This is a genomic window from Magnetospirillum sulfuroxidans, assembly GCF_018224925.1.
GTDB classification, from domain to species: domain Bacteria; phylum Pseudomonadota; class Alphaproteobacteria; order Rhodospirillales; family Magnetospirillaceae; genus Magnetospirillum; species Magnetospirillum sulfuroxidans.
Map to the genome: position 1 here is coordinate 112,408 of NZ_JAGTUF010000002.1, position 57,474 is coordinate 169,881.

The following is a 57,474-nucleotide window of genomic DNA, read 5'->3' on the forward strand; positions in this document are numbered from 1 at the left end:
AGCGGCGCCGTCGCCATGAGCGCAGAACTGAAGGCCGCATGATCCCCCCCTTCACCCCGCGCTGGCGTTCGTTGCTGTTCGCCCCTGCCGACAACGCCAAGCTGTTGGCCAAGCTGCATGAAAGAGGGGCAGATGCCGTCATTTTAGATCTGGAAGACGCCATTCCCTGCGCAGGTAAAGCCGCCGCCCGCGCCGGCATCGCCGCCTGGATAGAGCGTCTTAACGGATACAACATCCCCGTGGTGGTGCGCATCAATGCCGGCTGGCTGGACCTTTACGCCGATTTGAACGCGGTCGTTCGCCCCGGTCTTACGGCCCTGATGCTGCCCCAGGTCAAGGATGATCTGCAAGTGCGCGCCGTCGATGCCATCCTTGACGCGATGGAGCAGCAGCGCGGGCTTGCCCGCCGGGGAATCGGCCTGATCGCCCTGATCGAATCGCCCGCCACCTTGCCCCATCTGCCGGTCATCGCCGCCCTGCCCCGGATCATCGGTCTAGCCTTGGGCAGCGAGGATTTTTCCCTGGCGTTGCGCGCCCCGCCCAGTCGCGCCTCCTTGACCTTGCCGTGTCAGATGATTGCCCTGGCTGCCGCCGGGCAGGGCCTGATGGCCCTAGGCCTGCCTGATACATTGGCCAATTTCCAGCACCTCGACATTTATGGCGCCAGCATCGCCCAGGCTCAAGCCATGGGCATGACCGGGGCGCTGTGCATTCATCCGGCTCAGGTCGCGCTGGTCAACCAAGCTTTCGCCGCCAGTCCCGAACAACGCCAATGGGCCGAGCGGGTTGTCACCGCCTGGACCGAGGCCGAGGCCGTCGGCAGCGCCGTCTGTTCGGTTGATGGCCAGATGGTTGATCGCCCCGTGGTCGAACGCGCCCGCGCCCTTTTGACCCAACCCCGCGGTTGACCCCCATGCTCACGCCCGAAACCTTCCCCGAAATTCGCGATTCCGTGCGCCGCTTGTGTGCAGGCTTCCCGGGCCGATATTGGCGTCAATTGGACGCCGAGCGCGCTTATCCGACCGCTTTCGTCAACGCCTTGACTCGCGCCGGCTTTTTGTCGGTGCTGATCCCCGAGGAATATGGCGGTTCTGGCTTGGGGTTGGCGGCGGCCGCCGCCATCTTGGAAGAAATGCACAAGATGGGCTGCAACGGCGCCGCCTGCCACGCCCAGATGTACACCATGGGCACAGTGCTGCGGCACGGCAGCCCCGGACAAAAGCAAAAACTTCTGCCCGGCATCGCCAATGGCTCCATCCGTCTTCAGGCATTTGGCGTCACCGAGCCGACCAGCGGTACCGACACCACCCGGATCAGCACCTTTGCCCGTCGGGTCGGCGACAAATACGTCGTCAATGGTCAGAAGGTCTTCATCTCGCGGGCGGAGCATTCCGATTGGATGGTGTTGCTGGTGCGCACCACCCCACGCGATCAGGTGGACAAGCCATCGCAGGGAATGAGTGTGTTGCTGGTTGATCTGCGTCAGGCGGTCGGCAAGGGGCTGACCATCACCCCGATCCGCACCATGCTGAACCACGCCACCACCGAAATCTTCCTTGATGACCTGGAAGTGCCGGTGGAAAACTTGGTGGGGGAAGAAGGCAAAGGCTTTTCCTATGTCCTTGACGGCATGAACGCCGAACGTCTGCTGATCGCCGCCGAATGCCTGGGCGACGCCCGCTTTTTCATCGACCGGGCCAGCGCCTACGCCAAAACCCGCGCAGTGTTCGGCCGCCCCATCGGTGCCAATCAAGGCGTCCAATTCCCCATCGCCCGCGCTTATGTGGAAAGCGAAGCGGCCGCCTTGATGGTGCAAAAGGCCATCGCCTTGTTCGATGCCGGCCAACCCTGCGGATCGCAAGCCAACATGGCCAAGCTGATGGCGTCGGAGGCATCGTGGCACGCCGCCGATACCTGCTTGCAGACCCATGGCGGTTTTGGCTTTGCCGAGGAATACGACATTGAACGCAAATTCCGTGAAACCCGGCTGTATCAGGTGGCCCCGATCTCCACCAACCTGATCCTGTCGCACGTCGCCACCCACGTTTTGGGGTTGCCGAAAAGCTTTTGAGCGTCGGGCCTTTGATCCCGCCTTAAATTGCAGCGGCCTTGGGCAAGGCGACATGGAAGGTCGCCCCCTGGCCCAATTCCGATTCGACCCAAACCCGGCCACGGTGGTGCTCGGCGATCTTGCGGACCGATGCCAAGCCGATGCCGGTCCCTTCGTATTGCTCCTGCGGCACCAGACGCTGGAAAATGGCAAACAGACGCGGATGATCTTTAGGGGCGATACCAATCCCGTTATCACGCACCGACAACACCCAAAAATCGCCGTCCTCGGCACAGCCGACACTGATTTCAGGGACGATTTCCGGGCGGCGGAACTTGATGGCATTGGCGATCAGATTGCTGAACAAACGTTCAAGTTCCGAACCGATCCCGGTCACCATCGGCAAGCCGGACGCCACCGTGACCACCGCCCCGGATTCGCCGATGGCGGCGGCCATATTGTCGATGGCCGTGCTCAGCACCGCCCCCAGGTCCACCGGCTCCATGTCGCGGCTGCGGCCGATGCGGGAATAATCCAGCAAATCGCAGATCATCCGATCCATGCGCCGGGCGCCATCGGTGGCAAAGTTGAAAAAGGTCTCTTCGTCCGTCCCCAGCTTATCGGCCAAACGCTTTTTGATCAGCGACATATAGCCGTTGATCATGCGCAGCGGCTGACGCAGATCATGCGACGCCACATAGGCGAAACGTTCCAATTCCGTATTCGATCGCTTCAATTCCGCCAGCAACGAACCGATTTCGGCTTCCGCCGAAAGCCGGGCGCGTATATCGCGGAAAATCACCACCGCGCCGCGCACCAGATCTTTTTCAATCAAGGGATTGACGCTGAATTCCACCGGCAAGGGCGAACCGTCCTTGCACCAAAATACGTCTTGGTCGCAATGACGGGCGATGCCGTCGGCCAGGGTCTGCCATATGGGGCATTCCGCCATGGGATGCGCCGTTCCATCGGTATGGGTGTGGTGCAGCACCTGATGCTGGGGCAATCCGATCAGTTCCTCCACATCCCAGCCGGTCATACGGCTGGCGGCGCGATTGAAAAAAATGGTCCGCCCCTCGGCATCGATACCGGTAATGCCCTCGCCCGCGCATTCCAAAATCAGCAGGTTCTGGTGGGCGAGACGCGCTGCCGCCGTCTCGGCCCGTCGGTGGTCGGTGACGTTGCGGCCAATGATGGCTTGGCCGCGCCGCGTTCCATCGGCATGAAACAACGGAATGCGCATGACCTGAAAGAATGCCGGCTCACCCTGTATCCCGGCGATCACCTCTTCGCGGGTGACGGGGGCGGCACTCTTCCACATCACCATGTCGCCGGCGACACCGGCCTGCAACCAGAGCCGTAAATGTGGGAAAGCCTGCATAATTTCGTCATCGGTCTTGCCGCGCACATCCAGCGCCGTCAATTGCAAAGAGCGAACGGCAGCGCCATTGGCGCCGCGCCAGCGCCCGCTTTCGTCCTTCAGGCAGATCAAATCCGGCAAAGCGTCCCACAGCGCCTGGCGATCCGACAATATATTGCGAAAGGCAACCACCGCCGCGCGCATGTCGTCCAGTTCGTCACCGTTTGCCCCCCCTTCATCAATTAACGGCACTTGCCCGGCGATCAGGCTGCGCAAATCGGCGCCAATGGTCCGTAACGGCCTCAGCAAACGGTGACGCAAAATGACCAGGGCAAGCCCCCCCAGCACCAAGGCCACCACCGTCAGTGCCAGACTGACGCCCATCAGCACAGTAGCTCGCCGCTGGATCCCCTTGACCTTCAGATCACAATGCGCCTGGGCGGCATCGAACAGCCGCATCACCCCATCAAGGACGGGAACGGCGACGCTGCTATAGGAACTGGCCGGCAGAACCATATGGTGTCCGGCTTGGGATCGGCCGATGATCTCGTCTTGCAAGGGATGTAAGCGTTCTTGCAAATCCACCTGGACCGCGTCCAAAGCGGCCCGCAAATGGGGCTGGTTGGCGGCGTCGATGTCACTGCGAATCGCTGCCAATATCGCATCGCTTTTCCCGCGTAACCGGGCCAGATCGTACAAGGCCGCCGCATTCAACACTGCCCCTTGGGCGGCGGCGGCGCCAATTCGGGTCGATTCTTCGCCCAGGGCGTCCCGCAGGCTAAGCGTCGCCAGCTTGACCCGAGTCAGCAGGCGAAAGGACGGATCGAAACGATTGCCCCGTAAAGCCTGCAAATGCAGTATCTGCTGCAATTTTCCCAGAAATTCCGTCGATTCGCGGTACCACAGCTCCCTGATGCGGCCGTCGCGCTGAGCCAGCGGTACGGCCAGCTGCGGATCGATGGTGGACCGTAACTCTTCGAGCGCACGCCAGCGTGCCGTCAGATCAGCCGCCATCTCGACCGCCAAACCCGGCATGGCCGCCGTCAGCTGTTCTTGCCCCGACCGCCGCAGACGGGCAATGAAATCAACGCTGACGTCATCTTGCGGCGACACGGCCGCCAAACGCAAATTGACCCGCCCACGTTCGAAAATAAGGTTCCGCCCCACCAACAGCAGATGGTCGACGGTTGCATTACTACCGATCAATTCCTGGGTAACCCGGTAGCGCTGGTACTGAGAGCCAAACTCCCGCAATGCCAACGCCCAGATGGCCAGAACCAAGCCTGCCACCAGCCAGAACACCACACGCATGGTCGATGACGCCAAAAACTGCGGCAAGCACGACCTCAAGAAATTCAGCACGACAGAACCCACCGCGAAACGACCGCACGATCAATACCAAAGAATTATAGCGGTGGCTTCACATCCTCTGTCCACCCACAAATGCATGCACCAGGAATGCGAGGGAGCGAATACAGCTCAGGGTAAATGCAGCCGGACCTCAAGGCCGCCCAGGGTGGAGCGGCCAAAATCAAGGCTGCCGCCATTGACGGCGACCAGATCCGCCACGATGGACAGCCCCAATCCCCAGCCTTCGGTCATTTCGTCCAGGCGCTTTCCCCGTCGCGAAGCGGCTTCGGCCTGCTCTGGGGTCAAGCCGGGGCCGTCATCGGCGACGGTCACAGTAATCCCGTCCGCCCCTGCCACGGCCCCCACGCGCACGTGACCTCGCGCCCATTTACAGGCGTTTTCCATCAGATTCCCCAGCATCTCGGCCAAATCCTCGGCATGACCGTGGAAACGGACATCATCGGCCACCTCGACCACCAATTGCAGATTGCGGTCGGCAAAGACCTTGTTCAAGGCATGGGCGATATCGGCGGCAATGGGGGCCACGGCAACCCGTTCGCCCACCACCCGGCCGGTCCCAGCCACCGCCGAAGCCCGCCCCAAATGATGTTCGATCAACCGACGCATGGAATCCACCTGGGCCGTCACCACCCGGCGGTTGGGTTGCGCCGACATTTCCGCCTGGATCACCGCCAACGGGGTTTTCAGCCCATGAGCCAAATTGCCCACATGGGTGCGCGCCCGTTCGATCAATTCGGCATCCTTGTCGAGAACGCCATTCATCACCGCCGCCAGCGGCGCCACCTCTTGCGGATAGCGTCCCGACAAGCGGGCGCGCTCTCCTTGGCGCACCGCTTCCAGATCCGTCATCATGCCGCGCAACGGCCGCAAGCCAAACCGGACCTGAATAAGCACCGCGACCGCCATGCCCAGACCCAACAATCCCAAGGCCGTGCCCAGCAACAGGTGGAACCGGCGCACGCCGGCCGAAACCTCGGCCAGATCGGCGGCGATCAGCACATGGACGATGCCGCCGTCATCGGCCATGTGGATATCGCGCTCGGCCACCAAAAGATGTTCGTCCTTGGGGCCGACGGCATGGCGCAACGCGACGTCGTCAGCCCCGCCATTGGTGGTCGGCAACACCTGATCCCACAAGGAACGTGAGCGCAAGACGTGACCGTCGGGGGACGACACCTGCCAGTACCACCCCGAATAGATCTGGTCAAAGCGGGGATCGCCCAACGGCCGGTCAGCCACCGTTACGCCCTCGGCGGTGATATCGGTGGCGGCGATGGTCGCCCGCACCATGGCGTCAAGCCGCTGACCGAATTCCCGCTCGACGCTGTCGCGAAAAGCCCAGGCCAGAACCCAGCCCCCCACCAACAGCAGAACCAGCAGCCAGATCAGCGCCGCCGCCACCAGACGGCCGGACAGACTGGGGGCCGGCCGGGTCATGGCGGCGGCGGCTCTGACAGCAGATAGCCTTGACCGCGCACGGTCTGGATCATTTCGGCGCCAATTTTCTTGCGCACCCGGCCGATCAAGACTTCCAACACATTCGAATCATTGTCGAAATTACGGTCATAGACGTGTTCCATCAATTCCGTGCGGCTGACCACCTTGCCCGGATGATGCATCAGATAAGACAGAATGCGAAATTCCTGCGCGGTCAATTGCACCGGCATGCCGTCAACACTGACCCGGCCGCCATTGGTATCCAGCCGCACCGGCCCACAGGCCAGTTCCGGCTGAGCATGGCCGGAAGCGCGGCGAATCAGCGCCCGCAAGCGATAGACCACCTCGTCCATCTCGAACGGCTTGGTCACATAATCATCGGCGCCGGCATTGAAGCCTTGCATCTTTTCCGCCCAGCGGCCGCGTGCGGTCAAGATCAGCACCGGCATGCCCCTTCCGGCGTCCCGCCACCGCTGCAACACGCTGATGCCGTCCAGCTTGGGCAAACCAAGATCCAACACCACCGCGTCATAGGTTTCATTATCCCCCAGATACCAGCCTTCTTCGCCGTCATAGGCGGTATCGACGGCGAATCCCGCCGCCTCCAACACCTGTTGCAAACGAAAGGTCAGCGCCGGTTCGTCTTCGATAACCAAAATTCTCATGGCCGGTCCCGCTGTCGAACCTTAAGAACCTCGCCGCTGGCGGCGTCATAGATCAGCTTCATCAGCCGCCCATCCTTGGTCAACAATTTGATCTCATAGATCAGCTTGCCGTGGTCGTCTTCCAGTTCAGCCTCGATCAATTGACCGGGATAGGCGGTCTCGGCCCGCGTCAGGATTTCACGCAGTGGCAGGATGCGTCCATCCTCGACGGCGCGGCGAGCCCGGTCATGGTCAGATTCCCCCGCCCAAGCGGTCGGGCAAGCCATGAAAAGGGCGATTATCGGTATGGCTTTCCAGTTCATGACCAAAAGCCTATCCCCCTTTGCCTGAACCGAGGATGAACAAGACCGCGCCCGTTGCGTCAGCTCGCGGGCGCGCCGTGATCAGGGCAAGCCAAAGATCGGATGGACCACACGATCGCCCGCCTTCAGCTTCAACCGCGAGGCGGTGCCGCCATTGAGTTCCAGCACCGCCTTGATCGGACCGGGGGACGCGATCGTGGCGGTGGAATGCGGCACCGTCCGTTCGGCGATTCCGGCAATCACGCCATCGGCCGTAATGAAAACCATGTCCAACGGAATGAGCGTGTTCTTCATCCACATGGAGATGGCGCGCGGCGCGCCGAAATCAAACAGCATGCCGGCATCGGCGGCCATCTTGGTCCGATACATCAAGCCTTGGGCCAGTTGATCGGCCGATGTCGCCACTTCGACGGTAAAGCCGTGCCGAGCCCCGTCAACGCTGATCACCTGCAAGGGAGTTTGTGGAAATTGCGCCTGCGCCCATGCCCCATCCATAGGTAGAGCAAGGACCAGCAACAACATCAGGCGGAGGATTGTGCGTGCCATGGGAAGCCTTCTTGTGAACCGCACCAATGGTGCCGCCGAACAGGTGCGAAGGCTAGGGGTATTTAGGTAAAATTTTACCGGGTTTTACAGGTAAAACACGTAGACTTGTATGTAAGTACTCGTAATACCTATGTCCAGATATTTTTCTGTTTTCTTCTGTTCACAGAATTGCTACATTGTATTCGTCAAACGGGGGCGAGAACTCGGCTCCATATGGCGATTTGTCGGGGGGGGCCTTCCCGCCCATCCCCACCCCCCCCGCAGGGAAACGCCGCTCGCAAGAGCGGCGTTTCCTTTTGGCCATTGCCCATCGGCAAAAGTAGTTTTTTTGCCCCACCTCTTTACAATACCAAGGTATTATATTCTATACTCTCGGAGGCTATGGCCGTGACGCCATCGCCCCTATGCTGATCGGCGGGATAGGGAGAGGGTATAAACGTGCCGTTGATTCGCCTAAAGCACCGCATCGCTTTGGGGTTTGTGGTCCTGCAATTATTATTGGCGGGACTGGGAGCTTTAAGCGTCGTTTTCATCGACCGTGCCGCCCAAGGCACCGCTGAACTGCATCGTCACGCCTACACCACCAGTCACGCCCTGGGCGAGGTGCGCAACCGCATCTTTGAAATCAAAAGCGTTTTGACCCACAGCATTGCTTTTCCCGGCCAAGCCCATCGCAATGACTGGGTTGCCGAGATCAAGCGTCAGCAAGAGATCATCGCGCAAAATCTGGCCGTCGCCAGCGCCAACGATGACAGCTCCGCTGCGGATATCTTGGCGGTGCAAACGGCATGGCCACCTTTGCGCGCCTTTATCGATCAGAATATCGACGCCGTCACCAGCGGGATGATCGACACCCGTCTCCAGGCTTTTCACCGTGGCAGCTGGTTGTTCGATCACGTCGTTGAAACCATCGCCGACGCGATGATCGCCGCCAACGCCCAAGCCAGTGAGCGGGTCGGAATTTCGCAAGATCTACGCCACCGATTGCGTGAAACGGTGATCATCGTCATTGCCGTCGCCTTGCTTTTGGGGGGAATCGTTTCCACCGCCCTGACCTTGGCCATCACCAAGCCGTTGGCCCGGCTGCGCACCGCCATGCTTGATGTTAACGAAGGCAATCCCGACACCATCATCCCCGACACCGATCGGAGCGACGAGATCGGCGATATCGCCCGCACCTTGGAACATCTGAAGCAGGAGGCCTGGGAAAAACGCCGAACCCAACTGAAATTCGCCACCATCTTCGAAGCCAGCCCCGATATCGTCACCATCAGCGAACGCGATACCGGCCGCTTTATCGATGTCAACGGCGGCTTTGAAAGCTATCTTGGCCACAAGCGCGAGGATGTCATCGGCCGCTCCTCTTTCAGCGTCGGCATCTGGGCCAGCCCCGATGACCGTGCCGCCCTGGTCCTGGCGCTGATGCAGCAAGGGCGGTTGACCAATTTCCACAGCCGGGCCAAACGCAAGAACGGCGAAATCTTCGACGCCCTGGTTTCGGCCGAACAATTCCGCCTTGATGACAAGGATTGCATGATCTTCGTCGCCCGCGACATCACCGTATTCAAACAACAAGAAGAATTGCTGCGTCGTTCACTGGCCGAGTTAGAGCGTTCCAACCGCGAGCTTGAACGTTTTGCCCATGTCGCCGCCCACGACTTGCAGGAACCTTGCCGCACCATTTGCAGTTTCTCGCAATTGCTGGCACGCAGCGACGGCGACGCCTTGTCGTCGGAAGGGCGCGAATACCTGGCCTTCCTTAGCCAGGGCGCCATTCGCATGCGCGAACAAATCCAGGGATTGCTGGACTATTCCAGCATTGCCACCACCCCCGCCCCATTTCAATCCATCGACCTTAATCACCTGCTTGATTGGGTTTTGGACGAATTGCGCGCCAGTCTGGCCCAACACAATGCCTCGATTCACCGCGCCCCCTTGCCGGTGGTTCGCGGTGATCCGGTCCAATTACGGCAATTGTTCAGCAACCTGATCAGCAATGGGCTGAAATTCCAGCCGCGCGGCAACCGGGCCGAACTATCCATCGCGGCAACCGCCGCCGAGAATTTCTGGAAAATCACCATCGCCGATAACGGCATCGGCATCGATGTCCCGTTTCAGGATGGCGTCTTCGACCTGTTCCGCCGTCTGCATGGCCCCGAGCAATATCCCGGCAGCGGCTTGGGCCTGACCATCGCCAAGCGCATCGTCGAACGCCACGGCGGCACCATCGGGCTGGAATCCCGATTGGGCCACGGCACCACCGTCAGCTTCACCTTGCCGGCCTGCCCCGACATCCCCGATCACAATGCCCATTGCGACAATAAGGTTGCACATTAATGATCTTATGATTATGCACAATTGCTGAGCACCTTCTTTTGTATGCTCACGTTTCAGTCATAAGTCGGAGATCGCCGATGCCCCGCCTGCGCATAGCCGTCCTGATGCATATCTTTGCCATCGTCACCGTGGCGGGCATCATTGCCGTCGCCGCCACCGGCATGCGCGCCATCAGCGAGCTAAAGGTGGGCGGACCGCTGTACGAGCGGATCGTCCTGGGAAAGGATCTGGTCGCCGACATCCTGCCGCCACCGGAATACATCATCGAATCCTATCTTGAAGCGACACTGGCGCTGAACGAGCCGGCCAGCGCCGCCGCCCGGGCCGAGCGGCTGCGGCAATTGCGCCAAGATTACGACCTGCGTCATGATTTCTGGGTTCAATCCAGCTTGGACCATGCCATCGCCGACAAGCTGACCATACGCTCGCACGGCTTCGCCCTTGCCTTCTTCACCGAGGCAGGCACGGTGTTCTTGCCGGCGCTACAAGCCGGCGAGATGGATGTGGCGCGGCAATCCTATGCCCGTCTGGCCCAGGCCTACACCGATCACCGCGCCGTCATCGACATCATCGTCAAGGAAGCCGAGGCCATGAATGCCGCCACCGAACACGAGGCGGCGGAACGCGAAGCCTGGCTGATGGCCTTGGCCTGGGGGGTCGCTGTCCTGGCCTTAGCGTTGATCGTTGCCGGCGTCGCCGCCATGTCCGTGGGGGTCATCCGCCCGATGACGGCGATGACCGCAACCATGCGCCACTTGGCCGTGGGCGACATGACCGTCGCCATCCCTTATACCGAACGTGCCGACGAAGTGGGCGAAATGGCCCAAGCGGTGGCGATTTTCAAGAACAACGCCATCGAGGCGGATTGCCTGCGCGACCGCCAGCGGCAAATGGAAGCCAAGGCTGAACAGGAAAAGCACCAATCCCTGGCCCAAATGGCCGACACGATCGAGGCCCAGGCCGACCAAGCGGTGACGACGGTATCGCAATATACCCAGCGCCTGACCGACAATGCCGTGCGCATGACCAACTTGGCCACCAGCGTCCATACCGATGCCCAAGGGGTTGCCGCCGCCGCCGCCCAGGCCTTGGCCAACGCTCAAACGGTCGCGGCGGCGTCCGAACAATTAAGTGCTTCCATCAGCGAAATCCGCCATTCCATCCACAACGCCCATGATGCGGCCATCGACGCCAGCGACACCGCCAATCGGGCGCAATCCACAATCGGCCGGCTGGCGGAAACCGTTGACAAGATTACCGAAGTGACCCAATTGATCAATGAAATCGCCAGCCAAACCAATCTGTTGGCGCTGAACGCCACCATCGAGGCCGCGCGCGCGGGCGATGCCGGCAAGGGCTTTGCCGTGGTCGCCGGCGAGGTCAAATCGCTGGCCAACCAAACCACCCGGGCCACCGACGAAATCGGCGCCCAGATCGGCCATATCCTGTCCATCACCCGCGAGGCGGTCGCCGCCGCTCAGGCCATCGTCGGCAGCATCGCCACGGTACAAGAGCTTTCCACCGCCGTGGCCTCCGCCGTTGACCAGCAAGGCGCGGCCACCGCCGAAATTGCCCGTAACGTGGCGCAAACATCGGATGCGGCGCAGGAAGTGGCCGAACGCATCGCCCAGGTTTCCGGCGAGGCATCAAATACCGGCGTTTTGGCCGGGGAAGTCAGCGATGTTTCAAGTCTGGTCGCCGACGGGGTGGCGCGGTTGCGCGAAGTTCTGCTTCATTCGGTCCGCACGTCCCTGGCCGAGGTCAGCGGCCGCTCGGCATGAACAATCCATCCAGGGACTGGCGTCGGGCATGGCGCACCACCAGCTTGGCCAGGGAATAACCAGTTCGAAGAAAAGCCAGGCGCAAGCCGGCCGGACCTGTCGCCAGCACCCGGCCTTCCACCTCGACCGCTTGCCCCAGCAACACCACTTCGCCCTGATGCGGGATGACCCGCACCCTGATCACGGCACCGCGTTCAACCGTGCCGGGATCGGTCAGCCGCACCCCTCCCAAAGACACGTCGGCGGCCGGCAACAGCTTACCGCCCAGCATCACCATCAGCCCATCACCGGCATAGCGGGTGAAACGGCGGCGTTCCATCGTCACCTCGTCCGCTTTAATTTTCCGCCACGATGCCATCACACCCTCACGTCATGCGTCAGGAGCATAATGACAAAGGTATGTGATAATCATTCGCGCCTTGCTTGAACGGGATATGAACACCTTGCCGCCAACAGCCAACGCCCCCTTGATTCGGGCGGCTTTTCCCACCCACAATACAAAACCACCCCGGACCCCAAGGCGCCCCCGTGACGAAACTGCCGATCATCTTGGTTATCGACGACGAGCGGCAGTCGCAAGAGGCGTTGCGCCGCGTCCTCGCCGATGAATTCCAGGTTCTGACCGCCTCCAATGCCGAAGAGGCCGCGGGGCTGTTGGATCAGGAACTGGTGCACGCCATCTTGTGCGACCAGCGCATGCCGGGAATGCAGGGCGTCGATTTTCTCAAGCAGGTGCGCGAGCGCTGGCCCGATCCGGTGCGCATGATCATTTCCGGCTATACCGCGTCAGAAGACATCATCGCCGGCATCAACGAAGCCGGCATCTATCGCTACATCACCAAGCCGTGGGAACCGGACGAACTGATCCGCACCATCCGCGAAGGGTTGCATCTGTGGCAATTGCAAACCGCTTCGGCCCAGGCCTCCTTGGACCTCAAGGTGGCGCCGGCCATGCTGGAAAGCCAGGTGGCGAAAAAGACCGGCCAGCTGAAGCGCGCCCACCACTTCGACCGCATCACCCATGCCCCCCATTCGCCGCTGACCGAGGCTATCGGCATGGCCAGCCGCGTCGCCGCCTTCGACATCTCGGTCTTGATCACCGGCGAATCGGGCACCGGCAAGGAATTGCTGGCCCGCGCCATCCATTACAATTCGCCCCGCGGAAGCAAGCCCTTCGTCGTCGAGAATTGCGGCGCCCTGCCCGACCAATTGCTGGAATCGGAATTGTTCGGCTGCAAGAAAGGCGCTTTCACCGGCGCCTATGAAGACCGCATCGGCCTGTTTGAGCAGGCCGATGGCGGCACCATCTTTCTGGACGAAATCGGCGAAACCTCGCCCGCCTTTCAGGTCAAGCTGCTGCGCGTATTGCAGGAAGGCGAAATCCGCCCGCTCGGCGCCCGGCTGACCCGCAAGGTTGACGTGCGCGTCATCGCCGCCACCAACCGCAACCTGGAACAAGAAGTCCACGACAAGCATTTCCGTCGCGACCTTTATTACCGTCTGGCCGCCTTCCCCATCCACATCCCGCCCTTGCGCGAACGCCCCGAAGACATCGCCGTGCTGACCACCCGATTGCTGGCCGATACCGCCCGCAATTTCGGCAAAAGCGTCACCCATCTGTCGCCGCCGGCCATGGCCCTGCTGTCGGCCTATGACTGGCCCGGCAATGTGCGGGAATTGATGAATGAGATGCAGCGCATGGTCGCCCTGGCCGAAAGCCCGGTGATCGGCCCCGAACTGGTCAGCCCCCGCATTCGCGGTCAGGGCCGCCAAAGCATCCCGGCCGGCGGCCGCGGCCTGCGCGAACAAATCGACGTCGTCGAGGCGCGCATCCTGGGCGAATCGCTGCAACGCCACCAATGGAACATCAGCCGGGTGGCGGAGGAATTGGGCCTGAGCCGCGTCGGCTTACGGGCCAAGCTCAACCGTCACGGCCTCGAGCGCCCGGATTGATGGGCAAGCCCCCCGCCATGGCCCCGGAACTTGCCAACAGCGAAATCGCCCAGGCCCAAGAGGCGGCGTGGATCGAAGTCATCCGCAAGATGGAGGAGGTCTATTCCGACCTGATCCAGTACGAGATTGAACTCGAGGAAAAAAACACCGCGCTCGAGGAAGCCCAGCGCTTCATCACCTCGGTGCTGTCATCGGTATCCGATATCTTGGTCGTTTGCGATTCCAAAGGTCGTATCCAGCAAGTCAATCTGGCGTTCCTGCGCCTGACCGACATCGCCGAAATCGATCTGGTCGGCCACCCCTTGGGCGATTTCCTGGCCGAGGATGTCGGGTCCTTGAACCATTGGCTGGAAGCCGGCCACGGCGGCGACCGCGAAGTGCGTTTCGTCCATCGCGGTCAGGGCGTCACCGACCCGGTCGCCTTGACCTGCGCCACACTTTTGGATCATCGCGGCCTGCCCGCCGGCACCGTGCTGACCGGCCGCCCGGTGGGCGAGCTTCGCCGGGCTTATGAAGCCCTCAAGCAGGCTCAGGCGCAATTGGTGCAGCAAGAAAAGATGGCCTCGCTCGGGCGGCTGATCGCTGGCGTCGCCCACGAACTGAACAACCCCATCAGCTTCATCGTCGGCAATGTCCATGTGCTGACCAAATACCGCGAACGTCTCGAGGCCTATCTGGGCACCATCCACCAGGGCATCGATGAAACCGAGCGCGAGGCGCTGCGCAAAAGCCTGCGCATCGACACCCTGATGACCGACCTGCCGGCCTTGATCGCCGGAACCCAGGAAGGGGCGCAACGGGTGGCCGATATCGTCAAGTCGCTCAAACGTCTGTCGTTCAGCCAATCAGGCGGCGCCGAGGCGGTCAATCTGGCCGAAATCGCCGAAAACGCCGTTCATTGGGCAATCAAGGGCCGCAGCACCCTGCCCGATCCGGTCATCTCGTTGCCGCCGGTCCTGCTGACGCCCGGCCATGCCGGCCAATTGCATCAGGTCATGGTCAATCTGATGGAAAATGCCCTTGATGCGGTCAATGATCAGGGCAACAAGGCCGTCATCACCGTCAGCGGCCACCGCCAAGACGCACAGGTGGCGGTGGAAATCACCGATTCCGGCCCCGGCATCCCGCCCGAAAATCTCGACAAGGTGTTCGATCCCTTCTTCACCACCAAGCCGGTGGGCCAAGGCACCGGATTGGGATTGTGGATCAGCTATGGCATCGTCCGCGACCATGGCGGCGCATTGGTGGCGGAAAATGCCCCCGGCGGCGGCGCAAGGTTCCGACTGACTTTGCCCGCGATCTGAACGCCGTGTTCAGAACCGATCCAGCGCAATCCCGGTGAGTTCCGAGCACCGGGATATGGGGGCATCACGGTCTAGATATCGTACATCAGCACCGGTTCGGGCTTTTTCAAAAACGCCATATCGGCCAAAGAGGTGTTGTCCAAGATGGCGGCAATGGCGTCGCGAACCTCGCCCATCACCGCCCGCACGGCACAGCCGGATTCGTCGCGGCAATCGTCGCACCGACGATAGGCCGTGCGCGACACGCATTGCACCGGAGCCAACGGCCCGTCAAGCACGCGGACAATGTCACCGACGGTAATGCGTTCAACCGGCCGGGCCAGGGAATAGCCGCCGCCCTTGCCCTTTTTCGAGGACAAGAACCCGCGATTTTTCAGTTCCAGCAAAATGGCGTCAAGGAACTTCTTGGGGATGGATTCAGCTTCGGCGATATCGGCGATCAGCACCGCGCCGTCCTGGCCATTGCGTGCCAGATAGACCATGGCCTTCAAGCCATATTTGGCTTTGCTCGACAGCATTTCCCCACCTTTTCCATCTGCTTTAGGGGGATATGGGCTTTCGGCTTAGCCTTTGTCAACCTCGCGGCGGCAGCCATGAGCGCTGCGCACCACATAAAGCGGCCGATTCTTCACTTCCGAGAACACTCGGCCAAGATATTCGCCAATCACGCCCAGACTGATCAACTGCACACCGGAGAAAAAGGTGATGGCGACGATCAACGACGGATAGCCGGGAACGTCGATGCCCAGGATCAGCGTCTTGACGATGAACAGCAAGCCGTACAGCAAGGCGAAACTGGCCACCAAGCTGCCAATGAAGGTCCACACCTTGAGCGGCACCGAGGTGAACGAGGTGATGCCGTCGATGGCCAGCCGCCACAGCCGGAACAGATTGAACTTGGTTTCGCCATGGGCGCGGTCGGCGACGTCAAAGGGAATGATGGTCTGCTTAAAACCGACCCAGGCATACAATCCCTTCATGAAGCGCGCATGTTCGGGCATGGCGTTCAAGACATCGACCACCTTGCGGTCCAGCAGGCGGAAATCACCGGCGCCGGGCGGCAATTGCACTTCCGACACCCGGCCGAACATCTCGTAGAACGCCTTGGACGCCAAACGCTTGAAGGCGGTTTCCTGCTCTCGGTCGCGGCGGACGGCGATAACCATCTCGTAGCCGTCACGCCATTTCGCCATCATCTCCTTGATGGTTTCCGGCGGATGCTGCAAATCGGCGTCGATCATCACCACCGCTTGCCCGCTGGTGTGATGCAAGCCGGCGGTTAACGCCAGTTCCTTGCCGAAGTTGCGCGACAGCTCGACCACCTTTATCCTGGGGTCCCGTTGGCGATGTTCCAGCACGCGGGCGACGGTGTCGTCCTTGCTGCCGTCGTCGATACAGACGATTTCGTAACTTTCGCCCAGATCGGCCATCACCTGGGTCAGTCGGGCGAACAAGGTGTCCAGATTGCCCGCCTCGTTGAACATGGGCACCACCAGGGACAGAACCGGCGGGGCGGAAATGTCAGTCTTCTCGATCATGGCACACCATAGGAATCAGTTATGGGCGGCAGTGTGGACAAAAGCGGACAGGCGGTCAATCTCCGCCCCAAGATCACTCTGTGCGCCGATGATTACGGGCTGGCCCCCGGCGTCAGCGCCGCCATCCGCCACCTGATCGTCCTTGGCCGTTTGCAGGCCACCGGCTGCATGACCGGCAGCCCATACTGGCCCGAAGCCGCCGCCGCGCTCAAGCCCTTGGATGGCATGGCCGAGATCGGCCTGCATATCACCCTGACCGACCAGACCCCGCTGGGCGCCATGCCCGATCTGGCGGCGGGCGGCACCCTGCCTGGGTTGGGCACGCTGTTGAAGCGCGCCTTGACCGGCCGGTTGGACGCGGACGAAATCGCCGCCGAAATCGACCGCCAGCTCGACGCCTTCGAAACCGCCTTTGGCCGCCCGCCCGATTTTCTTGACGGCCATCATCATGTCCATCAATTGCCGATCGTCGGCGACGCGGTCATCAAGGCGTGGCAACGGCGTTTGGCCGGCCGGGCCTGGATTCGCTCGTGCGTTGAACCGTCGCTGTCCATCATGGCTCGCCGCATCTCACCGCTGCGGGCCTTGGTGATTTCGCATTTGGGCCAAAGCTTCCGCCGTCGTCTCGATCAGGCCGGCATCCGCCATAATTGTTCGTTTCGCGGTGTCTACGACTTCTCCGGCAAGATCGCCTTTGACCAGTTGTTCCGCCGCTTCACCAGCAATCCTGGCCCCGACTGCCTGATGATGGTCCATCCCGGCATGGTCGATGACGCCCTCCGCGCCGCCGACAGCCTGACCGACCAGCGCGCGGTGGAGTACCGTTTCCTCGCCTCGGATCAATGCGTCTTGGATTTGGCCGAACGCGGCATCGCCCTGACCCGTCTGTTTGCATGAGCCGCCACGGCACCGCCGCCCGTTTGTCGTTCTACTACGCCGCCCTGTTCACCGCAGTCGGCGCCCATATGCCGTTCTGGCCGCTATGGCTGAAGGACAAGGGCTTGGGCGCCACCGATATCGGCCTGATCATGGCCGCCACCTATCTGACCAAGATCATGGTCGGCCCGGCTGCCGGTCATCTGGTCGACCGCCATGGCGACCGCCGCCACCCCATGTCCCTGCTGGCCGCCGGCGCCACCTTGGTCTGGCTTTTGTTCTCGCTGGTTGACGGCTTCGGTCCGATCCTGGCGGTCACCGTGCTGGCGGTAGGGCTGTGGAGCGGGATCTTTCCGCTGGGGGAAAGCCTGGCGATGATGGAAACCCAACGCCACCGCCTGGATTATGGCCGGGTGCGATTGTGGGGATCGCTGACCTTCATCGCCAGCGCCATCGCCACCGGCAGCCTGCTGACACGCCAGCCAAGCGCCGTGATGGTTTGGGTGGTCGCCGCCGCCCTGGGCCTGACCGCCCTGGCGTGCTGGTGCCTGCCCACCTCGGTCGCCGCCGGCCGCGGCAAGGCCCCGGCCACACCGTTATGGCCCTTGCTGAAGCATCCGGTCTTTCTCGCCTTCCTGGCCACCACCAGCGTGGGCACCGCCTCGCACACCGTCTATTACGCTTTTGCCACCATCCATTGGCAGGCGGCGGGCATCGACGGCGACACCATCGGCCTGTTATGGGCCGAAGGCGTCATCGCCGAGGTGGTGCTGTTCGCCTTTTCCGGTTGGGTGGTCGGCAAGCTGGGGCCGGGGCGGCTGTTGATCATCGCCACCTGCGCCGGCATGGTCCGCTGGCTGGGGCTGGGAATGTTCACCGCCATCCCGGCATTGGCGGCGTTCCAGCTGTTGCACGCGGCGACCTTTGGCTGCGCCCATCTCGGCGCCATGCATTTCATCGCCCGCGCCGTGCCCCCCACCTTGTCGGCACGGGCACAAGGCATGCTGTCGGCGGTGGCCATGGGGGCCGCACCGGGACTGATGAGCCCCCTGGCCGGCCGATTGTACGAATCCCTGGGCAGCAGCGCCTTTTTCGTCATGACCGGATTATCGCTGGTCGGCGCCGGACTGGCCCTGTTCCTGGCCCGGCGCTGGGATGGCGGCACGATCGTTTAGGCCCAGCCCAACTGCCGCGCCCCGGCCCCCACGGCGGCGCAGACGGTCAGCACCGGCACCATGCCCCACTTGAAGCGCAAGATGGCGATCATCGCCGCCACCGCCAACACCAAGGATAAGGGCTGCACCGTTCGCCACATCGGCCAAAAACCGTCGAAGCGGGAAAAAGCCACATGCAAGGCGAACCACAGGGCCAGATTGAAGATGACGCCGACCACGGCGGCGGTGATGGCGGCCAATGCCGACGACAAAGCGGCATGACCGCGCAACCGCTCCACATGGGGGGCGCCGGCAAAAATCCACAGAAAACTGGGAACGAAGGTAACCCAGACCGTCAGGCTGGCCCCCAGCACGCCGCCCAGCCACGGATTGAAATCGCCGGGCTGACGATACCCGGCCAGAAAGCCGACGAATTGATTGACCAGCACCAGCGGCCCAGGGGTGGTTTCCGCCAACCCCAACCCGTCCAGCATTTCACCGGCACTCAACCAGCCATGGCTTTCCACCGCCTGCTGCGCCACATAGGACAGCGCCGCATAGGCCCCGCCAAAGGTCACCACCGCCAATTTGGCGAAGAACAGGCCAATGACGGCGAAGGCGCCGTGGCCATGAATCCAGGCCAATCCCACCGGAGCCAGCCACAGCGCCAGCCACAGCGACACCGTGCCCATTGTCCCCATCGCGCCCATTGTCCCCGTCGTAACCTTGGCTGGCGCGCCACGTGCCACAATGCCGTCACGACCACGCCACCAGCCGGCCAGACCGGCGGCCAGCACGATCAGCGGAAACGGCAAACCGACGGCGAAGATGGCCACGAACGACGCCAGCGCCAAGCCTCGGGCCCACATGTCCTTTAACGCCCGCGCGCCGATGCGCAGGCCCGCCTGCACCACCACCGCCAGCACCGCCGGTTTCAGCCCCAAAAACAGGCCCTGGACGAAATCCACATGGGTAAAGCCGGCATACAGCGCCGCCAGCCCCAGCATGACGACAAAGCCCGGCAACACGAACAACAGCCCGGCCACCAACCCGCCCTTGACCCCGTGCAGCAGCCAGCCGGCATAAGTGACCAATTGTTGGGCTTCCGGTCCCGGCAGCAGCATGCAGAAATTGAGCGCATGCAGAAAACGCGGTTCATCCAGCCAGCGTTTTTCGTCCACCAGAATGCGATGCATGGTGGCGATCTGGCCGGCGGGACCGCCGAAAGACAGCAGGCCGATGCGCAGGAAGGCGCGCACGGTTTCGGGAAAATCAGGACGCATGTCGGCACCGTGACAGGGCTTGGCCCTGCGTTCCAGTGACATTTGCCATGTCCCGCTGATCGGGACCGATCGGCGGTGGCCTGACGGGATTTGGGATTACACGGTCATGGCCAAAGGGGCGCTGCCGCAGGCCAGCAGATCGGCCAGGATGTGCAGGGCTTGCGCCAGCGTCTCCATATCGGGCGGGGCGGTGACCGAAGCGCGGACGCCGTCCATGTGCGGCCGGCCGACGGCGAAGGAATCGGTGGGCGGCAGGCTGACGGCACGGCGCGCCGCCTCGGCGACAAAGGCCGATGACGTCCACGGCAACGTCATCGGTAGCCAGATGTTGAAGGCCGGACGCGGCTTAGCAATCCCCAAAATCTCGCCGGCCAGGGCGATGCGGGCCAAGGCGTCGCGGCGTTGACGTTCGGCCGCTTCCTGGGCGATGCCGGCGTCAATCAGCATGCAGGCCGCTTCCAGCAAGGGGATCGGCAGCGCCAGAGACAAAGCGCCGATGGCGGCATCGAAACGCCCTTTGACCTCGCCCGGCAGCGCCGCGAAGGACGTCCGCAGCCCCGGCGTCACGCTTTTCGACAAGGTGGTCAGGTAAAGCGTGCGTTCCGGTGCGTGCACCAGAATGGGCGGCGGCGCGGTGGGATCGAGAAAGCGATGCACGCCGTCCTCGATGATAAAGGCGTCATGGCGGCGGGCGGCTTCGGCGATGGCCCGGCGGCGGCTTTCATCCAGCGTCGCCGTGGTCGGGTTCTGCACCGTGGCGGTGGTGTACAGCAACCGCGCCCCTTTGGCGAAGCCGCGCTCGACCTCGTCGGGGATCAGGCCGTTCTCGTCCATCATCACGCCGACAAGCGAGCGCCCCAACAAGGTGACCGCCGATTTGAAGCCGGGATAGGTATATTCCTCGGCCAGGATGACATCCCCCGGCCGGGTCAGGGTGGCGATGGCGGCCACCAGGGCCTGCTGACTGCCGGCGGTGACCGAAACCTGGTCCAGCCCCACCTCGGCCCCTTCCAGGGCAAGCCATTTACGCCCCGCCACCCGATGGCGCTGGGCAACGCTTTCCAGATTGTATGACAGCAATTGCGGCAGGTCGGCCCGCTTGGCCAATTGCGCCAGCACCGGCCCGACCGCCCAAGCCCCCTGATCGCCAGAGGGACGGTTGACCGCCATGTTGATGATCCCGGGATGTGGCGCCCAGGCTACCGACAAGTATTGCCCCAGGGCGGAATCTTTTTTGTCGGGATCGGTGACGAAGGTGCCGCGCCCAACCTCGCCCGACAGCAAGCCAAGCCGTTCAGCCTCGGTATAAGCGCGGGCGACGGTGCCGACCGTGACCTTCAGCCGCCAGGCCAGATCACGATGGGTGGGCATGCGGGTTCCCAGCGGCAACCGTTTCGCCGCCACGTCAGCAGCAATGGCATCGACGATGGCGCGGTATTTCGGGCCGGGAAAGGCGGACAGATCGGGGAGCCAATTTGACATGGTTTCAATAATGCAATTGACTCTATTGCCCCGTCAATCATTGATTCAATATCGCTTCAATCGGAGTTGCACCAATGATACGGATCAATTGGACGGGTTCAATTTTCCCCTCTATCCAGATCAATATTCCCATCATCCGGGGAATTGACGCGGTGATGACCTGGATCGAGCGGGCTCAACAGCGGCGGGCTTTGGCTCGGTTGGATGACCGCTTGCTGCGCGATATCGGGATCAGTCGTGCCGATGCCCTGCGCGAAGCCGACAGAGCCGCCTGGAAAGGTTAGCGCCACAACCAAAGAAAATGCCGCATGCGCACATTTGCCTTTGCCGCCTGCATCCCCCGCTTTACACTACCTCTTATTCGCAGCCAGGACGCAGGGGGGGAGGGAAGCCCGGTGCCGGCATACAAAGACAGCTTATTGCGACCAGTCCCCTGGTTGGTTTCGTTTGGCATCGATGAAGGCCAGATCGACGCCGAGCACCGCTCGATGATCAATTTATGCAACGAGCTTTGCTTCGCCGCCGCGACCGACCCGTCGCAGGCGCGCCATAAATTGGCGCAAGAAGACGTCGCCGCCTTATTGGCCCATCACTTCAGCACCGAAGAACGGGTGTTCGACGATATCGCCTTTCCCGATTCCCATCTGCATCGGCGCGAACACGACCATCTGCGTCGGTTGGTGTCGCCGCTGCTTTCCGCCCCGCACGAGACGCAATTCCTCGGCGCCCTGTTGCATGCCCGCACCGGTCTGGTCGAGCATATCATCCGTCACGATCTTGGCTTCAAAAGCCACCTTCTCCACCGTGACGGACGATAGCCCGCATTTTCAGCGATTGATAAACATCGCCGGCCGCTTATCGGCGAAGGCCGCCATGCCTTCGCGCCGATCCTCGGTGGCGAAGGTGGAATGAAACAGTCGGCGCTCGAAACGAATGCCCTCGGCCAAAGTGGTCTCAAAGGCGGCATTAACCGATTCCTTGGCCATCATCACCACCGGCAACGACATCGAGGCGATCTTTTCCGCCGCTTTCAGCGCCTCGGCCTCCAATTCGGCCAACGGCACGACGCGGCTGACCAGCCCGGCCCGTTCAGCCTCGGCCGCATCCATCTGCCGCCCGGTCAGGCACATTTCCATGGCCTTGGCCTTGCCGACGGCGCGGGTCAGGCGTTGTGAACCGCCGGCGCCGGGCATGGTGCCCAGATTGATTTCCGGCTGACCGAATTTGGCGTTGTCGGCGGCGATGATGAAATCGCACATCATCGCCAATTCACACCCGCCGCCCAGGGCGTAGCCGGCAACCGCGGCGATCACCGGCTTTCTGATGGTGGTGACATGGGTCCAGCCGGTGTTGCAGAAATCGCGGAAATACACATCCATGAAGGACAAATCCTTCATTTCCTTGATGTCCGCCCCGGCGGCAAAGGCCTTTGGCGAACCGGTCAAAACGATGCAGCCGATGCCGTCATCGGCCTGAAAAGCATCCAGCGCCAAGGCCAGATCCTCGAATAGCGGCGTGGACAGCGCATTCAACGCCTGTGGCCGGTTCAGACGGATCAGGCCGACCTTGCCCTGGGTTTCCACCAAGATGTTTTCGTACGTGGTCATGAGAACCTCTTCTTATCAAAGCCTGCGCGGCGACTGAGCGGGCCCGTCACGGGCCGCGCCTCACCCAAAGCCCGCGGGCCTTACGCCGGCGGCATCCGCACCGCGCCATCCAGGCGGATGGTGCTGCCGTTGAGCATGGGGTTGTCGATAATCGACAAAACCATGCGGGCGTATTCTTCCGGCAGGCCCAAGCGATGCGGGAACAAGGTCGAGGCCACCAGCGAGTCCAACACCTCTTGCGGCATGCCATTGACCATCGGCGTGCCGAAATAGCCCGGCGCGATGGCCATGACGCGGATACCGCTGGGCGCGAATTCCCGCGCCGCCGGCAATGACAGACTGGCGACGCCGCCCTTGGAGGCGGCATAGGCGACTTGGCCGATCTGGCCATCGAAAGCGGCGATGGACGCCGTGTTGACGATGACGCCGCGTTCGCCATTGTCTTGCGGCTCCAGCCCCAGCATGTCGGCGGCGGCCAGACGCATGACGTTGAAGGTGCCGATCAGGTTGATCTGAATGACCTTGGCGAATGATTCCAGCGGCATCGGCCCCTTGCGGCCGACCACCTTGCCCGGCGTCGCCACTCCTGCGCAATTGACGGCGATGCGAGCCGGTCCATGCGCCTCACGGGCGGCAGCCAGGGCGGCTTCCACCGATTCGGCGCTGGTGACGTCGCAGACCACGCCGACACCGCCGATTTCCGCCGCCACCGCCGTGACGGCGGCTTGGTTGAGATCAAGCACGGCGACTTTGACGCCCTGCTTGGCCAAGGCGCGGGCGGTTTCGGCGCCCAGGCCCGAGCCGCCGCCGGTGACGATGGCGGCACAGTTGTGGATAAGCATGAAGTCCCTCCCTGGGATTTTTATTTAAAAGCTGAGATCGCCACAGGCCGGCACCGTGTCAAAAGCGCGGGCCACCGCTTCGGTGCTGGCGGGTTCGGCCCAGACCGGCTTGCCGTCCTTGTCGATGATGACGGCGCGGATGCCTTCGATGAAATCCGCCGCCGGGGCATAGACCTGGGACAAACGGAATTCCATGGCCATGCAGGCGTCGAAATCCAATGCCGCGCCACGGCGAATTTGTTCGAACGCCACCTTGCCCGCCGTCGGTGACTTGCCGTTGATGGCGGCCAAAGTGTCGGCGGCGAAGGCGTCATCTTCCACCGCCAAGGCGGCCAACACCCCGTCATAGCTGTCAGCGGCGAAACAGCGGTCAATCAGGTCGCGCCGCGCCGCCAGCGGCGCCGGGCCGGGATCGGCATGGAAAGCGTCCAGCACCGCCTTGACGTCCTCGGCCTCGGCCAGGGCGGCGCGCACTTCATCCTTGCGCGCCGATGGGACGAAATGGGTGGCGATGCCGGCATACAGGCAATCCGCCGCCTTAAGCCGCGCCCCGGTCAGCCCCAGATACATCCCCAATTGCCCCGGACAGCGCGGCAGGAAATAAGCGCCGCCCACATCGGGGAAGAAACCGATGCCGGTTTCCGGCATGGCGAAAAGGGTGCGGTCGCCGGCGACGCGATAGCGGCCATGAACCGAAACGCCGACGCCACCGCCCATGACGATGCCGTCGATCATGGCGACATAGGGCTTGCCATAGGTCTTGATCTTGCGGTTCAGCCGGTATTCGTCCCGATAGAAGGTGGCGACATGCTCCATCTGTCCGGCCTTGGCCGCGTCGTACAAGGCGCGAATATCGCCGCCGGCGCAAAACGCCTTTTCTCCCGCCCCCTCGATCACCACCACGGTGACGGCGTCATCGGCGGCCCACGCTTCCAGTTGCGGATGCAAGGCGTGAACCTGATCAAGCGTCAGCGCGTTCAGCGCCTTGGGCCGATTAAGAACGATGCGGCCCAAGCCGCCCTGGCGTTCAAACAGAATTTCCGCTTCGCTCACGATGCTTGCTCCAGGCTGGTTTTCCACATCTCGGCATAGAAATCGCGCAGAACGTTCTTTTGCACCTTGCCCATGGTGTTGCGCGGCAATTCCGGCACGAACACCACCTGCTTGGGCACCTTGTAATTGGCCAGCCGCCCCTTGAGATCGGCCAACACGGCCGCCGCCGACAATTCACGGCCGCTTTCGCCGACGATGATGGCCAGTCCGGCCTCGCCGAAATCCGGGTGCGGCATGCCGATGACGGCGGATTCGACGACACCGTCCAAGCGGTCGATGACGTCTTCCACTTCCTTGGGATAGACGTTATAGCCGCCCGAGATGATCAGATCCTTGGCCCGGCCGACGATGGAGACATAGCCCTCGGCATCGATCACGCCGACATCGCCAGTCTTGAAAAAGCCGTCAGCGGTGAATTCCGCCTTGGTCTTTTCCGGCATGTTCCAATAGCCGATGAAGACGTTGGGGCCTTTGACCTCGATGCCGCCAACCTCGCCCTGGGGCAAGACGACGCCATTGTCGTCGGTGATCCGCACCGCCATGTCCGGCAGCGCCGGGCCGACGGTGCCGGCCTTGCGGGCGCCGACCAACGGATTCGAGGTGAACATGCCGCCCTCGGTCATGCCATAGCGTTCCAAGATGGTGTGGCCGGTACGGCTGACAAAATCGTTGAAGGTTTCCGACAGCAACGGGGCCGAGCCGGAAATGAACAGCCGCATATTGCGGCAGGTGTCGGCGTTCAAGCGCGGACTGGTCAGCAGGCGGGTATAGAAGGTCGGCACCCCCATGAACACGCTGGCTTGCGGCAGCAAGTCCAGCACCTGCTCGGCATCGAATTTGGCACAGAAAATCATCGCCGAGCCGTTCAGCAGCACGCAATTGGTGGCGACGAACAGACCGTGGGTATGAAAGATCGGCAAGGCGTGCAACAGCACGTCATCAGGCTGCCACCCCCATAATTGGTGCAAGGTTTGGGCATTGGCGGCCAGATTGGCGTGACTCATCATCGCCCCCTTGGGCCGGCCGGTGGTGCCGGACGAATACAAGATCGAGGCGACATCGCCGCCGCCACGCGCCACCGTGGCGAAATCGGCCGGCTGGCTGGCGGCTTCATCGACCAAGCTGCCGGTATTGTCGGCGCCAAGGGTCAAGAGACGGGCGGCGATCCCGGTCTTGCCGATGATGGCGGCCAATTGCTCGGCCCGCCCCGGCTGGCAGATCACCGCCGCCGGCGCCGCGTCGGACAGGAAGAATTCCAACTCGTCCGGCTGATAGGCGGTGTTCAGCGGCAACAATACCGCACCGGTCCGCAGACAGGCCATGTAGACGAAGATGGCTTGCGGGGATTTTTCCACCTGCACGGCGACCCGGTCGCCGGGCTTGACCCCCGAGGCCACCAAGACATGGGCGAAGCGGGCGGAAACCGCCTCGAGGTCGCCATAGGAAAACACCGGGCCAGCGGGCACGATGATGAACGGGCGGGAGCGATCGGCGGGAAAGCGCGAACGGAACAGCTCGAACAGATTGTCGGACATGGATGAACATCCTCCCTGGGACGGTCGGCTCTGATGGCCGGCGCGAAATTCAGCGTCCAAGGACTAGCACAGGGATGTTCGTCAGGCCAGAGCTTTGTATCCAAAAATTGACAACATTGGATACAAGCTATCGCATGATGGATACGAATTCCGAGAAAATATCCGCCTGAATGGTCACATGCTTGCGCATGGCGGCTTGGGCGCGGTCAGGATCGGCGGCCAAAATGGCATCCAGAACCTCGCCGTGTTCGCCATAGGATTCGTCGATGCGCTTGGGATGATTGAGCTGATAGCGGCGATAAGGGGCAAGGCGGGCGAACAGCGAACGGGCCATGTCTTGCAGCACCACGTTGTGACTGCCGCGATAGACCGCCTCGTGGAACGCGTGGTTGACGGCGTAATATTCATCCAATTCCCGCGCCGCGCACAAGGCGCAGGAACGGGCGTGCAAGGCTTGCAGCGCCGTCTTTTCCTCGGCCGACATGCGCCGCGCCGCATAGCGGGCGCAAAGCCCTTCAATGTCGCTCATAACCTCGAACATCTGCACCATGCGATGCAAATCCAAAGGCGCCACCTCGGCCCCTTGGCGCGGCTGCTTGACCACCAGGCCGGAATAGACCAATTGCAAAATAGCTTCGCGAACCGGGGTGCGCGACAGACCAAAACGCGCCGCCAGACTTTCTTCGTCCAGACGGGTGCCGGGGCGCAATTGACCGGAAAAAATCTCGGCCTCGATCACCTGGCGAATTTCGTCGGCCCGCGTCGCCGTCTTATCATTCTTCTTGGTGGCCATGGTTCCTCCGCTCCCGTCTGCTGCGGGACTTTATATACTGTTGAGACAAGGTACCCAAGCCGCGCATTTTCGCACACAAAAAAATGCCCCTGCGTATACAGACACTGGACTGCCGAATTGGGTTGTGTTACCCCTGAACCATCGCCCAGCAGGAAACCGACAGAGTTTCCAGGGGCGAGAGGCAGCGTCCGAGGGCACCATTCATCATCCCTCTTGCGCCGCCATTAAAAAAACGTATGTTCGTTTTTGAGCAGCAGGGATGAAACCACGATGCAGTTCGACCTGACCGAAGATCAGGAAGCGTTCCAAGGCGCAGCCCGCGATTTCGCCCAAGGCGAGATGGCGCCCCATGCCGCCCATTGGGACGAAGCGGAAATCTTCCCCGCCGATTGCTTGCGCAAGGCGGCCGAACTGGGATTCGCCGGCATTTATGTCAAGGAAGACGTGGGAGGATCGGCGCTGACCCGCCTGGATGCCGCCTTGATCTTCGAGGAACTGGCCGCCGCCTGCCCCTCCACCGCCGCCTATATCTCCATCCACAACATGGCGGCATGGATGATCGACAGCTTCGGCACCGACGACCAACGGCGCCGCTGGCTGCCCGACCTGACCACCATGACCAAATTCGCCAGTTATTGCCTGACCGAACCCGGTGCCGGCTCCGATGCCGCGTCCTTGCGCGCCAAGGCCCATCTGGACGGCGACCATTATGTTCTCAACGGCACCAAGGCGTTCATTTCCGGCGGCGGGTCGTCTGACGTTTATGTGGTGATGGTCCGCACCGGCGGCCCCGGCCCCAAGGGCATTTCCTGCCTGGTGGTGGAAAAAGGCACGCCGGGCCTGTCATTCGGCAAACAGGAAAAGAAGCTGGGCTGGAAAAGCCAGCCGACCAGCGCGGTAATCTTTGAAGAATGCCGGGTTCCCGTCGCCAACCGCATCGGCCAGGAAGGCGAAGGCTTCAAGATTGCCATGAAGGGCCTGGATGGCGGCCGCTTGAACATCGGCGCGTGCTCCTTGGGCGGCGCGCGCGAATGCTTGCGGCTGGCGGTCGACTACACCAACCAGCGCCAGCAATTCGGCCAGACCATCGCCAGCTTCCAAAACACCCAGTTCCAATTGGCCGACATGGCCACCGAACTGGAAGCCGCCCGTTTGTTGCTGCATCGCGCCGCCAGCGCCGTCGACGGCAAGCAAGCCGGCGCCACCACGCTGTGCGCCATGGCCAAACGGCTGGCCACCGATACCGGTTTTTCCGTCGTCGACCGCGCCCTGCAATTGTTCGGCGGCTACGGCTATATCAAGGAATACCCGATCGAGCGGTACCTGCGGGATCTCCGCGTCCACCGCATCTTGGAAGGGTCCAACGAAATCATGCGCGTCATCATCGGCCGGGCGCTGACCCAAGCCTAAAAAATAACGACGTGAACAGGGAAGGAGACGAGGATATGGCTCAGATTGGCTTCATCGGCCTGGGCAACATGGGTGGCCCCATGATGCGCAACCTGCTGAAGGCCGGACATAGCGTCCGCGTCTTCGACCTGTCCGACGCGGCGCGCCAAATGGCCGCCACCGCCGGCGCCCAGGTGGTGGATACCGCATCCGCCACCGCTCAGGACGCCGACGTGGTGGTATCCATGCTGCCGGCGGGCGAGCACGTCAAGGCCGTCTATCTGGGCAAAGACGGGGTGATGGCCGCCGCCCCCAAGGGCTGCCTGTTCATCGACAGCTCGACCATCGACGTCGCCAGCGCCCGCGACGTGGCCGCCGCCGCCGAAGCCAACGGCCAGATGCTGGTCGATGCGCCGGTCTCGGGCGGTGTCGGTGGGGCCGAAGCCGGCACCCTGACCTTCATGGTCGGCGGCAGCGACGCCGCCTTCACCAAGGCCCTGCCCTTTCTTGAGCTCATGGGCAAGACCATCGTCCATGCCGGCGGCGCCGGCACCGGTCAAGCGGCCAAGATCTGCAACAACATGTTGCTGGGCATCTCCATGATCGGCACCTGCGAGGCCTTCGCCTTGGCGGAAAAGCTGGGCCTGGACGCGCAAAAACTGTTCGACATCTCGTCCAAGTCGTCGGGGCAGAACTGGTCGATGACCACCTATTGCCCGGTGCCCGGCCCGGTGCCGACTTCGCCCGCCAACCGCGATTATCAGCCCGGTTTCGCCGCCGCCATGATGCTGAAGGATTTAAAGCTGGCGGTCGAAGCCGCCGCCAAGTCAGGCGCCTCGGTGCCGTTGGGCTCGCAGGCGTCGCAATTGTACGCGCTCTATGCCGGTTCCGGCCATGCCGGCACTGATTTCTCCGGCATCATCAACATGCTGAGGGGGGACAAATGAACAGCCCATCCCCCTTGCTGGAAGTCCGCGACGTCTCGCTGGGCTTCGGCGGCGTCCGCGCCCTGACCGAGGTCAACTTCCACGTCAACCAGGGTGAATTGTTCTCGATCATCGGCCCCAACGGCGCCGGCAAGACCTCGATGCTGAACTGCGTCTCCGGCCGTTACAAGCCGACCGCCGGCCGCGTCTTCTTCGAAGGCCGCGACGTCACCGCGATGACGCCGAACCAGCGCGCCACCATCGGCATCGGCCGGACCTTCCAAAATCTGGCGCTGTTCGGCCACATGAGCGTGCTCGACAACATCATGGTCGGCCGCCACCACCTGCTGAAGAACAATTTCGCCACCGGCGGGCTGTACTGGCTGGGGGCGCAAAAGGAAGAACTGGCCCACCGCCGCAAGGTCGAGGACATCATCGACTTCCTGGAAATCACCCATATCCGCAAATCCACCGCCGGCACCCTGTCTTACGGCTTGCGCAAGCGGGTGGAACTGGCCCGCGCCATGGCGGTCGAACCCAAGATCATCTTGCTGGACGAACCCATGGCCGGCATGAACCTGGAAGAAAAAGAGGACATGGCCCGCTACATCGTCGACCTCAACGAAGAATGGGGGATGACGGTGGTGATGATCGAACATGACATGGGCGTGGTCATGGACATTTCGCACCGGGTCATCGTGCTGGAATTCGGCCGCAAGATCGCCGACGGCCTGCCCGACGACATCATGAGCAACGAACGCGTCAAAGTCGCTTATCTCGGCGTCGAGGATGACGACGACAAAGCCGCCGAAGCCGTGGCCTGACAGGGGAATGACGATGAGCCACGACTATAACGACGTCAGTCAATTCGACACCTTTCCCAAGCTGTTGATGGAAAACGCCCGCCGTTGGCCGAAAGATATCGCCATGCGGGAAAAGGAATTCGGCATCTGGAATCTGTTCACCTGGACCGATTACCTGGACCAAGTTCGCCGTCTGGCCCAGGGCCTGGCCGCCATCGGCGTGCAGCGCGGCGACGTTGTCGCCCTTTTGGGCAAGAACCGGCCCCAATGGCTGTGGGGCGAGTTGGCCGCCCATTCGGTCGGCGCCCTGTCCATGGGCGTCTATCAGGATTCCATGAATGCCGAAGTCGCTTATCTGCTGAACTACACCTCCGCCTCGGTCGTGCTGGCCGAAGACGAGGAACAAGTCGACAAGCTGCTGGAAATCGCCGCCGAAGTTCCGTCCTTACGCCACATCGTCTATTTCGATCCGCGCGGCATGCGCAAATATGCCGATGACAAGCTGATCTTCGCCGACGATTTGCGGGCCATGGGCGACGATCTGGCGGCCAAGGACCCCAACCGCTTCGCCAATGACGTCGCCGCCGGCAAGGGCGACGATGTCTCGGTGCTGGTGACCACCTCGGGCACCACCTCGAACCCCAAGCTGGCCATGCTGCAATCGGGGCCGTTCCTGCGCCATTGCACCGCCTATTTGCGCGCCGATGAAAAAAGCGCCGGCCAGAATTATGTCTCCATGCTGCCGCTGCCATGGATCATGGAACAGATCTACGCCGTCGGGCAGCCGCTGATTTGTCGCAACATCGTCAACTTCGTCGAGGAACCCGAGACGCAGATGCCCGACATGCGCGAAATCGGTCCGCATTTCGTCTTGCTGGCGCCGCGGACCTGGGAAGCCATCGCCGCCGAGGTTCGCTCGCGCATGATGGATTCGACCCCGCTCAAGCGCAAACTGTTCGATCTGGGCATGAAGCTGGGGATGCGGGCGCTAGACCAGGGCAAGCGTTCGTGGCTGGCCGATATGATTTTGTTCAAGGCGCTGCGCGACCGTATCGGCTTTTCCTATCTGCAATCGGCGGCGACCGGTGGCGCCGCCCTGGGGCCGGATACCTTCCGCTTCTTCCTGGCCATGGGCGTGCCGCTGCGTCAGATTTACGGCCAGACCGAACTGGCCGGCGCCTACACCGTCCATCGCGGCAACGACATTGATTTCGACAGCGTCGGCATTCCCTTCGATGACGCGCAATTGCGTATCGACAATCCCGACCATAACGGCGTCGGTGAAATCGTCGCCCACACCGACGGCATGTTCACCGGCTATTACAAGAACCCGGAAGCGTCCAAGGTCGATATCGTCGATGGCAATTGGCTCAAGACCGGCGATGCCGGTTACATCAAGCCGGAAAACGGTCACCTGGTGGTCATCGACCGCATCAAGGATCTGGCCACCACCTCGAACGGCGTGCGCTTCTCGCCCCAGTTCATCGAGAACAAGCTGAAATTCTCGCCCTTCATCGCCGAGGCGGTGATCTTGGGCGCGGACAAGCCCTATCTTTCGGCCTTGGTCTGCATCCGCTATTCCATCGTCTCGAAATGGGCCGAGCAAAAAGGCATCGCCTTCACCAACTACACCAACCTGTCTGGCCTCGAGCAGGTCTACGCCTTGCTCAAATCCGAGGTGGAGAAGGTCAACGCCACCCTGCCCGAGCCGCAGCGCATCCGTAAATTCCTGTTGCTGTACAAGGAATTGGATGCCGATGACGGCGAACTGACCCGCACCCGCAAGGTGCGCCGTGGCGTCATCAACGAAAAATACGGCGACATCATCGATTCCATGTACGCCGACCGCCCGATGGTGCCGGTGGACGCGGTGATCACCTTCCAGGACGGTTCGACCACTCGGGTCAAGACCGAACTGAAAGTCATCACCTTGCTGCCGCCCCCCACCGTCGCGCAAGCGGCCGAATAGGAGACGCCCCCATGTCCGGCAATCTTCTGACTCAATTGCTGTTGAACGGCCTTATCGTCGGCACGCTGTACGGTGTCGTCGCCATGTGCTTCGTGCTGATCTACAAATCCACCCAGGTGGTCAATTTCGCCCAAGGCGAATTTCTGCTGATCGGCGCCTGGACCTGCTGGTGGCTGGTGGTCGAAGCCGGCCTGCCGTTCTGGTTCTCGTTCCCCCTGACCTTCGTCTTCATGATGGTGTTCGGCATCGCCCTGCAAATGGTGGTGCTGCGACCGCTGATCGGCGAGCCGATCATCTCGGTCATCATGGTCACCATCGGCATGTCGTTGTTCTTCCAGTCGATCACCAAGTGGATTTTCGGCGCCGACGTCCAGCCCTTCCCCGAAATCTTCCCGGTCAAGGCGGTGGATGTGTTCGGCCTGCAAGTGCAGCCGGCCTATCTGATGAGCTTGGTGGTATCGGTCCTGGTGATGATCGGCTTCGCCTGGTTCTTCAAGTATTCCCGCATGGGTCTGGCCATGCGGGCCACCGCCTTCAACCAACAAGTGGCGCAATCCCTGGGCATTTCGGTCAAGAACGTGTTCGCCATGGCCTGGGCCATCTCGGCCATGGTCTCGGCCCTGGCCGGCGTCGTCGTCGGCATGGTCAACGGCGTGTCCGGGGCGCTGTCGTTCTTCGGCATCAAGGTGTTCCCGGCGGTGATCGTCGGCGGCCTCGACTCGATCATCGGCGCCATCGTCGGCGGTCTGATCATCGGCTTGTTGGAAAATTTCGCTGAATATGTCGATGGCCAATGGCTGCATCTCGGCAATCTGTACACCGTGGCGCCGTTCTATGTGCTGATCATCATCTTGATGATCAAACCCTACGGCCTGTTCGGCACTCACAAGATCGAAAGGGTCTAGGCCGATGATCTCCTCCAGCCTGATCCCCTGCGGACAGTTCAAGACCAGCTATGCCAAGGACACCACCATTTTCGACACCCCGGTGATGCGGGCGTGGGCGGTGGGCGCCGTCTTGCTGCTGATCGCCACCCCCATGCTGGTCAACAATTACTATCTCAGCTTGTTGATCCAGATCGGTTTCATGGGCATCGCCGCCCTGGGGCTGAACATCCTGGTCGGCTATACCGGGCAAATCTCGTTGGGCCATGCCGGCTTTTTCGGCTTCGGCGCCTTTGCCTCGGCCTGGCTGAACAACAAATTCGGCGTGCCGGTGATGCTGGCCATTCCGCTGGCGGCGGCGATGACCACCGTGCTTGGCTTGCTGTTCGGCATCCCGGCCGGACGTTTGAAGGGCCTGTATCTGGCCATCGCCACCTTCGCCTCGCAATTCATCTTGGAAGATTTCTTCGCCCGCGCCGATTGGTTCTCGGGTGGTTCCAGCGGCGCCGCCGCCGCGCCGGTCAATCTGTTCGGCTATGAATTGTCCGGCGACAAGGGCTTCTTTTACGTGGTCCTGTTCTGGGTGGTGGTGATGTTCCTGATCGGCAGCAACCTGCTGCGCACCCGAGACGGCCGCGCCTTTATCGCCGTGCGCGACCATTACCTGTCGGCCGAGGTCATGGGCATCAACCTGACCAAGTACCGCATCTTGTCGTTCGGCCTGTCATCGTTTTACGCCGGCCTGGGCGGCGCCCTTTACGGCCATTACCTGGGCTTCGTCTCGGCCGAGGGCTTCACCATCCTGATGTCCATCGAATTCCTTGGCATGATCATCATCGGCGGCCTGGGATCGGTTGCCGGCACCTTGATGGGCACCACCTTCATGGTGTTGCTGCCGGAAGTGATGGCCGGCAGCGTCTCGATCACCAAAAGCCTGATCGGGGGCGATGTCGGCTGGCTGACCGAAGGTCTGGCCTATATCAAGCAGGCTTCCATCGGCCTTGCCATCATCTTGTTCCTGATCTTCGAGCCGGACGGATTGGTCCATCGCTGGCGCCTGATCCGTTCCTACTGGAAGCTTTATCCGTTCTCTTACTAAGCCAATAACGAGGCCCCCAAGGGTCCGCTTCAATCCAAAAACACATTGGGAGGAAATACGAATGCGCAAACTTCTTCTGGCCAGTGCCGCTTTGACCCTGGTCACCGTCCAGGCCGCTCAGGCCGAGGACATTTTCGTTGGTCATCTGGCCGATCTCACCGGCGCCACCGCTTCGGTGTCCAAGCCGTTCGCCGCCGGCGTCGCCGACGCCATGACCTACATCAACGCCCATGGCGGCGTCGGTGGCTCCAAGATCAATTTCGAGACCGTCGACTATTCCTATCAGGTGCCGCGCGCCATGGCGCAGTACAAGAAATGGACGTCGGAAACCAAGATGGCGGCCATCCAGGGTTGGGGCACCGGCGACACCGAAGCGTTGTCGTCCACCGTCGCCAAGGATGAGATCCCCTATTTCTCCGCCTCTTATTCCGGCCACCTGACCGACCCCATGGGCAAGACCTCGGCCAAGCCGGCGCCTTATAACTTCTTCTATGGTCCCAGCTACACCGACGGCTGTCGCGGTCTGGTCGATTGGGCCGCCGCCGATTGGAAGAAGAAGGGCGGCAAGGGCCAGCCGAAATTCGTCCATATGGGCGACAATCACCCCTATCCAAACGCTCCCAAGGATGCTTGCGGCGCTTTTGCCAAGGAAAAGGGCTTCGAAATCCTCAACCCGATCCAATATTCGCTCAAGCCGGGCGATTTCAAGGCCCAGTGTCTGTCCTTGAAGGAATCGGGCGCGGATTACGCTTATCTGGCCAACACCGCCGGCTCGACCATCTCGTTGCTCAAAAGCTGCGAAACGGTCGGCACCAAGGCCCAGTTCATGGGCAATATCTGGGGCATGGACGAAGCCGGTCTGAAGGCTTCGGGCGAAGCCGCCAACGGCATGGTCTGGGTTGTCGCCGCCGCCACCTGGCACGACAATACGCCGGGCATGGCCTTGGTGCGTGAAATCTCCAAGGTCTCCGATCCTTCCGGCAAGGAAGACCGTCCGGTGCATTACATGCGCGGCGTCTGCTCGGCCTATTACATGAAGGAAGCCATGGACATCGCCGCCACCATGCCCGGCGGCGTCACCGGCCCCAACATCAAGGCCTCCATGTACAAAAAGGCCAATTGGGTTCCCGCCGGTCTGGAAGGCGTCTGCCTGCCGTCGTCGTGGAAGGCCGACGACCATCGCGGCAGCACCCAGGTGATGGTCTATCAGGCCGATGTGAAGGGCGATTCCATCTCCATGCACAAGGTCCACAGCGTCGAGCTGCCCCGCCGCCCCGAGTGGCTGGGCTGGTAATCAGCACGTGAAACCGGGTGGTCCGGTCCCGCCGGACCACCCTTTTTACCCTTTGCCTTGAAGGTAGTCCGATCATGGCCGAACCCGCCTTGAAGCTCGCCCCGGAAGAGCCGTTGCTGTCCGTCAATAACATCGAAGTCGTCTATGACGACGTCATCTTGGTGCTGCGCGGTGTCAGCCTGGAAGTGCCCAAGGGCAAGGTGGTCACCCTGCTTGGCCCCAACGGCGCCGGCAAATCGACCACGCTGAAAGCCATTTCCGGCCTGCTGGCCACCGAAGACGGCGAAGTCACCCGCGGTTCCATCACCTTCGAGGGCGAGGAAATCGCCAACAAGAACCCGGAAGACATCGTTCGTCGCGGCATCTTCCAGGTGATGGAAGGCCGCCGCATCGTCGAGGACATGACCTGCCTGGAAAACCTGCGCCTGGGCGCCTTTACCCGCCGCGACGGCGGGGCGGCCATCCGCAACGATATCGACATGGTCTACAATTATTTCCCCCGCCTGAAGGAACGCACCGGCATGGCCGGTTACCTGTCGGGCGGCGAACAGCAGATGCTGGCCATCGGTCGCGCCCTGATGGCGCGCCCCAAGATGATCTTGCTGGACGAGCCGTCCATGGGCCTGTCGCCGCTGTTGGTCAAGGAAGTGTTCGGCATCATCGAACAGCTTTGCCATGACCTGGGCATCACCATCTTGCTGGTCGAACAAAACGCCCGCATGGCCCTGAAAGTCGCCGATTTCGGCTACATCATGGAATCGGGCAAGATCATGCTTGATGGCGCCAAGGAAGACCTGATCAACAACGAAGACGTCAAAGAGTTCTATCTGGGCGGCGACAAGGAACGGAAATCGTTCAAGAACCTGAAATCCTACAAGCGCCGTAAGCGCTGGCTGTAACCCCCCTCTTCACGCCCGCGCCAGCGGGCATCTTGGGGTTGCGGAAACAATATTGGGGCACCTTCAGGACTCCCGCCCAGGCGGGAGTGACGGAGCGAAAGAAAACCAGATGAACGAATTCTACGATGCCAGCGAAACCCGTTCGACCGATGCGCGCGAAGCGGCCTTGTTCGCCGCGCTGCCCGGCCAGATCGCCCACGCCAAGGCCAAGGCCACCTATTTCGCCACCGTGCTGGCCGATGTGAACCCGGCCGACATCGCCGACCGCGCCGCCTTGGCCCGTCTGCCGGTGACCCGCAAATCCGATCTGATCGACCTGCAACAAGCCGCTCCCCCGTTCGGGGGATTGACCGCCACCGACAAATCCAAGCTGTTCCGCGTTTTCGCCTCGCCCGGTCCGATCTATGACCCGGAAGGCGGCGGCACGGATTGGTGGCGCATCGGCCGCGCCCTGTGGGCCGCCGGTTTCCGCCCCGGCGAGCTGATGCACAATTGCTTTTCCTATCACTTCACCCCCGGCGGCATCATGTTTGAAACCGCCGCCCATGCCATCGGTTGCCCGGTGTTTCCGGCTGGTGTCGGCAACACCGAACAACAGGCCCGCGCGGTGGCCGATCTGCGTCCCGCCGGCTATTCTGGCACCCCGTCCTTCCTCAAGATCATTTTGGAAAAGGCGGTCGAGATGGGGCTGGATCATTCGTCGCTGACCAAGGCCTGCGTCTCGGGCGAGGCCTTGCTGCCGCCGCTGCGGCAATCCTTGAACGATCTTGGCGTCGATGTGGTGCAAGCCTATGCCACCGCCGATCTGGGCCTGATCGCCTATGAGAGCAAGGCCAAGGAAGGCTTGGTCGTCGATGAGGGCATCATCGTCGAAATCGTCCGCCCCGGCACCAACGACCCCGTCGTCGCCGGCGAAGTGGGCGAAGTGGTGGTGACCAGCTTCAATCCCGATTACCCGCTGATCCGCTTTGGCACCGGCGATCTGTCGGCGGTCCTGGCCGGTCACAGCCCGTGCGGCCGCACCAATATGCGCCTCAAGGGGTGGATGGGCCGGGCCGATCAGACCACCAAGATCAAGGGCATGTTCGTCCATCCGCGCCAGATCAACGACGTCGCCAAGCGCTTTGACGTCATCGCCCGCGCCAAGCTGGTGGTGGAAAAGGATGGCGACGCCGACCGCATGACCCTGCATGTCGAAAGCGCCGATCACAGCGAGTCCCTGGCCGCCAGCATCCGCGACACCATGCAATCGGTGTGCAAGCTGAAAGGCAACGTCGCTTTCCACGCCCCCGGCGCCTTGCCCAATGACGGCAAGGTCATCGAAGACAAGCGCAGCTAACCAAGAAACAAGGACAGACATCCCATGACCGTGTCGACCTCTCTCGAACTTGATCCCTTCAAGCTGGCCAAGTCCCTGTCGGGATTGAACTTCATTGCCGGCGAATTCCGTCCCGCCATGTCGGGCAAGACCTTCGACGTGCGCAATCCGGCCACCGGGGAAAAGGTCGCCACCGCGCCGTTCTCGGAACGGGCCGATGTCGATGCCGCCGTCAAGGCCGCCAAGGCGGCGCAAAAGGAATGGGCCAAACTGCCGGCGCGCAATCGCGGCAAGCTGGTGGCCGAATGCGGCCGCGTGCTGGCCGATCATGTCGAGGAATTGGGCCGCCTGCTGGCGCTGGAAACCGGCAAGGCGCTGCGCACCGAAAGCCGGGTCGAAGCCGGCGTTCTGGCCGACATGTTCGTGTTCTTCGGCGGTCTGGCCAGCGAACTCAAGGGCGAGACCGTTCCCTTCCACCCCGACATGATGACCATGACCGTGCGCGAGCCGGTCGGCGTCGTCGGCGCCATCATCCCGTGGAACGTGCCCTTGCTGTTGATGGCGATGAAGGCCGCCGCCGCCCTGGTCGCCGGCAATGCCGTGGTGGTCAAATCGGCGGAAGAAGCGCCCTTGACCGTGCTGCGCGTCACCCAGATCATGAACAAAGTGCTGCCGCCCGGCCTGTTTTCCATCCTCGCCGGTTTCGGCCCGGAATGCGGCGCGCCGCTGGTCGAACATGTCGACGTCAAGAAAGTCACCTTCACCGGTTCGGTCGAAACCGGCAAGATCGTCTATAAGGCCGCCGCCGAAAAGCTGATCCCGGTGACCCTGGAACTGGGCGGCAAGAGCCCGATGATCGTCTGTGCCGACGCCGACATGGAAAAAGCGGTGGCCGGCGCCATCGCCGGCATGCGCTTTACCCGCCAGGGCCAAAGCTGCACCGCGTCCTCGCGCATTTTCGTCCATGAAAGCATTCATGACGAATTCGTCCGCAAGGTTCAGGAAAAGGTCAATTCCATGGTCATGGGCGATCCCTTGGACGAAAAGACCGATATCGGCACCATCATTTCCGACGGCCAATTCGACCGTGTTCACAGCTACATCAAATTGGGCCGTGAAACCAAGGGCGCGACCGAAATCGCGCTCTCGGCCATGCCCACCGACCCCAAGCTGGAAAAGGGCTTTTTTGTCCAGCCGCGCATCTTCACCGGGGTGACCAATGACGACCGCATCGCCCGCGAGGAAATCTTCGGCCCGGTCTGCTGCGTCATCAAGTGGACCGATTTCGATGGCGTGATCGAAGCCGCCAACGACAGTGATTACGGCCTGGGCGCCACCATCTGGACCACCAATCTGAAGATGGCCATGGATGCCACCCGGCGCTTGGAAGCCGGCTTCGTCCAGGTCAACCAGAATCTGGTGGTGCAGCCCAACCTGTCCTATGGCGGCGTCAAGGCCTCGGGCCTGGGCAAGGAGGCTTCGCTGGAATCCATGCTGGAGCACTTCACCCACAAGAAGACCATCATCATCAACATGCTGTGAGAAGAGAGCAGTCCATGACCACCGATCCCTCCAAGGACCCCATCGTCATCGTCGGTTCCGCCCGCACCCCCATGGGCGGCTTTCAGGGCGAATTGTCAGGTCTGACCGCCAGCCAATTGGGCGCCCACGCCATCAAGGCGGCGCTCACCCGGGCCAATGTCGCCGCCGATCAGGTGGAAGAGGTGATCATGGGCTGCGTCCTGCCCGCCGGCCAGGGCCAGGCTCCGGCGCGTCAAGCGTCACGCGGCGCCGGCATCCCCGATTCCACCGGGGCGACCACGGTCAACAAGATGTGTGGTTCGGGCATGCAGGCGGCCATGTTCGCCCATGACATGCTGATCGCCGGCACCAACAAGGTGATGGTGGCCGGCGGCATGGAAAGCATGACCAACGCGCCTTATCTGCTCGACAAGGCCCGTGGCGGCTATCGCATGGGCCATGGTCGGGTGATGGATCACATGTTCCTTGACGGGCTGGAAGACGCCTATGACAAGGGACGACTGATGGGCACCTTCGCCGAGGATTGCGCCCAGGCGTATCAGTTCAGCCGCGAAGCCCAGGATAATTTCGCCCTGGCCTCGTTGGACCGCGCCCGCAAGGCCGCCAATCTCGCCGCTGAAATCGCGCCCTTGACCATCAGCACCCGCAAGGGCGAAACCGTGCTGGCCGAGGACGAGCAGCCGCGCAAGGCCTTGCCCGACAAGATTCCGACGCTCAAGCCCGCGTTCCGCGACGGCGGCACGGTGACGGCGGCCAATTCCTCGTCCATTTCCGACGGCGGCGCCGCCTTGGTGATGATGAAGCTGTCCGAGGCGGAAAAGCGCGGCCTGACACCCCTGGCCGCCATTCGCGGCCATTCCACCTTTGCCCAGGCTCCCAATCTGTTCACCACCGCCCCGGTCTTCGCCATGCGCAACCTGCTGGCCAAGCTGAACTGGCAGGCCGGCGCCGTCGATTTGTACGAAATCAACGAAGCCTTCGCCGTCGTCACCATGGCGGCCATGCGGGATCTGGATCTGCCGCACGACAAGGTCAATGTTCATGGCGGGGCCTGCGCCCTGGGGCACCCCATCGGCGCCTCGGGCGCGCGTATCCTCGTCACCCTGCTGTCGGCCTTGCAAAAGTACGACCTGAAAAAGGGCGTTGCCTCGCTGTGTATCGGCGGCGGTGAAGCCACCGCCCTGGCAGTGGAGCGGCTGACATGATCCTGAGCGAAGAACAAAACCTCATCCGCGACACCGCACGGGCCTTCGCCCGCGAGCGTCTGGCGCCGGGCGCGGAAATGCGCGACCGGGACCATGCCTTTCCGGCGGCCGAACTGGCGGAAATGGGGGAATTGGGCTTTATGGGCATGGTGGTGCCGCCGGAATATGACGGCGCCGGCACCGATTACGTCTCTTATGCCCTGGCGCTGATGGAAATCGCCGCCGGCGAAGGGGCGACCTCGACCATCATGAGCGTGCACAACTCGGTCGGTTGCATGCCGATCCTGAAATTCGGCACCGAGGCGCAAAAGCAACACTATCTTCGCCCGATGGCGCGGGGCGAATGGATCGGCTGTTTCTGCCTGACCGAACCGGAAGCCGGATCCGACGCCGCCGCCATCAAGACCCGCGCCCGCAAGGCCGGCGATTTTTACGTCCTTGACGGCTCGAAGCAATTCATCACTTCGGGCAAGAACGCCAAGGTAGCCATCGTCTTCGCCGTCACCGACCCGGCGGCGGGGAAAAAGGGGCTGTCGGCCTTTATCGTTCCCACCGACACCCCCGGTTGGAATGTGGCCCGCATCGAAGACAAGCTGGGGCAGCATGCCTCGGACACCTGCCAGATCATTTTGGAGGATTTGCGCATCCCCGCCGCCAACCTGCTGGGGGCGGAAGGCGAAGGCCTCAAGATCGCCCTGGCCAATCTAGAGGGCGGACGCCTGGGCATCGCCGCCCAATCGGTGGGCATGGCCAGCGCCGCGCTGGAACACGCCACCGCCTACGCCAAGGACCGCAGGCAATTCGGCAAGGCCATCATCGAACATCAGGCGGTGGCCTTCCGGCTGGCCGACATGGCCACCCGCATCGAAGCGGCGCGGCAATTGGTCCTGCACGTCGCCACCTTGCGCGACGCCGGTCAGCCTTGCTTGAAGGAAGCGTCCATGGCCAAATTGCTGGCCAGTGAAACAGCGGAAAAAGTTTGCTCGGACGCCATTCAAATTCACGGCGGCTATGGGTATCTTGCCGATTTCCCGGTAGAACGCATTTACCGCGACGTCCGGGTTTGTCAGATTTACGAAGGCACCAGCGACATCCAACGGCTGGTCATTGCCCGCGCCCTGGCGGCGGAAGCGGGCTAACGGAGAGTAAAGCCATGAAGGACATTCTGGTTCACATTGATGCCGGTGAACGCACCCGTATGCGCATCGAGGTCGCCGTCGATCTGGCCAAGCGTTTCGGTGCCCGCTTGACCGGCCTGTTCGCCCAAACCGACGGCCACCGCTCCGCCGCCGTTGCCCGCCTTGCCAGCGACGGCCTGAAAAAGGCCCAGGCCGAGGGCGAAATCCTGTTCAATTCCATGACCAAGGGTCTCGACACCCGGTTTTGGACCCTGCCCCATGGCGAGCCCGGCTTCGTCGCGGCCGAGATCATGTTCTGCTCGCGCTATTTCGATCTGGCGGTGCTGGGGCAAAACGACCCCAAGGATTCGCTGACCCCCGATGACATGGTCGAACAGACGGTGCTCAATTGCGGCCGTCCGGTGCTGGTGATCCCCTATCTCGGCAATTACAGCTCGGTCGCCAACCGCATCGTTGTCGCCTGGAACGCCGGCCGCGAGGCCACCCGCGCCGTCCATGATGCGCTTGATCTGCTGACCAGCGCCAAGACGGTCACCGTGCTGTCCATGCGCGCCCACGATGATGGCAGCAACAGCCAGAACATGCCCCCCGTCAACATCGTCGATCATCTGACCAAATTGGGCATCCCCGCCGATGGCGAATTCCTGCCCGACGAAGAAATCGGCAAGATGGACATGCTGCTGTCGCGCAGTTTCGATCTGGGCGCCGACCTGCTGGTCATGGGCGCCCACGGCCAATACGGCCTGTCGCGCCTGCGCGGGTCGGGCACCCGCTATGTGCTCAAGCACATGACCTTGCCGGTGCTGATGAGTCACTGACCCCCCCCTTGGGCACGCGGTCATCCCGCGTGCCCAAGACGGTTTGATGTGAAGACAAGGAAAGGCGGGCCATGACCGGCTTCACCCCCAAGGACTCGAATTATCATCGTCGGGTCACTGAGAATTTCGCCAAACAGACGCTGATGCACACCATCGGCGCCCGCCTGGGTCTGGTCGAGCCAGGACGCTGCGAGGTGATTTTGCCCAAACGCGACGATCTGTGCCAGCAACACGGCTTTGTCCATGCCGGGATCACCACCACCATCGCCGACACCGCCGCCGGCTATGCCGCCCTGTCGCTGATGCCGGAAACGGCCGAGGTGCTGTCCACCGAATTCAAGATCAACCTGATGAACCCAGCCGCCGGCAAGGCCTTCATCGCCCGCGCCGAAGTGCTCAAGCCCGGCCGCACCTTGACCGTGGTCCGCTCGGATGTGTGGGCCGAAAGCGAAGAGGGAACACACACCCTGATCGCTTCGATGCTGGCGACCATGATCAGCCTGGTCGACAATAGCGGCGGATCAGCGACGTAAGCGCCGTGGCGTCGGCGCTTGCCCCCAAATGGGCGTCAAAGCCCAGGGCCGCCAGCCGCAGCGCCTCGCCCTCTTGGTTTATCGCGTTAAAGGCCACGACCGGGAGGAAACGGGTCGCCGGCTCTTGCCGTAAGGACCGGCACAATTCCAACCCGGCGCTGCCCGGCGGAACCATATCGACGATGACCAGATCGAAAGCCGGCTGCGCCGTCATGGCCAGACGCCCGGCCAAGGCCGGATCGCTGACAACCGTGACGTCCAAGCCGGAATTGGCCTCGGCCACCTGATTAATAACAGCGCGGTTCGGCGCATGCGCCTCGACATACAGCACCCGCCCGACACAACCAGCCCCATCCTGCGCAGACGGCAGCGCCGCCAATTCGACCCAGAAACTGCTGCCCTGCCCCGCGACGCTGGAAAAGCCGATGGTCCCGCCCATCCGCTCGATCAACGTGCGCGAGATGACCAGACCGATCCCCGCCCCCTCGATATTCGACCCTTCGGCCCCCAATCGGTTAAAGGGCTGAAACACCTGCGACTGAAGCGCGGCGGCGATCCCACAGCCGCTATCCGTCACCGTCAGCCGTATCTTGCCGTCGCCGGCGCGATGCACCGTCAATTCGACGCTGCCGCCGGAATGGTTGAACTTGATGGCGTTGGACAAGAGATGGTCAATCACTTCGGCCATGCGGACCGGATCGCCGCTCACCGCAACCGGCCCCTCACACCCCGTCAGCCGCATCTCAAGCATTGCCATCCGGACCCGCTCGGCCACGCGGCCGGCACAGTCCAAGGCCACCGCCGCCAGATCGAAACGTTCGACATTGAGTTGAATCTTGCCCGATTCCAGATCGGCCAATTCCAGCACCTGACCGATCAAGTCGGCCAGGTGCTGGCCCGAACGCAGGATATGGCCAACCGAACGCCGCTGGCTGGGGCCGAATTGCCCGTCGGCGGTGGCATCCAGCAATTGGGCGAAGCCGAGAATCGCGTTCAAGGGGGTGCGGAATTCATGGCTCATGGACGACAAGAACACGGTCTTGCTGCGGTTGGCGGCCTCGGCCTGTTCCAAGGCCTGGCGCAATTGATCGCGATGAGCGTTGGCGGCGCTGACGTCGGCGATCACCGACACCCGGCCCCCTTCGGGCGTGCGACGCTCGGTGCTGCGCAGCGTGCGGCCATTGCTCAGCCGCCACTCGCTTTGTCCTTGCCCGGAACGGAACTGCGCCAACCGCAAGGTGGTGAACTGATCCAAAGGCAATTCGGTGTCCACCAATCCCAATTTCCAGGTATGCACCAGCAAACTGGCGACACTGACGCCGGGAACGATCCAGGGCTCCAATTGCGGCACCTGATTGATGAACGTGCGATTGCATAGAACAAGGCGTTCTTCCGCATCGAACAAGGCGAAGCCGTCATCCACCGTCTCGATGGCGGCGGCCAAACGTTCCCGCGCCTGACGAAGCTTGGCCTCGGCCTCGCGCCGCTGGGTGGCGTCGAAGATGATGACCAAATAGCCACCTTCCGAAGCCGCCGCCGAGACCACCATTTCCGCCCAGATCATCGCCCCCGAGCGGCGAATGATCCGCACATCCCCCCGCCAGGTGGTGCGAGAGGCCGTTTCCATGATGATGTCGGCGGTATCTTCGCCATAAGCGGAAAACAGCACCTGGCCCAATCCCAGGCCGATCAGCGTCCCGCCCCCATATTCGGTCAGATCTTCGGCATAGGCATTGGCGAAGCTGATCGCGCCGTGGCGATCCAGCAATAAAACGCCATGGCCACTTTGAACAATCGCATCTTCCAATGCCGCCTGCCGACGAACCTGAAGCCGGACCTCGGCGATGGCCGGGCGCAGAGCCAGCAGATACAAAAGCCCCAATCCCCCCCACAACACGCCAAAGGCTGCGACCGCAACCGCCTTGAGTTGATCAAGTTCGGCCGTGGCATGTTGCCGATAGCGGCTTGCCGCCTCTTCATTAAACAGCATGGCCTCGCGGTGATTAAGATTGTTGCCCTTATCCTTACCGTCCAGAAAGGCTTGCAGAATCGTCTGAAACCGGACCATCACCCCGGCTTCGCCATCCCAGGCGGTGGCATAAAGGCTGGCCACCTCGGCCGGGACATCGGGGTTGTCGATCAACCAGCGGGCATCGTCGCGCAAATGTTCCGCCACCTGCTCCAGTTCGTTGCGGTAACGCTGGCGCGCCAGCGCCGTGGTGCCCGGCTGCCCCAGTTTGCTGACCAGCAGGGCGGCGCGCTGGGCCATCATCCGTTGACCGCCGACCCGCTGCAACGCCTCGGCCTCTTCGTTCAACCCCGCCATGTTGACAATCAAGACAATCATCGCCGCCGCCAACAGCGTCGCCAACCCCATCACCAACACCAAGGTCCGCACGGTCAAGGCCCGAACGGTGGCGGAACTGGCGGAAGGAAGCTTCACGGACATGACGGGGCAAAAGCCTTGAGAAAGGGACACAATGCATAGTGCGTACGAAAAATCCGACATTGTAAAGATGAAGACGGCCAGCTCATCACTATGTAAGATCAGTCTCCGCCTTTCGGTGGAACCCTTTTGTCCTAAGAAATCTAGACGGAAGAATGCCCCTGACCCTGCGCAAATCCCGCATCCAGACGATTATTCCAGTCGTTGCCATGAACGTGGCGGTTCTGCTGGGGGGGGTGGTGTGGCTGGCGGGAGAATACAGCGACAAGCAGATTTCGGCTCAGGCGACCCTTTCCGCCCTGATCAGGGCCACCACGCTCAATGTCGCCAAAACATTCGAGATCGCCAGTGAATCGCTGCGATCAGGGGGGGCGGATCAGCCGATACAATCGCCGCTGATCTTGACCATCGACCACCAATTGCGACAAAGCGCCATTGGCCAGACCACCGCCATCGACGTCTCTGATCGCGACTATGCCCGCGTTCTGTCCCAACTTGAGGCCGGCGCCGCCTTTCCCGGCACCCCCGTTATCAACCCCGCGACGGGAATGCCGCAATGGCCGCTGTCGCTGCGGGTATCCTCGGCGGCTTTCAGCGGATTGGTCCGCATGCTGTCCATGGACGAAATCCAACGCCCGTTGGAAACCGCCCGCATCAAACCCGACGGCATCGCCTGGATCATCCGCGACGACGGCACCATCCTTGCCGCCGCCCCCTGGCGGGCCGAGATGATCGGCCGCAACATCGCCATGATCGACCCCATCTTGGCCGCGCGCGCAAGCCCGGAACGATTGCGCGCGGTCGAGATTGACGGCACCGCCCATCTGGTCACCACCTCGGCGGTGGCCGGCGTTCCGTTGCGGGTGGTTGTGGCCGCCCCGACCGCTGAATTCTTCATTGATTTGTGGCGCGAAGCCGGTTTGTTGCTGGCCCTGATGACGATCATGATCGCCACCTCCATTTACAGTGGCCGGCGACAATGGCTTTTGCTCAAGCAATTGGAGCATCTCAACACCTCGTTGCACCAACAGGTACAAAGCCAAAGCGCGGTACTTGACGCTGAAATCAAGGAACGTCAGGAACACCAGACCCTGGCGCGGGTGTTGCGCAACGCCTTGGAATATTCCGGCACCATGGTGCTGATCACCGATGTCAACGGATTGATCGAATACGCCAATCCGGCATTTTTCAAGGCGACTGACTTTGAGCTGCCCGATATCATCGGCAAGCCGCCCTCGATGTTGCGGCATCGGGATTTGTCGCCCCCGGCCAGTACCTTGTGGCCGACCATCCTGGCGGGGCAAACCTGGTCCGGCATGTTTTGCAACCGTCGCCGCGACGGATCGCCGCTTTGGGTGTCGGCCACCATTTCCCCCGTCACCGACGCCGCCGGATCGATCACCCATTTCGTTGCCGTCGAGGAAGACGCCACCAGCCGCCGCGACGGCGAGGAGGAATTGCGTCAAGCCAAGCGTTCGGCCGAAGCGGCCAGCTTGGCCAAATCGGAATTCCTGTCCTCCATGAGCCATGAATTGCGCACGCCGATGAATGCCATTCTCGGTTTCGCCCAATTGTTGGTCAATTCCGACCGCGACAATCTGGGGGAACGGCCACGCTTTTATGCCGACAGCATCCTCAAAAGCGGCAACCACCTGCTCAATCTGGTCAACGACATCCTCGACATGGCCCGCATCGAGGCCGGGCGGCTGTCGCTATCCTTTGAACGGGTGCAGCTTCAACGGGTGATGGCCGACATCATGCCGATGATCGCCACCATGGCCGAGCGGCGAAAGGTGACCCTGATCGACGAAATTTCCGCTCAATCGGCCCCGATCCTCGAGGCCGATTTCACCCGCTTAAAGCAAGTGCTGATCAATCTGGCCAGCAATGCGGTGAAATATAACCGGACCGGCGGCACCGTGCGTTTTTCCATCAGCCACGGCGAGACTGGACCGGTCCGCATCGCCGTCAGCGACAGCGGCATCGGCATTCCGGAAAAACGCCGCAGTGAAGTTTTCACCCCCTTCTCGCGCCTGGGGGCCGAAGCCTCCAGCGTCGAAGGCACCGGCATCGGCCTGACCATCTCGAAAATGCTGGTGGAAGCCATGGGCGGGCAGATCGACTTTTTCACCCAAGAAAACCTCGGCACCACCTTCTGGCTGGAAATCCCCCGCGCCGCCCGCCAGTCAGACGCCGCCGGCCTCCAGATCTCGGCCGAGGCGACCCTGCCGACAGGCTCCACCTGTCAGCTCACCTTGCTCTACATCGAGGACAATCCCTCGAACATCGAATTGATGGAAGAGATCATCGCCCAGGATTCGTGCTGTCGATGCCGGCTGCTGACCGCGACCAGCGCCGAAGAGGGCTTGATCCTGGCCCGACAGTACAAGCCAGGGTTGGTGATCATGGATATCAACCTGCCCGGCATCAACGGCATCGAAGCGGTGATGCGAATGAAAGCCGATCCCGAGTTGCGCCCGATCCCGGTTGTCGCCTTGTCCGCCGACGTCATGCCCGACACCATTCGCAATGGCATGAAGGCCGGCTTTCTGCGCTATCTGCGCAAGCCGCTCGACATCCCCGAATTCCGCAAAATCCTGCACCAGCTAAGCAACGTTTCCTGACGGCCGCCTTCTCGGATCCCGCGGATCAGAACCGATCATCGGGAACCTCAAGCCGCGCGGCCCCTGGGGGCTAACCAAATCCCCATGCGTTTCACTCATCGGGATTTGGCCTTAGCTGACCCGGATTACCGTGTCTATGGCGGTCAGGCGCAGTAATTCACGGACGGCGCCTTGTGGATTGCCCAACACCAGTTCCTTGCCCACTTTCCGGGCCTCATCGGCCGCCGTCATGATCAAGGACACCCCGATGGAATCGATGAAGCGCAACTGCCCCATGTCGATGGTTAAGTGACTGAAATCACCTGAAATCACGGATTGGATCACCGGCAAAAAGCAGCCCTGATCCTTGACAACAAAATTCCCGGCCAAGGCAACCCGCGCTTGCCGGCCGACACAGTGCAATGGTGAAATCCGTAAACCGCCCTCTTCCGCCGTCAGGGTGATGAATTCAAAGGAAATCTGCTCCAGCACCTCGGCCACCGCATCACGGGCATTCACCAATTCCAGTCGTGCGCCGGCAAGACTGGCTGCCCCCTGGGCCAGGGCGATCATGCCGATGCCATATGAATCCAGATAATCCAGATTCGTCAGATCAATGCGGACCCACGGCAATCCGCATTCGGAGATCTGGGCGATCACCGCTTCGAACGCAATCGAGTCGCGAAACGTCAATCTGCCATCAAGGTGAAAGGTCAGACACGAAGCGTCCATCTGGGATATGCAATTCATCCTAAGCCCCTTTGCTATGCCCCATACATTAGTATATATTATCGTTGAATTGAAGACCTTTCACGGGACTAGCCACACAGGCCGCCATCGGCTAAACCAAGGGGATCAATGTTTCATTTTTGGGGTTCCCATGCCTTCCTTCGACATTGTTTCCAAGACCGACATGGCCGAAGTGGACAACGCCATCGCCGGGATCGAACGCGAAATCGGCACCCGCTTTGATTTCAAAGGGGCTAAATGCAGCCTGGAGCGGAAAGAGCAGGTCATCACCATCCTGGCCGACGACAATTCCAAGCTGTCGCAGATGCATGACTTCCTGAAAGTCTATTTCACCCGCCGCAAGGTCGATCCCAAGGCTTTGGATTTCAGCAAGACGCCGGAAAAGGCCTCGGGCAATGCCCTGCGCCATGAAGTCACCGTCAAAGAAGGGATCGCCCAAGACGTGGCCAAGACCCTGATCAAGGCGATCAAGGACAGCAAGATCAAGGTTCAGGCCTCGATCCAGGGCGACGAACTGCGCATCACCGGCAAAAAGCGCGATGAGTTGCAGGAAGTCATCGCTTTGATCCGCCAGCAAGAGGTGGACCAGCCGCTGCAATTCGTCAATTTTCGCGACTGAGCTGCCCAAAGTTTAGGCTCCCTGTCCTTGGTTCCGCCGCCAAGCCATTGAGGTATCCTAGAAACCTTATTGGCACGCCCTTTGCGTCACCCATGGCGAATTGACGGAGTCCCAGGCATGAGCCTGCGTGTGATCGTGGTTGACGACGAAGCCGACCGCGCCAGTTCAGTGCGTCATGCACTGGAAGGCGCCGGCTTTATCGTCGTCGCCACCTGCGCCACCGGCGCCGATTTGCCCCGCAAATTGGCTGAACTGGCCGCCGACGTCGTCATCGTCGATATCGACAGCCCCGACCGCGACACGCTTGAAGACATGCGCCGCGTCACCATGGAACAACGGCGGCCGGTGGTCATGTTCGCCCAGGACGGCAAACCGGAAACCATCAAGGCCGCCATCAACGCCGGGGTCGCCGCTTACGTGGTCGATGGCCTTAAACCCGACCGGGTCCGCCCGGTCATTGACGTCGCTATCGCCCGCTTCGCCCAATTTCAGGAATTACGCCTGGAATTGGACAAGGCTCGCACCACCTTGGCCGAACGCAAATTGGTGGAAAAAGCCAAGGGCATCTTGATGAAACGCCGCAAGGTCGATGAGGACGAGGCTTATCGGCTGATGCGGCGCATGTCCATGGACCAAAAACTGCGCCTGATCGACATCGCCAACAAGATTATCGAAGCGGCCGAGCTCCTCGGCTAAGACCCAATCCCCGTGAGTGAAACCCAAGGGATTTGGTCTTAGGCCCCAAGGGCCGGGCGGCATAAGGCATTGCCGGCTCAGCGCGCCAGCACGCTGGCGGCTCCCTTGGTCTTTTGCACCGCTTGGCCGACTTGCTGCACCGCCACCGAAATCTCGTCGATATTTTCCGAAATGGTCGACACCGACGACGCCGCGCCTTGCATGTTCGCCGACATGCTTTGGGTCACCGCCGCCTGTTCCTCCACCGCCGAAGCGGTCACCGACACATATTCCTGGACATGACCGATGGCGCCGCGAATTTGGCTCAACGCCAGAACAACGTCGTTGGAAATGGATTGCATGCCGGAAATCTCGCGGGAAATCTGCTCGGTGGCCTTGGCCGCCTGATTGGCCAGATTCTTGACCTCGTTGGCAACCACGGCAAAGCCTTTGCCGGCCTCGCCCGCGCGCGCCGATTCGATCGTGGCGTTAAGCGCCAGCAAATTGATCTGGCTGGCAATGCCCTGGATCAGACTGACGATGCCGGTCATGTTCGACGTTGCCTCGGCCAGACGCCCGGTGGCTTCATCGGCGGCGGCGGCTTGCTGAAAGGCATCTTCGGTCGCCGCCTGCGACTTGGCCATGGATGAAGAGATTTCGGTGATCGAGGCCGCCAGTTCCTCGGCCGCCGAAGCGACCATCTGCACATTGGACGACGCATCCGCCGCCGCCAGATTGGCGCCACTGGCCTTGGTTTCGGATTGCGACAAAGCGCCGTCGATCTCGCCGAAATTAACGTCGATCAGCGTCTTGAGATCGGCCAGCATCTTGACCTGATCGGTGACGTCGGTCGCGAATTTAACCACTTTGAACGGCTTGCCATTCATGTCGAAGATCGGGTTATAGGACGCCTCGATCCACACCTCACGCCCACCTTTGCCGATTCGCTTATACTGCGCCTGCTGAAATTCGCCGCGATTAAGGGCCGCCCAAAATTCCTTATATTCGGCGCTGTCAGCATAAGCGTGTTCGACGAACATGCGATGGTGCTTCCCCTTGATCTCTTCGATGCCATAGCCCAAGGCGCCGAGAAAATTGTCATTGGCGTCATCGACAATGCCATCCAGACCGAAGCTGATCACCGCCTGCGACTTCAAGACAGCCTGCACCTGGCCGCCCATGTCGGCCAAATCCATCTTTTGCTGGCTCACATCGACGGCCAGTTTGACCACCTTGTAAGGCGTGCCGTTGCGGTCACAGATGGGATTATACGACCCTTCGATCCAGACTTCACGCCCACCCTTACCAATACGCTTATATTGCGCGACCTGGGCTCTACCCTGACGCAACCCTTCCCAGAACTGAATGTATTCTTTGCTCTCCGCATAAGCGGCGTCAACGAACATGGCATGCTTGCGCCCTTGGACCTCGGACAGGTCATAGCCCATCAGGCCGAGGAAGTTGCTGTTCGCGGTCAGAATGGTCCCATCCATGGCGAATTCAATCATCGCCTGCGATGTATCCAAGGCTTTGATTTTAGCCAATGCATCGGCACCAGCACCGGAAAAAAATGACACGCCCATAACCGCCTCCACACAATCGACCAGATACCTAAGTATGCATCAACAACTCTGCGTTTTACAATCATTATTAAAAAGAGATTCTGCGAATGAGATTAAACAGACCAACAACACTTGACTAAAAATATTTGTAATGATCACTTTTATCTAAAATTATATGAACAGACAGCAATAAAACTCGAAAACCCTGCATGGCACAATCGCCACCGGCGGCACGCCCCTGTCCCATCGGCGCTCGCGGATCGGGCCTCGCGGCCAAAGCCTTCTCGTCGCCGAACGGACGATCACGGCGCATATTGCTTGTATTTTAATCACAAGTCGGCTTTACGCTTATTTTTTGTGCGCAGCGGAAATCCACAAATCCTGAAAGTCCTGAAAATCCGCCGTTGCGCGATTGGCATGCCGCTTGCGTTTACGATGGGACGACGTGGTTGTCTCAATGGCGAGAAGACCGCGCACCGAGATCAGATAACGGTTCTTCCGGGCGATGACGTCCGACGAGAACCAGGAACAACGGCGTTCCACGGATTGCTCCTCTGGATTCAGAGGGTACGCAGCCCCGTGGAACGCCGTTTTTGTTTTTGGCCTTTGCACACGAAGGAAGCAAAGCATGACGAGCAAGACGGTGTTTCCGATGACTTTCAGCCGCCGCGCCGCTTTGGGCCTGGGCCTTGCCGCCGCCATGACGGCATTGGCGCCCTTGGCCGCCGACGCCGCCGCCTTGAAGCTGGAAAAGGACGAGCTGAAGCTGGGCTTCATCAAACTGACCGACATGGCGCCGCTGGCCATCGCCAAGGAAAAGGGCTTTTTCGAGGATGAAGGCCTGTACGTCACGCTGGAACCGCAGGCCAATTGGAAAGTTCTGCTCGACCGGGTGATCTCGGGCGAATTGGACGGTGCCCACATGCTGGCCGGCCAGCCCCTGGGCGCCACCATCGGTTATGGCACCAAGGCCCATGTCGTCACCGCCTTTTCCATGGACCTGAACGGCAACGGCATCACCGTTTCCAACGATGTGTGGGAAGCGATGAAGCCGTTCCTGGCCAAGGACAAGGACGGCAAGGTTGTGCACCCGATCAAGGCCGACGCGCTGAAGAAGGTGATCGACCAGTACCGGGCCGCCGGCAAGCCCTTTAACATGGGCATGGTCTTCCCGGTCTCCACCCATAATTACGAATTGCGTTACTGGCTGGCCTCGGGCGGGATCAATCCGGGCTATTACAGCCCCGACAACGTCTCGGGCCAGATCGGCGCCGACGCCCTGTTGTCGGTGACGCCGCCGCCGCAAATGCCCTCGACCCTGGAAGCCGGCACCATCAACGGCTATTGCGTCGGCGAGCCATGGAACCAGGCCGCCGTCTTCAAGGGCATCGGCGTCCCGGTGATCACCGATTACGAAATCTGGAAGAACAACCCGGAAAAAGTGTTCGGCGTCACCGCCGATTGGGCGAGCAAAAACCCCAACACCCATCTGGCGGTGGTCAAGGCGCTGATCCGCGCCGGCCAATGGCTGGATGAAAACAACAACGCCAATCGGGCCGAAGCCGTCAAGATCCTGGCCAAGCCGGAATATGTCGGCGCCGACGCCAAGGTGATCGCCAATTCCATGACCGGCACCTTTGAATATGAAAAGGGCGACAAGCGCGACGTTCCCGATTTCAACGTCTTCTTTCGCTACAACGCCACCTATCCCTATTACTCGGACGCGGTGTGGTACCTGTCGCAGATGCGCCGCTGGGGACAAATCGCCGAGGCCAAGCCCGATGCCTGGTTCGCCGACACCGCCAAAAGCGTCTATCGCCCCGACATCTATCTGAGCGCCGCCAAGATGCTGGTGGACGAAGGCAAGGCCAAGGCCGCCGATTTCCCCTTTGGCTCTGACGGCTATCGGGCGCCGACCAATGAATTCATCGACGCCATCACCTTCGACGGCAAAAAGCCCAACGATTACCTGAAGAACTTCGCCATCGGCCTTAAGGGCGCTCAAAGCGTGGTCGGCAACAAGGTGATCGCCAAGTAAGCAACGGACCGGGGGCGGGCCGTCGCCCGCCCTTTCCCCGCCGCGAAAAAGGACAACACGACATGACCAGCCTTTCCCAGGCCGCCGGCAATGCGCCGGCCCCCAAGCCCACCACCGCCGTTATCGTCCCCGTCTTGCTGAAGATCGCCGCAATGTTGTCGGTGGCCGGTCTGGGCTGGGTCGCCCCGCTGATCCGACTGGCAATCGGTGACGCCCCGCGTCAGCAAGCGGCCGAGCTGTGGCGTCAACTGGGCATCCCCATGCTGTCCATCGGCTTGTTCTTGTTGGCCTGGGGCGTGGCGGCGCCACAGGTTCAGACCTCGCTTGGCGCCATTCCCGGCCCGGCCCAGGTGTGGGAGCAGGTGGTGGTTCTGGCCAAGGACCATGTGGCCGAACGGGCCAAGGCGGACGCCTTCTACGAACGCCAAGACAAGCGCAACGCCCAATTGCGGAGCGAGGATCCCCACGCCGAAATCAAGATCCGCAAATACACCGGCAAGCCCACCTATGTGGATCAGATCTGGACCAGCTTGCAGACCGTCTTCATGGGCTTCGTGCTCGCCACCATCATCGCCGTGCCGCTGGGGGTGCTGTCCGGCCTGTCCAAGACCGCCCAGGCGGCGATGAACCCCTTGATCCAGATTTTCAAGCCGGTCTCGCCGCTGGCCTGGCTGCCGCTGGTGACCATGGTGGTCAGCGCCCTTTACGTCAGCGACACCCCCATATTCGAGAAAAGCTTCCTTAATTCCGCCATCACCGTGACCTTGTGCTCGTTGTGGTCAACCCTGATCAACACCGCCGTCGGCGTCGCCTCCATCGACAAGGATCTGATGAATGTCGGCCGCGTGCTCAACCTGTCTTGGTTCACCACCGTGCGCAAGTTGGTGCTGCCGTCGTCGCTGCCCTACATCTTCACCGGCCTGCGGCTGTCCCTGGGCGTGGGCTGGATGGTGCTGATCGCCGCCGAAATGCTGGCGCAGAACCCAGGGCTCGGCAAGTTCGTGTGGGACGAGTTCCAAAACGGCTCGTCGCAATCGCTGGCCAAGATCATGGTCGCCGTCTTCAGCATCGGCATCATCGGCTTCCTGCTCGACCGGCTGATGTTCGCGCTGCAATCCATGTTCACCTTCTCCGCCACCCGTTGATCAGGACGATTGTCATGGCAATTCTGGAACTCAAGGGCGTCGGCAAAAGCTTCGGCCGCACCAATGTCCTGGCCGGCATCGACCTGGCCATCGAAGAAGGCGAATTCATCGCCATCCTTGGTTTCTCCGGTTCGGGCAAAAGCACCTTGGTGTCGTTGATGGCCGGCCTCAGCCAGCCCGATCAGGGCGAAATTCTGCTGCATGGTAAAAAGATCACCGGCCCCGGCGCTGATCGCGGCGTGGTGTTTCAAAGCTATTCCCTGATGCCGTGGCTGACCGTCCAAGGCAACATCGCCCTGGCGGTCAACGCCACCACCCCCAAGGCAAGCGCGGCCGAACGGGCGGAAATGGTGGCCAAATATATCCAGATGGTCGGCCTGGCCCACGCCGCCGACCGCCGCCCGGCCGAGCTTTCCGGCGGTATGCGCCAGCGTGTCGCCGTCGCCCGCGCCCTGGCCATGCGCCCGGAAATCCTGCTGCTGGACGAACCTCTTTCGGCCCTGGACGCCCTCACTCGGGCCAAGTTGCAAGACGAGATCGAGGCGATCTGGTCCGGCGACAAGAAGACGGTGGTGCTGATCACCAACGACGTCGACGAAGCCCTGTTGCTGGCCGACCGGGTCATTCCCCTGAACCCCGGCCCCGGCGCCACCTTCGGCCCCGCCTTCACCGTCGACCTGCCGCGCCCGCGCGACCGCACCGCCGTCAATTCCGATGAAACCTTCAAGCGTCTGCGGGCCGAGATCACCGCCTATCTGATGGCCGCCGGCATCGAAAGCAAGGCCGCCATCAGCGACAGCAAGACCAGTCTTCCCGCCGTCTTGCCGATCACCGCCAACCGACCGCCCCAGGCCTATGCCCAGGCCGGCCGGGCCAACAATCCCGACCGCTATCTCGAATTCACCCAGCTTAAAAAGATCTATCCCACCGCCAAGGGACCGCTGACCGTGGTCGATGGGTTCGATCTCAAGATGAAGCAGGGCGAATTCATTTCATTGATCGGCCATTCCGGCTGCGGCAAATCCACCGTGCTGACCATGACCGCCGGCCTGACCGGGGTATCGGAAGGCGGCATCATTTTGGATGGGCGCGAAGTCACCGAAGCCGGCCCCGACCGCGCCGTGGTGTTCCAGGCCCCCAGCCTGTTTCCCTGGCTGACCGCCCTGGAAAACGTCGCCCTGGGCGTCGACCGCGTCTATCCCCACGCCAGCCCGGCGGAACGCCGCGACATCGTCACCTATTACCTGGAACGCGTCGGTCTGGCCGATGCCCTTAATCGCCCCGCCGCCGACATGTCCAACGGCATGAAGCAACGCGTCGGCATCGCCCGCGCCTTCGCCTTGTCGCCGAAACTGCTGCTGCTTGACGAACCCTTCGGCATGCTGGACAGCCTGACCCGCTGGGAATTGCAGGAAGTGCTGATGGAAGTGTGGGCGCGGACCAAGGTCACCGCCATCTGCGTCACCCACGACGTCGACGAGGCCATCTTGATGGCCGACCGGGTGGTGATGATGACCAACGGCCCCCATGCCCGCATCGGCAAGATCGTCGATGTGGATATCGAGCGTCCGCGCACCCGCCGCGCCTTGCTGGATCATCCCCGCTATTACCACTACCGCCAGGAAGTTCTGAACTTCTTGGATGAATACGAACACGGCGCCCAGGCGAAAGCCGGCTGAATCAGGGACAAACCGCCATGACTTTGGAACTGAACCGCCTGAAACTGGGGATCGTGCCGCTGATGGACGCGGCCCCCATCGTCGTCGCCAAGGAACGCGGCTTCTTCGCCGAACAAGGCCTGGACGTGGATATCAGCCGCGAGCCCAGTTGGGCCAATATCCGCGACAAGGTCGCCGTCGGCGCCCTGGACGGCGCCCAGATGCTCGCCCCCATGCCGCTGTCCATGAGCTTGGGTCTGGGGGCCATCCGCGAACCGGTGATCACCGGCCTGGCCCTCAATCTGGGCGGCAACACCATCACTTTGTCGGCGGCGCTGTGTCATCGCCTCTTGGCACAGGGCGGCCTGACCGGCGCCGCTCTCAAGCAGGTGATCGCCGACGACAAACTGGCCGGCCGGCCGGCCTTGGCTTTCGCCATGGTCTATCCGTTTTCCACCCATAATTACGAATTGCGCTTTTGGCTGGCCGCCGCCGGCATTGATCCCGACCGCGATGTCCGCCTGACCGTGGTGCCGCCGCCGCAGATGATCGGCCATATGTCGGCCGGCAACATCGCCGGTTTTTGCGTCGGCGAGCCTTGGGGGTCGCTGGCCGCCAGCATGGATCTGGGCACCATCGTCGCCACCTCGGACAGCATCTTCGCCGGCCGTCTGGAAAAGGTGCTGGGCGTCACCCGCGCTTGGGCCGACAGCCATCCCGAAACCCATAACGCCCTGATCAAGGCGGTTCTCGCCGCCGCCTCGTGGTGCGAGGCCAATCGCGGCGAAACCGCCGATATCATGGCCCAACCGGCCTATGTCAACGTCCCGCGGGAAACCGCCCGCGCCGCCCTGACCGGACCGCAAGCGCCGCATTTTTCCGCCCATTGCG

At 61.7% G+C, this 57,474-nt stretch carries 51 protein-coding genes (2 of these 51 cut by a window edge); 32 read left to right on the forward strand and 19 right to left on the reverse strand.

All coding sequences use genetic code 11. From position 1 onward, the window contains the following. The 3 genes in view from KEC16_RS04495 to KEC16_RS04505 are tightly spaced (at most 5 nt apart) and all read left to right on the forward strand, a layout consistent with a single transcriptional unit that may run on beyond the window. Nucleotides 1-42, forward strand: the 3' portion of a protein-coding gene (locus KEC16_RS04495; protein WP_211546476.1) for an HTD2 family dehydratase. Its footprint begins 798 nt before the window's first position; only the last 42 of its 840 coding nucleotides appear in the window; the start codon falls outside the window, past its left edge; it ends in the stop codon at nt 40-42. Continuing rightward, on the forward strand, nt 39-908 hold the full coding sequence (locus KEC16_RS04500; protein WP_211546477.1) for an HpcH/HpaI aldolase/citrate lyase family protein: 870 nt from the start codon (nt 39-41) through the stop codon (nt 906-908). The genes KEC16_RS04495 and KEC16_RS04500 overlap by 4 nt, the downstream gene beginning before the upstream one ends. A gap of 5 nt (nt 909-913) precedes the next feature. Beyond that, nucleotides 914-2,071 carry an acyl-CoA dehydrogenase family protein gene (locus KEC16_RS04505; protein ID WP_211546478.1) on the forward strand — a complete coding sequence of 386 codons (1,158 nt, stop codon included), beginning with the start codon at nt 914-916 and terminating at the stop codon, nt 2,069-2,071. Nucleotides 2,072-2,093: 22 nt separating this feature from the next. Here KEC16_RS04505 and KEC16_RS04510 read toward each other — a convergent pair whose 3' ends face one another. From KEC16_RS04510 to KEC16_RS04530, 5 genes are all read right to left on the reverse strand, one after another. Beyond that, nucleotides 2,094-4,721 (reverse strand): PAS domain-containing sensor histidine kinase, encoded by a 2,628-nt coding sequence (locus KEC16_RS04510; RefSeq protein WP_211546479.1) that lies wholly within the window; start codon nt 4,719-4,721, stop codon nt 2,094-2,096. Nucleotides 4,722-4,889: 168 nt separating this feature from the next. Continuing rightward, a complete protein-coding gene (locus KEC16_RS04515; protein WP_211546480.1) occupies nt 4,890-6,218 on the reverse strand; it encodes a sensor histidine kinase in 1,329 nt (442 codons plus the stop codon). Continuing rightward, nucleotides 6,215-6,883, reverse strand: coding sequence for a response regulator transcription factor (locus KEC16_RS04520; protein ID WP_211546481.1), 669 nt, complete (start codon nt 6,881-6,883; stop codon nt 6,215-6,217). The genes KEC16_RS04515 and KEC16_RS04520 overlap by 4 nt, the downstream gene beginning before the upstream one ends. Beyond that, the gene (locus KEC16_RS04525) at nt 6,880-7,149 is read right to left on the reverse strand and encodes a PepSY domain-containing protein (RefSeq protein ID WP_249208777.1); all 270 of its coding nucleotides are present in this window, start codon (nt 7,147-7,149) and stop codon (nt 6,880-6,882) included. The genes KEC16_RS04520 and KEC16_RS04525 overlap by 4 nt, the downstream gene beginning before the upstream one ends. Before the next feature lie 117 nt (nt 7,150-7,266). Next, the gene (locus KEC16_RS04530) at nt 7,267-7,731 is read right to left on the reverse strand and encodes a DUF192 domain-containing protein (RefSeq protein WP_211546483.1); all 465 of its coding nucleotides are present in this window, start codon (nt 7,729-7,731) and stop codon (nt 7,267-7,269) included. A gap of 438 nt (nt 7,732-8,169) precedes the next feature. Between KEC16_RS04530 and KEC16_RS04535 the strand changes: the two genes are divergently transcribed. Together KEC16_RS04535 and KEC16_RS04540 are read left to right on the forward strand one after the other, a co-directional pair. Beyond that, on the forward strand, nt 8,170-10,068 hold the full coding sequence (locus tag KEC16_RS04535) for a sensor histidine kinase (RefSeq protein WP_211546484.1): 1,899 nt from the start codon (nt 8,170-8,172) through the stop codon (nt 10,066-10,068). A gap of 77 nt (nt 10,069-10,145) precedes the next feature. Next, nucleotides 10,146-11,849 (forward strand): methyl-accepting chemotaxis protein, encoded by a 1,704-nt coding sequence (locus KEC16_RS04540; protein ID WP_211546485.1) that lies wholly within the window; start codon nt 10,146-10,148, stop codon nt 11,847-11,849. Here KEC16_RS04540 and KEC16_RS04545 read toward each other — a convergent pair. Beyond that, entirely contained in the window at nt 11,830-12,168 is a 339-nt protein-coding gene (locus tag KEC16_RS04545; RefSeq protein ID WP_211546486.1) for a hypothetical protein, read from the reverse strand. The genes KEC16_RS04540 and KEC16_RS04545 overlap by 20 nt on opposite strands. Nucleotides 12,169-12,377: 209 nt before the next feature. On the opposite strand from KEC16_RS04545, the gene KEC16_RS04550 reads away from it, so the two are divergent. Further along, the gene (locus KEC16_RS04550; protein ID WP_211546487.1) at nt 12,378-13,802 is read left to right on the forward strand and encodes a sigma-54-dependent transcriptional regulator; all 1,425 of its coding nucleotides are present in this window, start codon (nt 12,378-12,380) and stop codon (nt 13,800-13,802) included. After that, the gene (locus KEC16_RS04555; RefSeq protein WP_211546488.1) at nt 13,802-15,106 is read left to right on the forward strand and encodes a sensor histidine kinase; all 1,305 of its coding nucleotides are present in this window, start codon (nt 13,802-13,804) and stop codon (nt 15,104-15,106) included. Before KEC16_RS04550 ends, KEC16_RS04555 begins: the two co-directional genes overlap by 1 nt. 71 nt (nt 15,107-15,177) lie before the next feature. Here the strand turns inward: KEC16_RS04555 and KEC16_RS04560 are convergent, their stop codons facing one another. Further along, the gene (locus KEC16_RS04560; protein ID WP_211546489.1) at nt 15,178-15,624 is read right to left on the reverse strand and encodes an RrF2 family transcriptional regulator; all 447 of its coding nucleotides are present in this window, start codon (nt 15,622-15,624) and stop codon (nt 15,178-15,180) included. A 45-nt stretch (nt 15,625-15,669) separates the two neighbouring features. Continuing rightward, nucleotides 15,670-16,644, reverse strand: a complete 975-nt coding sequence (locus tag KEC16_RS04565; RefSeq protein ID WP_211546490.1) for a glycosyltransferase family 2 protein — start codon at nt 16,642-16,644, stop codon at nt 15,670-15,672. Between the two features lie 21 nt (nt 16,645-16,665). Between KEC16_RS04565 and KEC16_RS04570 the strand changes: the two genes are divergently transcribed. Next, nucleotides 16,666-17,541 (forward strand): ChbG/HpnK family deacetylase, encoded by an 876-nt coding sequence (locus KEC16_RS04570; RefSeq protein ID WP_211546491.1) that lies wholly within the window; start codon nt 16,666-16,668, stop codon nt 17,539-17,541. Further along, entirely contained in the window at nt 17,538-18,695 is a 1,158-nt protein-coding gene (locus KEC16_RS04575) for an MFS transporter (RefSeq protein ID WP_211546492.1), read from the forward strand. The genes KEC16_RS04570 and KEC16_RS04575 overlap by 4 nt, the downstream gene beginning before the upstream one ends. On the opposite strand, the gene chrA is transcribed toward KEC16_RS04575, so the two are convergent. Together chrA and KEC16_RS04585 are read right to left on the reverse strand one after the other, a co-directional pair. Further along, complete coding sequence (gene chrA, locus KEC16_RS04580) at nt 18,692-19,957, reverse strand: chromate efflux transporter (RefSeq protein ID WP_211546493.1); 1,266 nt, start codon at nt 19,955-19,957, stop codon at nt 18,692-18,694. The two genes, KEC16_RS04575 and chrA, sit on opposite strands and share 4 nt — an antisense overlap. A gap of 96 nt (nt 19,958-20,053) precedes the next feature. Then, a complete protein-coding gene (locus KEC16_RS04585) occupies nt 20,054-21,439 on the reverse strand; it encodes an aminotransferase-like domain-containing protein (RefSeq protein ID WP_211546494.1) in 1,386 nt (461 codons plus the stop codon). Nucleotides 21,440-21,513: 74 nt separating this feature from the next. On the opposite strand from KEC16_RS04585, the gene KEC16_RS04590 reads away from it, so the two are divergent. Further along, nucleotides 21,514-21,723 carry a DUF1127 domain-containing protein gene (locus KEC16_RS04590; RefSeq protein WP_211546495.1) on the forward strand — a complete coding sequence of 70 codons (210 nt, stop codon included), beginning with the start codon at nt 21,514-21,516 and terminating at the stop codon, nt 21,721-21,723. A 153-nt stretch (nt 21,724-21,876) separates the two neighbouring features. Next, complete coding sequence (locus KEC16_RS04595) at nt 21,877-22,257, forward strand: hemerythrin domain-containing protein (RefSeq protein WP_211546496.1); 381 nt, start codon at nt 21,877-21,879, stop codon at nt 22,255-22,257. 9 nt (nt 22,258-22,266) lie between these two features. On the opposite strand, the gene KEC16_RS04600 is transcribed toward KEC16_RS04595, so the two are convergent. The 5 genes from KEC16_RS04600 to KEC16_RS04620 form a co-directional block, all read right to left on the reverse strand. Continuing rightward, nucleotides 22,267-23,046 (reverse strand): enoyl-CoA hydratase, encoded by a 780-nt coding sequence (locus KEC16_RS04600; protein WP_211546497.1) that lies wholly within the window; start codon nt 23,044-23,046, stop codon nt 22,267-22,269. A gap of 80 nt (nt 23,047-23,126) precedes the next feature. Beyond that, the gene (locus KEC16_RS04605) at nt 23,127-23,888 is read right to left on the reverse strand and encodes an SDR family NAD(P)-dependent oxidoreductase (RefSeq protein ID WP_211546498.1); all 762 of its coding nucleotides are present in this window, start codon (nt 23,886-23,888) and stop codon (nt 23,127-23,129) included. Nucleotides 23,889-23,912: 24 nt separating this feature from the next. Further along, complete coding sequence (locus KEC16_RS04610) at nt 23,913-24,941, reverse strand: enoyl-CoA hydratase/isomerase family protein (RefSeq protein ID WP_211546499.1); 1,029 nt, start codon at nt 24,939-24,941, stop codon at nt 23,913-23,915. After that, nucleotides 24,938-26,476: a malonate--CoA ligase gene (locus KEC16_RS04615; RefSeq protein ID WP_211546500.1), complete on the reverse strand. Its 1,539-nt coding sequence runs from the start codon at nt 26,474-26,476 to the stop codon at nt 24,938-24,940. Before KEC16_RS04615 ends, KEC16_RS04610 begins: the two co-directional genes overlap by 4 nt. A 127-nt stretch (nt 26,477-26,603) precedes the next feature. Further along, nucleotides 26,604-27,269, reverse strand: coding sequence for a GntR family transcriptional regulator (locus tag KEC16_RS04620; RefSeq protein ID WP_211546501.1), 666 nt, complete (start codon nt 27,267-27,269; stop codon nt 26,604-26,606). Nucleotides 27,270-27,539: 270 nt separating this feature from the next. On the opposite strand from KEC16_RS04620, the gene KEC16_RS04625 reads away from it, so the two are divergent. The 14 genes from KEC16_RS04625 to KEC16_RS04690 all read left to right on the forward strand — a co-directional run bounded on the left by KEC16_RS04625 (nt 27,540) and on the right by KEC16_RS04690 (nt 43,087). Further along, nucleotides 27,540-28,679, forward strand: a complete 1,140-nt coding sequence (locus KEC16_RS04625) for an isobutyryl-CoA dehydrogenase (protein WP_211546502.1) — start codon at nt 27,540-27,542, stop codon at nt 28,677-28,679. A gap of 35 nt (nt 28,680-28,714) precedes the next feature. Beyond that, nucleotides 28,715-29,605 (forward strand): 3-hydroxyisobutyrate dehydrogenase, encoded by an 891-nt coding sequence (mmsB, locus tag KEC16_RS04630; RefSeq protein WP_211546503.1) that lies wholly within the window; start codon nt 28,715-28,717, stop codon nt 29,603-29,605. Continuing rightward, nucleotides 29,602-30,408: an ABC transporter ATP-binding protein gene (locus KEC16_RS04635; protein ID WP_211546504.1), complete on the forward strand. Its 807-nt coding sequence runs from the start codon at nt 29,602-29,604 to the stop codon at nt 30,406-30,408. Before mmsB ends, KEC16_RS04635 begins: the two co-directional genes overlap by 4 nt. A 13-nt stretch (nt 30,409-30,421) precedes the next feature. Then, a complete protein-coding gene (locus tag KEC16_RS04640) occupies nt 30,422-32,356 on the forward strand; it encodes a long-chain fatty acid--CoA ligase (RefSeq protein WP_211546505.1) in 1,935 nt (644 codons plus the stop codon). Between the two features lie 11 nt (nt 32,357-32,367). Beyond that, nucleotides 32,368-33,261, forward strand: a complete 894-nt coding sequence (locus KEC16_RS04645; protein WP_211546506.1) for a branched-chain amino acid ABC transporter permease — start codon at nt 32,368-32,370, stop codon at nt 33,259-33,261. Between the two features lie 4 nt (nt 33,262-33,265). After that, complete coding sequence (locus tag KEC16_RS04650) at nt 33,266-34,339, forward strand: branched-chain amino acid ABC transporter permease (protein ID WP_211546507.1); 1,074 nt, start codon at nt 33,266-33,268, stop codon at nt 34,337-34,339. A gap of 61 nt (nt 34,340-34,400) precedes the next feature. Next, nucleotides 34,401-35,633, forward strand: a complete 1,233-nt coding sequence (locus tag KEC16_RS04655; protein WP_211546508.1) for an ABC transporter substrate-binding protein — start codon at nt 34,401-34,403, stop codon at nt 35,631-35,633. A gap of 74 nt (nt 35,634-35,707) precedes the next feature. Beyond that, nucleotides 35,708-36,532: an ABC transporter ATP-binding protein gene (locus KEC16_RS04660; protein WP_211546509.1), complete on the forward strand. Its 825-nt coding sequence runs from the start codon at nt 35,708-35,710 to the stop codon at nt 36,530-36,532. A 109-nt stretch (nt 36,533-36,641) separates the two neighbouring features. Beyond that, nucleotides 36,642-37,871 (forward strand): phenylacetate--CoA ligase family protein, encoded by a 1,230-nt coding sequence (locus KEC16_RS04665; protein WP_211546510.1) that lies wholly within the window; start codon nt 36,642-36,644, stop codon nt 37,869-37,871. Between the two features lie 24 nt (nt 37,872-37,895). Further along, nucleotides 37,896-39,392, forward strand: a complete 1,497-nt coding sequence (locus KEC16_RS04670) for an aldehyde dehydrogenase family protein (protein ID WP_211546511.1) — start codon at nt 37,896-37,898, stop codon at nt 39,390-39,392. Nucleotides 39,393-39,406: 14 nt separating this feature from the next. Beyond that, nucleotides 39,407-40,597, forward strand: a complete 1,191-nt coding sequence (locus tag KEC16_RS04675) for an acetyl-CoA C-acyltransferase (RefSeq protein ID WP_211546512.1) — start codon at nt 39,407-39,409, stop codon at nt 40,595-40,597. Further along, nucleotides 40,594-41,736, forward strand: a complete 1,143-nt coding sequence (locus tag KEC16_RS04680) for an acyl-CoA dehydrogenase family protein (protein ID WP_211546513.1) — start codon at nt 40,594-40,596, stop codon at nt 41,734-41,736. Before KEC16_RS04675 ends, KEC16_RS04680 begins: the two co-directional genes overlap by 4 nt. Nucleotides 41,737-41,750: 14 nt before the next feature. Then, nucleotides 41,751-42,554, forward strand: coding sequence for a universal stress protein (locus tag KEC16_RS04685; RefSeq protein ID WP_211546514.1), 804 nt, complete (start codon nt 41,751-41,753; stop codon nt 42,552-42,554). A 71-nt stretch (nt 42,555-42,625) separates the two neighbouring features. Next, the gene (locus KEC16_RS04690) at nt 42,626-43,087 is read left to right on the forward strand and encodes a PaaI family thioesterase (protein ID WP_211546515.1); all 462 of its coding nucleotides are present in this window, start codon (nt 42,626-42,628) and stop codon (nt 43,085-43,087) included. On the opposite strand, the gene KEC16_RS04695 is transcribed toward KEC16_RS04690, so the two are convergent. Beyond that, nucleotides 43,050-45,536, reverse strand: coding sequence for a hybrid sensor histidine kinase/response regulator (locus tag KEC16_RS04695; RefSeq protein ID WP_211546516.1), 2,487 nt, complete (start codon nt 45,534-45,536; stop codon nt 43,050-43,052). The genes KEC16_RS04690 and KEC16_RS04695 overlap by 38 nt on opposite strands. 152 nt (nt 45,537-45,688) lie before the next feature. On the opposite strand from KEC16_RS04695, the gene KEC16_RS04700 reads away from it, so the two are divergent. After that, entirely contained in the window at nt 45,689-48,157 is a 2,469-nt protein-coding gene (locus tag KEC16_RS04700; protein WP_211546517.1) for an ATP-binding protein, read from the forward strand. Between the two features lie 111 nt (nt 48,158-48,268). On the opposite strand, the gene KEC16_RS04705 is transcribed toward KEC16_RS04700, so the two are convergent. After that, entirely contained in the window at nt 48,269-48,886 is a 618-nt protein-coding gene (locus KEC16_RS04705) for an STAS domain-containing protein (RefSeq protein WP_211546518.1), read from the reverse strand. Between the two features lie 130 nt (nt 48,887-49,016). On the opposite strand from KEC16_RS04705, the gene KEC16_RS04710 reads away from it, so the two are divergent. Further along, the gene (locus KEC16_RS04710) at nt 49,017-49,505 is read left to right on the forward strand and encodes a YajQ family cyclic di-GMP-binding protein (RefSeq protein WP_211546519.1); all 489 of its coding nucleotides are present in this window, start codon (nt 49,017-49,019) and stop codon (nt 49,503-49,505) included. Nucleotides 49,506-49,622: 117 nt separating this feature from the next. Continuing rightward, nucleotides 49,623-50,201, forward strand: coding sequence for an ANTAR domain-containing response regulator (locus KEC16_RS04715; RefSeq protein ID WP_249208778.1), 579 nt, complete (start codon nt 49,623-49,625; stop codon nt 50,199-50,201). 77 nt (nt 50,202-50,278) lie between these two features. Here KEC16_RS04715 and KEC16_RS04720 read toward each other — a convergent pair whose 3' ends face one another. Further along, the gene (locus KEC16_RS04720; protein WP_211546520.1) at nt 50,279-51,763 is read right to left on the reverse strand and encodes a methyl-accepting chemotaxis protein; all 1,485 of its coding nucleotides are present in this window, start codon (nt 51,761-51,763) and stop codon (nt 50,279-50,281) included. 327 nt (nt 51,764-52,090) lie between these two features. Beyond that, nucleotides 52,091-52,285, reverse strand: coding sequence for a hypothetical protein (locus KEC16_RS04725; RefSeq protein WP_211546521.1), 195 nt, complete (start codon nt 52,283-52,285; stop codon nt 52,091-52,093). Nucleotides 52,286-52,370: 85 nt separating this feature from the next. On the opposite strand from KEC16_RS04725, the gene KEC16_RS04730 reads away from it, so the two are divergent. The 4 genes from KEC16_RS04730 to KEC16_RS04745 all read left to right on the forward strand — a co-directional run. Beyond that, nucleotides 52,371-53,780 (forward strand): CmpA/NrtA family ABC transporter substrate-binding protein, encoded by a 1,410-nt coding sequence (locus KEC16_RS04730; protein WP_211546522.1) that lies wholly within the window; start codon nt 52,371-52,373, stop codon nt 53,778-53,780. A gap of 62 nt (nt 53,781-53,842) precedes the next feature. After that, on the forward strand, nt 53,843-54,925 hold the full coding sequence (locus KEC16_RS04735) for an ABC transporter permease (RefSeq protein ID WP_211546523.1): 1,083 nt from the start codon (nt 53,843-53,845) through the stop codon (nt 54,923-54,925). A 14-nt stretch (nt 54,926-54,939) separates the two neighbouring features. Next, nucleotides 54,940-56,604, forward strand: coding sequence for an ABC transporter ATP-binding protein (locus tag KEC16_RS04740; RefSeq protein ID WP_211546524.1), 1,665 nt, complete (start codon nt 54,940-54,942; stop codon nt 56,602-56,604). A gap of 17 nt (nt 56,605-56,621) precedes the next feature. Further along, nucleotides 56,622-57,474: the 5' portion of a CmpA/NrtA family ABC transporter substrate-binding protein gene (locus tag KEC16_RS04745; protein ID WP_211546525.1), read on the forward strand. The gene runs 326 nt beyond the window's last position; 853 of the gene's 1,179 nt are visible here — the first part of the coding sequence; the start codon lies at nt 56,622-56,624; its stop codon lies beyond the right edge, outside the window.

What these genes read in the sequence shown, in the direction of transcription:
- KEC16_RS04690 (WP_211546515.1), top strand. Translation starts at nt 42,626, where the DNA reads ATGACCGGCTTCACCCCCAAGGACTCGAATTATCATCGTCGGGTCACT.
- KEC16_RS04710 (WP_211546519.1), top strand. Translation starts at nt 49,017, where the DNA reads ATGCCTTCCTTCGACATTGTTTCCAAGACCGACATGGCCGAAGTGGAC.
- KEC16_RS04700 (WP_211546517.1), top strand. Translation starts at nt 45,689, where the DNA reads ATGCCCCTGACCCTGCGCAAATCCCGCATCCAGACGATTATTCCAGTC.
- KEC16_RS04640 (WP_211546505.1), top strand. Translation starts at nt 30,422, where the DNA reads ATGAGCCACGACTATAACGACGTCAGTCAATTCGACACCTTTCCCAAG.
- chrA (WP_211546493.1), bottom strand. Translation starts at nt 19,957, where the DNA reads ATGCGTCCTGATTTTCCCGAAACCGTGCGCGCCTTCCTGCGCATCGGC.
- KEC16_RS04740 (WP_211546524.1), top strand. Translation starts at nt 54,940, where the DNA reads ATGGCAATTCTGGAACTCAAGGGCGTCGGCAAAAGCTTCGGCCGCACC.
- KEC16_RS04660 (WP_211546509.1), top strand. Translation starts at nt 35,708, where the DNA reads ATGGCCGAACCCGCCTTGAAGCTCGCCCCGGAAGAGCCGTTGCTGTCC.
- KEC16_RS04590 (WP_211546495.1), top strand. Translation starts at nt 21,514, where the DNA reads ATGATACGGATCAATTGGACGGGTTCAATTTTCCCCTCTATCCAGATC.
- KEC16_RS04500 (WP_211546477.1), top strand. Translation starts at nt 39, where the DNA reads ATGATCCCCCCCTTCACCCCGCGCTGGCGTTCGTTGCTGTTCGCCCCT.
- KEC16_RS04555 (WP_211546488.1), top strand. Translation starts at nt 13,802, where the DNA reads ATGGGCAAGCCCCCCGCCATGGCCCCGGAACTTGCCAACAGCGAAATC.
- KEC16_RS04615 (WP_211546500.1), bottom strand. Translation starts at nt 26,476, where the DNA reads ATGTCCGACAATCTGTTCGAGCTGTTCCGTTCGCGCTTTCCCGCCGAT.
- KEC16_RS04540 (WP_211546485.1), top strand. Translation starts at nt 10,146, where the DNA reads ATGCCCCGCCTGCGCATAGCCGTCCTGATGCATATCTTTGCCATCGTC.
- KEC16_RS04670 (WP_211546511.1), top strand. Translation starts at nt 37,896, where the DNA reads ATGACCGTGTCGACCTCTCTCGAACTTGATCCCTTCAAGCTGGCCAAG.
- KEC16_RS04585 (WP_211546494.1), bottom strand. Translation starts at nt 21,439, where the DNA reads ATGTCAAATTGGCTCCCCGATCTGTCCGCCTTTCCCGGCCCGAAATAC.
- KEC16_RS04510 (WP_211546479.1), bottom strand. Translation starts at nt 4,721, where the DNA reads ATGCGTGTGGTGTTCTGGCTGGTGGCAGGCTTGGTTCTGGCCATCTGG.
- KEC16_RS04505 (WP_211546478.1), top strand. Translation starts at nt 914, where the DNA reads ATGCTCACGCCCGAAACCTTCCCCGAAATTCGCGATTCCGTGCGCCGC.
- KEC16_RS04545 (WP_211546486.1), bottom strand. Translation starts at nt 12,168, where the DNA reads ATGGAACGCCGCCGTTTCACCCGCTATGCCGGTGATGGGCTGATGGTG.
- KEC16_RS04645 (WP_211546506.1), top strand. Translation starts at nt 32,368, where the DNA reads ATGTCCGGCAATCTTCTGACTCAATTGCTGTTGAACGGCCTTATCGTC.
- KEC16_RS04530 (WP_211546483.1), bottom strand. Translation starts at nt 7,731, where the DNA reads ATGGCACGCACAATCCTCCGCCTGATGTTGTTGCTGGTCCTTGCTCTA.
- KEC16_RS04650 (WP_211546507.1), top strand. Translation starts at nt 33,266, where the DNA reads ATGATCTCCTCCAGCCTGATCCCCTGCGGACAGTTCAAGACCAGCTAT.
- KEC16_RS04735 (WP_211546523.1), top strand. Translation starts at nt 53,843, where the DNA reads ATGACCAGCCTTTCCCAGGCCGCCGGCAATGCGCCGGCCCCCAAGCCC.
- KEC16_RS04695 (WP_211546516.1), bottom strand. Translation starts at nt 45,536, where the DNA reads ATGTCCGTGAAGCTTCCTTCCGCCAGTTCCGCCACCGTTCGGGCCTTG.
- KEC16_RS04600 (WP_211546497.1), bottom strand. Translation starts at nt 23,046, where the DNA reads ATGACCACGTACGAAAACATCTTGGTGGAAACCCAGGGCAAGGTCGGC.
- mmsB (WP_211546503.1), top strand. Translation starts at nt 28,715, where the DNA reads ATGGCTCAGATTGGCTTCATCGGCCTGGGCAACATGGGTGGCCCCATG.
- KEC16_RS04570 (WP_211546491.1), top strand. Translation starts at nt 16,666, where the DNA reads ATGGGCGGCAGTGTGGACAAAAGCGGACAGGCGGTCAATCTCCGCCCC.
- KEC16_RS04675 (WP_211546512.1), top strand. Translation starts at nt 39,407, where the DNA reads ATGACCACCGATCCCTCCAAGGACCCCATCGTCATCGTCGGTTCCGCC.
- KEC16_RS04565 (WP_211546490.1), bottom strand. Translation starts at nt 16,644, where the DNA reads ATGATCGAGAAGACTGACATTTCCGCCCCGCCGGTTCTGTCCCTGGTG.
- KEC16_RS04520 (WP_211546481.1), bottom strand. Translation starts at nt 6,883, where the DNA reads ATGAGAATTTTGGTTATCGAAGACGAACCGGCGCTGACCTTTCGTTTG.
- KEC16_RS04575 (WP_211546492.1), top strand. Translation starts at nt 17,538, where the DNA reads ATGAGCCGCCACGGCACCGCCGCCCGTTTGTCGTTCTACTACGCCGCC.
- KEC16_RS04685 (WP_211546514.1), top strand. Translation starts at nt 41,751, where the DNA reads ATGAAGGACATTCTGGTTCACATTGATGCCGGTGAACGCACCCGTATG.
- KEC16_RS04515 (WP_211546480.1), bottom strand. Translation starts at nt 6,218, where the DNA reads ATGACCCGGCCGGCCCCCAGTCTGTCCGGCCGTCTGGTGGCGGCGGCG.
- KEC16_RS04605 (WP_211546498.1), bottom strand. Translation starts at nt 23,888, where the DNA reads ATGCTTATCCACAACTGTGCCGCCATCGTCACCGGCGGCGGCTCGGGC.
- KEC16_RS04680 (WP_211546513.1), top strand. Translation starts at nt 40,594, where the DNA reads ATGATCCTGAGCGAAGAACAAAACCTCATCCGCGACACCGCACGGGCC.
- KEC16_RS04730 (WP_211546522.1), top strand. Translation starts at nt 52,371, where the DNA reads ATGACGAGCAAGACGGTGTTTCCGATGACTTTCAGCCGCCGCGCCGCT.
- KEC16_RS04635 (WP_211546504.1), top strand. Translation starts at nt 29,602, where the DNA reads ATGAACAGCCCATCCCCCTTGCTGGAAGTCCGCGACGTCTCGCTGGGC.
- KEC16_RS04665 (WP_211546510.1), top strand. Translation starts at nt 36,642, where the DNA reads ATGAACGAATTCTACGATGCCAGCGAAACCCGTTCGACCGATGCGCGC.
- KEC16_RS04625 (WP_211546502.1), top strand. Translation starts at nt 27,540, where the DNA reads ATGCAGTTCGACCTGACCGAAGATCAGGAAGCGTTCCAAGGCGCAGCC.
- KEC16_RS04715 (WP_249208778.1), top strand. Translation starts at nt 49,623, where the DNA reads ATGAGCCTGCGTGTGATCGTGGTTGACGACGAAGCCGACCGCGCCAGT.
- KEC16_RS04620 (WP_211546501.1), bottom strand. Translation starts at nt 27,269, where the DNA reads ATGGCCACCAAGAAGAATGATAAGACGGCGACGCGGGCCGACGAAATT.
- KEC16_RS04720 (WP_211546520.1), bottom strand. Translation starts at nt 51,763, where the DNA reads ATGGGCGTGTCATTTTTTTCCGGTGCTGGTGCCGATGCATTGGCTAAA.
- KEC16_RS04560 (WP_211546489.1), bottom strand. Translation starts at nt 15,624, where the DNA reads ATGCTGTCGAGCAAAGCCAAATATGGCTTGAAGGCCATGGTCTATCTG.
- KEC16_RS04525 (WP_249208777.1), bottom strand. Translation starts at nt 7,149, where the DNA reads ATGGCTTGCCCGACCGCTTGGGCGGGGGAATCTGACCATGACCGGGCT.
- KEC16_RS04655 (WP_211546508.1), top strand. Translation starts at nt 34,401, where the DNA reads ATGCGCAAACTTCTTCTGGCCAGTGCCGCTTTGACCCTGGTCACCGTC.
- KEC16_RS04705 (WP_211546518.1), bottom strand. Translation starts at nt 48,886, where the DNA reads ATGAATTGCATATCCCAGATGGACGCTTCGTGTCTGACCTTTCACCTT.